Source organism: Empedobacter tilapiae (genome assembly GCF_004785645.1).
Taxonomy (GTDB): Bacteria; Bacteroidota; Bacteroidia; order Flavobacteriales; family Weeksellaceae; genus Empedobacter; species Empedobacter tilapiae.
Genome location: NZ_SRPE01000014.1, coordinates 1 through 57,671 on the forward strand (window position 1 = coordinate 1; position 57,671 = coordinate 57,671).

Here is a 57,671-nt window from a genome sequence, read left to right on the forward strand (position 1 = left end):
TATAAACTAAAAAAGCGTCAATTGACGCTTTTTTAAATAAATATCTTTTTCCACTTAGCAACAGTATTTCTACTTAATTTAAAATGATTTGCTAATTGAGAATTATTTAGATTATGTTTTTTCTGATAATCTAATATTAATAAAATATCTTGTTTTGAATAAGATTTGAATTTTTGATTTACTTCAATATTTCTTTTGTGTTCATCTCCGAAAATCAATTTATTCAATTCTAAAATATCTAAAATATTTAAATCTTGCTTATTTAGAATTTCTTGACATTGTAATATTTTATCAGGATAAAGATCATTTATTATATCTGTATAAAGTGTTTTATAATTTATTTTGGTTTTCATTGGTTTGAGTTTAAAAAGCCACTAATCACTAAAAAATGATTAGCAGCTAATGGTTAATTAGAATAGGTTTATTAGTAATTAGTAGTAGTTTATTTTGTTGATTTTTTATACTTACTTATCCATTTATATAAAGTTGTCTTGGGAATATGGTAACGTTCAATTACTTCTGTAGTTTTCATTTCTCCCGTTTCTATTTTACTCAATATGTAATCGATTACTTCTTTGGTGTAAACATTTTTACGAAATCTGGGTAAAGACGATTTATTGTTATTTTCTTCATCTTCTGTATAAGTCTTTTTACTTATTGGTGCATATAAAATCAAGTGTTGCGAATAAAGTCGAAAGAAATCATATTCTAATAATTTACTCCATTTTAAAAGAATATCAGTGTCAAGATTATTTGAAGAAGTACATTTGTTTATAAACTCTTTATCATCAACTTTAAAAAATTTAATAATTCTCTCATTATCAATATTTTTCTCATCTAACATTGTCTTGATAAAACTTCCTATATGAATTTCTTTAAATTTTGACATAATATATTATTCAATAGTTAATTATTTTAATAATGGTACAAATAGATTATTACTATTCAATGAACTATATAAGAAAGGATTATAATATCCTCCCTCATATAAATTCAATTTGAAGAATATTGTTAATACCCCGACATCCTTTGAGCAGTAATATTAATTACTCTTGTATTATCTGCGTCAGAAGTCGTATTTTTATTATCAACGACTATGTAAATTATTACACGATACCAAATTCCATCAATAATAAAGTCTATTGTTTCTGTTTCTGCTGAATTATCACTTCCTGTTACAGAAGTACGTGGAGTTGAAGAAGTAATATCATTATATCCATAACCAAGGTACATTCCATTATCTGTTTCCATATAACCATTCGGCGCAAGTAATACATTTGATCTTCTAAAATTATCTACAGAAGATACAGCTGCATACGAAATCTTTATATTACTTGAATGGACATTATAAACTCTAGGGTTCCATGTAACTGCATTCGCCTGATTAGAGCTACTACTAAAATATGGATCAATTCGCACCTTACCTCCTAAAATAGGGGCATCAGACACCATACTACTCAAAAGACCAGTAGTTGATGCTAATACTTCATAATTAAAGAATTGATACTCTCCAGGTTGAAGTACTACTCCAGCACCTACTATAGCACTACAAGACTGTCCTCCAATATTAATTGAAAACTCCGTTGTACTAGGACTTGAAACTGTAGGTGTTCCTGTAATGGTATATACTAATTGTCCTGTTCCTACAGAAAAGTTTCCATCGTTTAGTGTTGCAGTAAGTCCATTAACAGGACCTATTGATTGAGCTGGATAAATCCCTCCATTTCCACCAGTATATGGAATAGTTAAAGCACCTTCATATGCTATCCCAGCTGTATAAGTAATTGGATTTAAAGATGCTCCTGTACAACTTAAGCTACCTAATGTACCTGGTATTAATAATTTACCATCTAAAGTTTTCCATTGTTTACCATCCCAAAATACGTATCCCTTGTATGTAAATGTTGAAACTTCACCTGTATTATAAACTAATAATCCTGTTGCAGGAGAGGGTATTGTAGATGAATCATTATAAGCAGAGAGTGCTACTCTTGGAGCTAAAAAACCTTTTTTACTACCATTGGCCAATTGATTTACATTAAGCTCTAAAATTGCAGAAGCATTAGGCTCTGTAGTACCAATTCCTACTGATCCATCAGCAAGTATTACAAAATCATCTTTTTGTTGATCAGCACTGGGTGTTCCAGTATTTGCATTATTTTTACCACCATCTACATTGAAAATTCCTTGTGGATTTTCGGTATTTATTCCTACTTGAGAAAAGAGAGTAACTGATGATAACAAACTCATCAAAATGACTAAATGTTTTTTCATAATTTTAAATTGTTTAGTGATTCCTTAATAAATAGTCCTAGTTAGACTATTAATAATCATATACAACTAAAGCTCAATTCTATATAATTATGAATTACATATATTTAATCATTTAATAAGTATTTATAAAACTTATTAAAAAATACAATCGCTTATAAAACATTACTTTTTCAATAATTTGCTTTTTTATAGAAAAATACTACCTTTGTATAAAAGTAGTCTAACTAGGACTACTTTTTTTATTAAATCTACCTCATTATTAATGCATTATATTAGATAAATTGCATTTACTTTTTTTACTATTTGATAATGAGTATCTAAAAAAACAACTTACATTCTATATTTTCAGAATGTATTATTTCGGTATTGTCTAATGTTTCTTTTGTTATTTTCGAAGCCTAAAACTGCATTCAAAAATATAGCTTTTGATGAAGCAGAGAAAAGAATTCTAGTGATTAAAAAAATTTTCCTCCAAATGGAATCAAAATTAGTCCGTTTAATCCTTCATAGTTTTTTAAGATTTATTTAATTTTGCTTTATTACTAATTAGTCTAAATAGTATTTACTCAATAGAGCACATGAAAAAAAATTATTATTCGTTGAAAACAGTAGGAAAAGCATTCTTACTTGTTCTAATGGTCAATCAAGTTGATGCAAAAGTTACCAATCTAAACGAAATATATTGGGAGAATACAATAAATTATGACCAAGAAGCTGGTGAAATTCATGGTAATGTAGTAACAGAGGATGGATCTCCTATTGCAGATGCCTATGTTTCGTTATCTAATGGAATGAAAACAAAAACCAACTCGGATGGAACTTTTATCTTCACAAATATTGAAAAAGGAATTTATCAAATAACGATCAATCATGTTAATTACAATGAAATAATTCAGGACGTAACAATCACTGATCAAACAAATGCAATATTATCAATTGTATTAAAAACAGATCATCAATTAAAAGAAGTCGTTGTAACTGCCAGTAGAATGCCCGAAAGTATTGATGAAGTTCCTTCTACATTAACATATATATCTGCTAAAGACATGCAGATACAATCTCAAATTAATGACAATTTACCAAATATTTTGATGCAAAAAGTTCCTAGCATTTCTCCTAGTGAAGAAAGTCAAAATAATTTTATTGGTAAAATTCGTGGTCGTAATTTTCTAGTGTTAATTGATGGTATTCCACAATCTACCCCTTTACGAAATGGAGGTCGAGATTTAAGATTAATAGATGCTTCTGCAATTGACCATATAGAAGTTATACAAGGTGCGTCTTCTATGTACGGAAATGGTGCTGCAGGTGGAATTGTAAATTACATTACAAAAAAAGCAAATAACAAGAAGAAAATTAATTCGTCAACTTATTTCAATAATACGTTAAGTTTGGTTAATCCTAAAGAAACTTTTGGATATAATATTTCACAAGTATTTTCAGGAAAATTAGATAAATTCACTTATTTACTTCAAGGTAAAATAGCGAATACAGGAGTGATTAGATCTGCTGATGGTGAAATAAATAGTCCATTTTATGGTATAGGAGAAACTAAAAGCTATAATGCCTTGCTTAAAATTGGATATCAGATAAATGACAATCACCATATCGAGTTAATGGGAAATTATTACCGCAGCATGCAAGATAGTAAGTATGAAGGAACAAAAGGTATTTTTGGAGAAAGTCCTTCGATAGCAGTTCCTACTGATAATCCTGCAAATGGAGGTACGCCTTATAGTAAAAATGTAAGCTTACGTTATGATGGTGAATTTGGAAAAACAAGTGCAAATGCAGTCCTTTATTATGAAGATATGAACTCCGTTTTCGAAACGTATAATCAAATTTATTCTGATCATAAAGGAGCTCGTTTAAACTTTACAACGCCTTTTGAATTAGGAAAAGCAGGTAAAGTAACTTTAATTTACGGGGTTGATTTTCTGAAAGATCATGCTGTACAATTAGGATTAGACAAAAGCCATGTTACCCCTGATATGGATTTAAACAGTTTTGCTTATTACATCCAATCAAAGTTTAACTTAGCTGAACACTGGATTGTAAAAGCTGGACTGCGCCATGAGTTTTTAGGATTTAAAGTTGGTGATTTAACTAAAGCAAATAAATTTACACCTGGTGATAAAAATAATTCAAATGCACTTGTTTTCAATATTGCAGCTAGATATAATAAACTTAGCTATTTACAACCTTTCGTTAGTTTTTCGCAAGGATATTCTATTGGTGATATCGGTTTAGTATTACGAAATAATGTTGCTTTAGATGCAATTGATCCTAAACCAGTTTCAGTTAATAATTACGAGGCCGGAATCAGTGGTAATTTCTGGAAATTAGACTATCAACTTACAGGATATTACAGCACCTCAGATCGTGGAACTACTTTTGCCGAAATTGGAGCTCCCGGTAATTATCAATTATCACAAGTTCCACAACGTATATACGGTTTAGAAGCGGTGGTTAATGTAAAACCTACAAAATGGTTGAAAGTTGGGGGAATAATGGGATATATGGATGGTCGTCAAGATTTAAAAAATAAAGGAGAATTTAAAGATAAATTAGATAATTCTATCCTTACTCCACTTAAGTTATCTTTCAACTTAGACACTAAAATTACAGACCAATGGAACGTATTTTTTCAGTTAACAAATTTATCAGGTCGTGATGTCTTTGATAAATCACAATATAACTATGGTAAATATCCTATTTCTGGTTATACAATATGTGATTTATATACAAGCTATAAGTTAAAGAATATAACATTTAACCTTTCTTTTAACAATTTATTCAATGCCGACTACTACCCTATTCATGCCGAAGTTAGAGGTGCTACTAATGACGGAAGATATTATATAAAAGGTAGTGGTACCACTGCTAGTCTTGGATTGAAACTCGATTTATAATCTTATGCAGTTTAAAAACCTCTGTTATTTAATAGAGGTTTTACTTCGTTGTTTGATATGAAAAAGATTTCTTGACATAAATCATCTCACAATAAATTACGGTTTCACGTAAAAGCAAGAAAACCGCTCTCAAAAAATCTAAATTTCAACTTTTATTGAAAAAAAGGTAAAAAACAAACGCCGTTTCAAATAAAAACCTATTTATTTTTCCTTCTCTTCACCCCTATTTTGTTCGACAATCCTTCGACTCTTGTTCGACCGTTGTTCGACAAAACACCCCTTTTTCCGAACCGTTGTCGAAGGACACTCGAAGGACACTCGAACAAACCTTATTTCTACTTTTCTCATTTCTTCTTCAACCCCTCATCAACAAAGGAAAGTTGTATTTTTTGTCTTTTTTCATCTCTCCTCCATACCAGACAAAAATGGACAATAGTGGACAAAAGCGGACTTTAATGGACAGCTTACAACACCAACCTAAAAACCAACGCTTTAAACCACTAACTTGCTGCTACATAACATAAAAATTTAAGAGTATGGCCGAAATTAAAAAAGGAATCCTTGGCGGATTTTCAGGAAAAGTAGGAACAGTGATTGGTGTCAACTGGCGTGGAAAGGATATTATCCGAAGTCTACCAAAAGCATCAAAAAAAGCCCCCACAGAGGAACAATTAATTCAACGGGTAAAGTTTAGGAAAACCATTGATTTTTTACAACCATTGCGTTCTATCCAAAACAGGTATTTTGGGAATAAAGCAGGTAAACAATCGCGTTTTAACAATGCAACGTCTTATACCCTAACCAATGCTGTAGAAATGGTACAAGATTTACCTGTTATTATCGTAGCACGTGTTCTCATTACCAAAGGCGAATTGTTAGACTTTCAGCTTCCAGAGCTTGACGCTACAACAGCTGGTACATTTAATCTTAGTTGGGAAGACAATTCAGGACAAGGGAATGCAAAAGAAACGGATCTTGTAAACGTGGTTTGCTATTGTGAGGAACTGAATAGTTTCTACATTTCCGAAGAAATTGCAACCCGTGATATGATTGTAGCAAGTATTAATTTACCTACACCCTATCAAAACAAGGAAATTGATGTGTGGATCTATCTCAACACAGAGAAAAGAACACAAGCTAGTACCAGTACTTATTTAGGGAAACACGAAGTGTTATAACAGATGTATGATTTCTCAATCAACAGTTTGTTTAGTCATTACCGAGAATAAGGTTTTAGAAATAGAATTTTATTCTCGGTAATTTTTTATTTGTTTTAACAAAATATAATATTATACTTTCCAATGGAACTCTCCAAAAAAACCAGCAGGACGACAAAATGAAGTTTAACTTTAACTGAAAAGCGTTTGTTAATTCTTAATGAGGTTTATAGCTAATATTGACTTTTAATTGTAAGAGCAATTGGAAAATGATGATCACTTTTAGGATAATTATCTAATGTTATTTGTTTACAATTATTTTTTGTTAGTATATGATCTAATTTATCACTGACTCCTTTATAAGAATTATCTAAAGGTATATCTCCAACTTCAAGATTTAAATCCCCTAAAAGAATTATATTTTGAGTACTAGGGTCAATACATCTTTTCCAAATATCTATTGTTTCTTTAGCATACTCTTTCCAAGCTTCAGAATGTAAAAGATAAAAGTTGTAATTTTTATTATCTTTTAAAACCTCTATTTGAATGGGACATCTTAGATAATTACTATTTAAGTGATATATAAATTTATCTTCAAGAAAAAAATTGAGATTAGTGATTTTACAACTATTTTTCTCATATATAACTAAATAATATCTATTCGAAGTACTAGCTCTTAGTGAGAACTTATTACTACACTCTGGAATTATTGAATATAAATATTGAGAATTTTCTAACACTTCTTTAACATCTTTCTCACAACCATTAAACTCTTGTAAAAAGATTAGATGTATATTTTTATTAAGTGCTATGTTAAAAATGTTTTTTAATCTTTGTTGGGATGATAAGCCATCTCTTTCTCCATAATAAATATTCCATGTTAAAACATCAATTGACGTCATGCTTAATTAAATTTAAATTTTCCTTACTCTATTCGCTTTTCAGATTCCGCGTTTTTATAATTAAGATTTTATATTGAAAATAACACGAGGTTGTTTGTATAAATAGTTATTGGCTGTAGTGACACTGTCTTCATTGGTTGATACAGAAATTATTTTGTCTTTATTACTTTTATAGTCCATACCAAAATGAGCATTTTCATTTTTTAGATACATTTCTATTTTAGAAAATGGCTTATCAGTAATGTATAAACGAAGCGTACTATTGATTGTGGTTACATAATGGAAATCATACGATTCATCAAGTTCTACAATCAAATGAGGCCAGTTTTTGATGGTTTGAGATTGAAGGAGAATACCATAGTAACTGTTGTTGGCATTAAAAATAAACCAAAACTCATTTTTTATTATATCTAAGGTTTGTAAAAGAATTTGAAGTTCATTTTTATCTGATTCAGAAACATCTGTTTGAATCGCTATTTCACATTTTTCCTTAATTTCAGCTAAAAGAGTAGCAGAATTATTTTCTGATTTATTATCAGATAAATTATCCATAAGGTTTTTTAAATCTTCTTTAATGGATGAATTATTATCTAAATTAAAATTTCCAAATTCCTTAATTCTTTCATTTCTTTTTTTATTTAGAACTAGCTTTTCAAAATCTAAAATACTTAAATTTGGTCCAGCACTAAAAATTCCAAATAAGAAAGCTAAAATCCAAGAATTATCAATTTTAAAATATTGTAGAGACTCTTCTTTATTGAAATCTGCATGAGGTAATAAATAGTTAATTGGAAAATTTCTGAATCGTATCAACTCTGTAATATAATCTAATACCAACTGTGACACTTCTGGAGCTTTTGAGATAAAACTAGGTAGATGGCTATCTTTATTTTGATCCAGTATTAAGTTATGTAATTCTAAATCATATTTCCATTTTTTTAACTCTTGAAGAACTTTATTATCATTCATTATTAGCAGACGTCCTAATTGCCAAGCTACCGAATATGTCATATCATACATTTTCGTATCTTCATTAAAGAGAATTAAATAATCTGCATGATCAGGAATCGAATCATATAGTTGATGTTCAAATGTTGAGTAATTTTTTTCTTGATATTCCTTCTGATAATTATCCCTCCTTTCTTTTAAATAATTTAATATATCAAACGACGAGTTCCATTTTGTAAATGGTCCTTGATACCATGATACTATTTTACCACCAGCTTTAAGTTGGTGCTCTAACGGGACTTTTGCAGCTTCCAACAACCTAGAAATAGGGTCTTTATCAATTTTTAAATCACTCGCATTTTCTTTTAAAGCAGGTGATTTAATAAACGTTTTAAATGAATCTAAATTTAGTTCATGTAAATATCCTTTTAGATTTTTACCATTATATTCTAAATATTCGATTATAAAGTTATTATCTACTTGTTCTTTTTCTAGTTGTTCAAATTCTTTTATTGCATTTTTATTAGACCACTTTTCCCATCGTAGTTTTCTATCCTTTAGATATTGTTCATTTTTTTCTATTAATTCTTTGAGTTCTGAATTCGCAAAAGATTTAATTTTATCTAAAATATCTATATTGGAATCTTTTAGATAACTTTTAAAAGAGTCAAACTTAGGGTGATTTCTTAATTTAGTAGAGTCAATTTGGTACAACTCAGAAGCAATACTTTCAAAAGACCATTCACTTAAAATAACACAAGTGTTTGAAATTTGATTTAAGTATTGAATCATTTCATATTTTCCTGAATTTTCATTAGCATAATAACATATAAATGCTCTATATTTTGTATTCGGTTCAACAATTCTATTAGAGATAAGAATGGAAGTTTCTGTAGGTAGATTTAAGTCTTGAAGCTCTGTATGTTTTTGTACACGAACATGTGCCAGGTTCCCTATCAAATTAATAGGTGGATAAACTCCTTCTATTGGTTCTGAACGAGATAAGATTTTTAATAGCTTAGGTTCTGTAGGAATTTCTAACGATCCTACTAAACTATTTGTATTAAATTCTTTGATAATGAATTCGCCTTCATTTATTTCGTCTTCTTTTAACAAGACTAAAAAGAGATAAGGTAATCTCTTACCAGAGCTTCTTACTTCGTATTCCCAAGGAAGTGTACTTCTCCTAAACTGAATATGTGGAAAGGTACCTGCAAAATTCCCTTTATGTTCTTGAGGAGGATATACCGTTAAAATTTCATCCTGAGGAATAATATGATTGTAACCTTCAACGTGAAAGACAATATCCTTTTTACCCGTAGTACAAATATTATTTTCAAGTTGTACATTGATATTATATTGACCAGAAGCAATTGTTGGAATATTTGAAGGAGCAATTCCAATTGATTTTTTTTCCATGTTATATTACTACTTTATATGTACCAAAAAATGATTCTTTGTATTTATAAGCATTAATATCATTTTCTAAGTCCGTTAAATCGATATCATCTTCATTTAATATTCCAAAACCAATCATCGTACTATTATCTAATTTTTCTTTTCTATTTATAAAATTTATTTCGAGATTTTTATTATCTAAATGAATCTCTTTTTCCAAGGAGTCATATAAAGAGACTTCTACTTCTTTTATCTGTGAAATAACTTTTGAAAATTCCAGTTTTACCCCATTACAAACATTTTTTAATAAATTATCATTTGAAAGTGCCTCAGTTTCTGAAATGCTATTTTTTGTATTCCATATTGATTTAGGTACTGATCTATAAATTGGAGATAATACAAAAGATTTAAAATCTTTAGTTGCACCTTGAACTTCAAGTTTAAGTTTATTTGTAAGTTTATCCGATTCTGTAAATACTGGATATATAGGACTTGGTGTATTTAGTCGCTCTATATTTAATTGTGTATCATAAATATCAGTTATTTGAATATAAGTTTTTGGAATCTCAGTTATTGGAATCTCAGAATATACCTCTAGAGCAAATGTTTTTGGATTCACGACAATACATTCAGAACCATCAACTTTCTTTATTTTTTTAATTATACCAGAGGTGATATTATAAGAAATTATATTTTTTATTTCTGGTAGATATGCTGAAATGAAATCAGATTGTGTAAGCGTTTTATTAATTGATGTATTGTGATTACCAAATTTAACTTCCAATTGATATCCTACTACTTTGAATACGGCTACTCCTTTAAAGTCTGGACCACAAATAAATAATTTTGCAGCTAAACTGAAAGAGCTATTAATGTTAAATAACCAAACATCTATTACAACTTTCGCATATATTTGCACGGAAACTTCTGCTTCGTAAAAAAATGGATTCCAATGAATTATAAAATCTACTTTTAATAAAATTCCAATTTCAGCATAAACTACCCCAGCGTTTAACTTAACTCTTAATCCTCCCTCAATACCAGCCATTATACAGCTAGGAGTCAAAGCAAAATAAGCTTTTCCATACAATTGTACAGGTCCCATGTTAAAGTCAAAACCTAATCTCGAAATATTATTTGGATAATGAGATGGAACGTTGAATTTAGGATGATATCCACCTATAGAAAAAACAAAATCACCTGAATTACTTCCCTTTAGCCATATTCCTAAAGCAAAACCACCTGTTAATTTTAGCTGTGGCAATAAAATATAAGTATTATCTGTAAGTTGTCCTTGTGCTAAAAATATCCCTTCATCCAAATCTGCACGCATTGAAAATGCAAATTCGAAATTATACACTCCTGGCATTTTCATTGTAGAAAGCCCTAAAAGATTAAATGATGTTTTATTTCCAAATGCAATTGCAACGATTCCTGTAGTATAAATCATTTTATAAGAATCGAACTTGATACCAGCAACAATTACATAAGTATCTTCACAAGCAGGCAAATAACGATTTAAATCGGAAAATATCTTTTGAATACTATCTCCTTGTTTTAAACCTCCTTGATGAACCAATTTAACAAGTGGAAAATTTGGTACTTCGCTTATATTTGGCATTAAAAAATTTCTGTTCATACCAAATCCTAAAGCAAATCCATGAATATAGAATGCAGGATCTACAGGTATAGGAATACCAAGATAACCAAATGCAAATAATGAAGAATAAGTAGGGGTTTTAATGTAAGAGCCTATGGCTATAAGCTCAATCTTACCCATTCTGAAAGTTAATAAACCATTGTATTCTTCTTTATTATCTTTTATTTCTCTCAAAAATGCACCAGAAATCCCTAAAGTAGGTGTATCATAAACAATTGCCATTCCTTTTAAAGAAAATTCTATCTCATTCCATAGTTTTTCTAAAGAAAAGTTTTGGAAGACCTTGAATGGCACCTTTATAGCTAAACCAACCAGTTGTAAGCCAAATGTACCAATATTAAAATCTGCAGAAATAGCAATTTGTATAGCATCATTATTAACAATAGAAGGAACAATCTCGTTAATTTTAACTAAAGGCTGTTTTTCTACTGATGAAGGAGACGAAACTTTATTAGATTTTGGATTACTTTTAATATCATTTTTTATTGGTAAAGAAGGAATATTTATTCCACCTACATTAAAACCTGGATAAGTAATTTTATTCTCATCATTTCCTGTTTTAAAAACAAGACCTGCGCTAAATGAATTTCCTAAATTTACTTGTTCATCATTAATCCAAATATTTTTGTTTACAAATTGCTTTTTAGTATAATCAATTAATATGTTTTTGTTGTCATCTGATTGCTCAGATTTAGAAACATAAACCAGTTCTACATTACTAATAGCGTAGTCTTTCAGGTATTCTCCAACTAAAGGAAGCTCTTTAAGACTAATTTCTTCTGCAATACCAACAGAAAATAATTTTATTTCTTTAGAAATTACACCTTGAATTTTAAATTTTTCATATTGAGCTGCAATTTGAAATGCAGTTATACTCTCTTTTTTATCTGATAATTTATATACACCAAAATTTAATTTTTCTGGTATAAAAGGAGTAATAACCTTTTGTATTTCTCCTTCTTCTGCTAAGATTTCTTTTATATTTTCCTTAGCATTAGGTAGCTCACCTACAAGAGACATTGTGGAAAATTCTTCTTGATTAATGAGACTCCCTCTAACTGTAAGGTCTACTTCTTTTACAGTTACATCTAGCGCTATTTGAACATTGGTTTTGGACATAGGAGAACTATAAAATCTTAATTATTTAACTTTCATGATGTAAGCTAATTGAATATGTTTTGGTACTATACTAAATGGTTTGGATATCATATTAGAAGAATTTCCATTTTCCGAACTTCCTGACGTTGTTAATCTTGATTTAAAATCATAATTATGATTATAATAGTATGGATAATTAGTACCAAAACCTCCAGAAGCTGCACCTTTTTGCGTAGGTATCACCCACGATTCATAATATCTATGATTATGATCAGGTAAATTTTCAACTTTAAGGGTAACTAGATCATCTCCACCCCAATCACGATTCTTGACAATAGAATGGGCTCCTCTGACAAACTTATCTTTTAAATCTGGCATCCAGTCATTTAGAAATTTATTGAAGTGACCATCGCACAAAGCCCAGCCATCAGGAATTCTATCACCATAAAATGCCACAATAGTACCAATAGGAACCGAAACTATTTCAGATTGAATAGATACAATATTATCATTTTTGTCTTTATAAGATTGACTGATACATAATTTGTTTTTGATTTCAGTATTATCTTTAGAAATTATAATTAATTCTGTAGAATCTTTTACTACTTTTAATTCCGTACTTAAGAGTTCTATTTGTTGTTTTAATTTTAAGAATTCGGATGTTATTTTATCTATTGTAGCATCTTTTGATTTTAATGTATCGAAATTGGCATTATTTGTTGTTAGTTTGTCAATATTAGCATCTTTTGACATTAGATTATCGATATGAGCATGTAATTTTTCCTCCATTTCTCTTAAAATTTTAATTTGAATAATATACTCTTCCTGTTTTAATAAAGAATTTAACTTTCCCATTTCTGTATCCTGGAATATTTCTGTATTCTAAATAAAAAGGATAAGAGCCAGAAGGGTTATTAATACCAGTATTATTTACTTTGATGTTGGATAATCTTATACTGATATTTTTTGCGGAAAAATTCTCATCAGAATAATATCTATAAATAATACTATTTAACAATAAATTAGTGATATCACCAAATAGTTGCTTTTCTTTAGATTCTACAACTAACTCGTCTTTAATCTTTCTATACTTTTCTATATATAGATTATTATTTAAGCTATTAGCTACTTCTTTTATGCAATTTGTTAATTTAATAAAATTTTTCTCGTCTGCGATATCCTTAATAAGATGGTCTATTTTTTTTGAATAAAACGAATTTTGTTTTACTTCATTTAGTTTTATAGAAATATTTTCCCAATTGTTTAAATTTAAGATCTCTTTAAAAATATATTTATTAAGACAGGATTCAAGGTTATTTCCAACTGCAATTTCTTCATTAAAAATTCCTTTATAAAAAGCTTTATTCAGTTTTTCGCTATCGTAATTAATTTCTACGCTGTCTAAGTCCGTAAAATCGTTGGCTAACTTCAACCTATTAAATACCTGACAATTAAATTTTGATCTTTCATATTTAGACAAACCCAGCAGTACATTTTCTGAAGTAATTTGCACCTCTGTAGTACTTAAAGAATCTTTTTTTAGAATATCATTTATGTAAGGAGAAGATAGTGAAAATTTACTTTTAGAATTCAATTCAACAGGTATCTCCAAAACATTGATAATATTGATATTTATTAACTGCGATGTATTATCATCTCCATTGTACAAAGTATCATTTCCAAAAACAAAAACGTCAAACGGACAAATATTTTTTCCTCTATTATCAATTACATCGAAGGTTTTGTCTATTATAAGTGGATTGTTTTTTGTAAAGTTTTCTTCAAAATTATCATCATCTTTAACCAAGGTTAAATTGTAAATTTCTAATTGAAATAAAACACGTTCTAATTCAAGCAAATTAAGAATTTCTATGTTATTAAAGATAGCAGAAAGTTTATTCTCATTTATATTAGGATCAATTGTAAAACTTATTTCATCATTATTTTCATTTGAATCATCATTTTCATTTAGATCATTTGATGTATTTTTTAAAAAACCTTTTTTTACTCTAAGTATACCTCTGATTTTATTTCTATTTTCATCGTCTTTAATTTGAAAATCACCTAGATTAAATTCAAATTTTATGGGTACAACTTCATTTTGTAGTATTAAGCTATTTGAATCATCATCATTGAAGAGATTAAAATCTACATTTTCTAGCATTGTACTTTTAGATAACAATACGAGATGAGTTTCTATTAACGAATTAATTGTAGAAATAACTTCATCTTGCGCTACATTTTCAAAAATAGAAAGATCAGCTATTTTAACACTTTGCTCATTTTTGTTAGCACCAAATAACAGACTAAAAATCTTTGTGTTTATTTTAGTACTTATGATAGGTTCTTTTGATATTAGCTGCTTTTCATCCGTTATATATAAATCGACAATTTGGTCTTTTTTTAAATGAAGGGTGCAGTTGTACCAAGTGTTTTTTCTAACCCCCGATTCTTTTGTATTTCCTCTTTTTTGTTCTATAAAAACCAATGAATAACTACCATTATCTTTCTTAATCTTTAAAGCATCATTTTCTTTCTGAGATTCTTGATCCGTTTTTTTTTCCAGTTCTTGATCTGCTACTTTATTAGGAATTAATTCTAAAAAATTAGCAGAATCACTATTTTCAAATCTTATAAAAAAATTAAACAAAACATCTCCATTTTCAATAACACTATTAAAAACATCATTAAAACCAATTGTAATTTCTGCCTCTTTTTTTAATTCGATATATGATCCTTTATATTCATCAAAACTTGAGTCTAATTCTCCTATAGCTTTTATATCGACTGTAGTATATCTTGTTTTAATTAAATGTTGTTCTTTTTTACTAGAATTATCTTTATCACTCTCATTGTTTTCATCAGAGGTAACAATTCCATTTTTAATGACATTATCTAAAGGAAAATAATATTTTAATTTTGCCATTGCTTATATTTTTGTGGATTTAATAGCTAACCAACCTTCTTTTAAAACCATTCTAGAGTTAGACGGTCTGTTAACATTAAATGGAGGAATAGACATTACGTTATTTTTAAATAATTCATATATTTCTAACTCCCTTTCATCTTTGTTTTCTTTATTGAATAATTCCATCCATTTTTCTTCGTTTATATAGAAGATATTGTCTTCTTTGTTTTGATTTTCATCGTAAATCAAAAACTCGTTCTCATCAAAAAACTTTTTATACCTATTAAATTGTCCTTGTTTCAATTCAATAGCTAAGTCTTGCGTTATCCGATTCTTTTTTAGTTCAGTTTTTATAGAATTATTTTCTAAAGATGGATTTTCGTCTTTTTTTGTTTTGTGTAGCTCGATCCAAGACCATCTGTAACGAGAATCTTTAGATAAAGACATTTCTAATGATTCTTTTTTTGTTAAAATTGGAGCTGTTAGCATAGTTAGTTCTATTTTTTTTAATGCGTTTTTAATCTGGTCAAAAGGAATTTTGGTACTAGAAACAGGTAGAAAACCAGTTTTTACATTTAAACTTCCTTTAGGATGCATTAAAACATATCTTTTACAAGAATTTCTGTTTTCATTTAATCTTAAATAGTTTTTTTTATCATTCTTTTTAGAATTAATACCTGTATAAATTCCTTTTAAAAGAGAGCCATCCATTTCAAAATAAATTTCACTTTCTAAGTTTGGCATTTTAGCCTCATTAGTGAATTCAATTTCTTTATAATATGAATCTAGATCACCATGCCAATAACCTAATACTCCATCATTATACTGATTTACATCTCCTATAGACATCGGCATTTTAACACGATCATATTGTCTCTGATTATCATAAGTATTGATACTAATTTTTTCATCAAAATTTAAATCGTACAAAGCTTCACCCTTTGTATATAAATTTATATTAACTAATGTAATAGCAATTGGAATGGTTGAAATAGTTTCTAAAAGAGATGGATTACTATTATCTTCAGGAAAACAATTAGCCATGGCATCCTGAGTATTCTTGATAAAAGCAGACATAAATTTAGTTTTTCTCTCTCCTTTTTTGCATTTAATTTTTATCCAATCGACAATCCTAGTTAAATGTATATTCTCAATAATCTCTTTATAATTTTCACCACTTTTTGCAATAGTAATTTCAAAAGGGGATGATTCCCAGTTACCACTATCATCAAGTGATCCTAAATGTTTACCATTTGTATCGAAAAACTCTAGTTTTTGAGTTAAATAAAAAGGTATAATCCAACCTATTACTGGCGAAGAATGTTGGTTTGTACTTGTTACATCAAAATCTATATCAACCGAAGCAGGCTGTAGATATCTTGGTGGAAGCTCAATCCACTGCGGTTTATTGTTTATCTTTTGATTTTGTGTTGTAAGTGTTTTTGTTGGTTGTATAATTATATTTCTTCCAAAGGAATCAACTATTCGTAAACTATTTAATCTAAATGCACCATTTCGAAAAGGGTTAAAAACAGAGTATTTATTTGGTGTTAATAAATTTAAATTTTTCTTATTTGAAGTAAGTAAATCAGTAATTTCTTTAGCCAGATTTTGATGATCAGAAAAACCATTAGGAATTAATGGTAATACAGTTAACGCATTGCTTCTTTGTAATAATTGATTGTTAAAATCAGATAGTGTCAATTCTAAAACATCTGTTTTATTTAAATTATCTATAGCGTTATTAATAACACCAACAATATTCTTATTTACTTTATTTTCAATTTTTTCACTATTTTCTTTTAAAGTATCTAATAGATGTTTTTTTACTGTATTCCCTACAAATGCATTACCATAATAGGTGTTAGAATTGGGCATGAAAGCAATATTACCTACATCATTATTTTTAATAATATCTGCATTAAGTTCATCTAGACCATAAGTGTTAGAAATAAAATCCTCATTAAAAATACCCGAGTTATTTATATAGTGCCCTTCTTTATTAGGTAAAAAACTAGCTTCCCATTCTACTTTGTAAGTAGTCCATTCATCAACTTTAATATTTTTTTGAAATAAAGGTTGATTTAATATGTCATTATTTGTAAACTCATCCCAAATATTATCAAATTTTACATTGATAATATTATCTTTTCCATTCTGATTTTCTTCATTTTTATATTTATCTGAATACAAATTGAATATCGAATTTTCTTTTGAATTTTCTGTAGAAATAATTACACTTGGGGGCAATGATTCGTAGTAATCTGTTTTACTAATCTGAGAAAGATTAAGCTCTGAATCTATTTTTTTATTATATAATTCTTTTATTTTTAATATAATTTCACTTTTCCCTTCTTCAGTTACACCTTTTTTACTAATTTTTAAAATTGCATTAACGAACTGAAAAGTTAAATATTTTTGATAGTAACCTTTCAATTTATTTTCGAATTCCTCTTTCGAAGTTTCTAGTTTACTTTCAAAAGTTCCAACTCTAGCTTTTAATTTTTTAATTTGAGAAATTAAAAGTTTAAGATCGCTTTTAATCTTATTTATGTTTTTGTTTTTATTTACAAATAAAGCATTTAAATAGGTAGACCAATGAATATACAAACTTTCGAGTTCAGTATTCAATCTAAAACACTCAAGCTCATATTCATTTAATTGTCTATTTAAAAAATACAAATTTTCAGTGAGTTTATATTTTGAGTCTTTTTGTGTTAATTCATTAAAATTTGTTTTAATTTGAGATGAAATTTTCTCTATAATTTTTTCATTTACTGAAATTTCACTGTCAAATATCAATGTATTTAATATTCTAATAATTTCATCTGAATTGCTTTCTGTTATATTACTTTCATCTATTGTTTCATTTAAATTGTATGAAAAATTGGATACATCAATATCATACTCAACTACTTCATTATCAATATCATCACCATCACTAGCTACATTTATGTTATTCTTAGTTATATTGATAATATACTGTGTAGTCCCAGAAATTTTATTGAATTGTTTTTCGTGTCTTTTTATTCTTAATCGTGAAAGCCAATCTAACTTTAAGTCATTTAACTCGTCAAAATTTAATATAGATTCTATTTGCTCTTCTATCTTAATTTTATCTGTATCATTATTTTTATCCGTTAGTAATGCAACAAGCGTTTCCTGTAAAGAATTCGCAATAGAAACATCAAAATTTATTAATTTAGATTTTCCCGTAGATTCTTCTAGCTTAAATCGACCTGCGACAATAAATTCTTCTTTTTTATCGACCCAACCAATAATAGAATAAACATCATTCTCATTTCCATCGGGATCATGAAAACCAAAAATAGAACGACAGTTAGGGTAATGCACATCAAAAGACATAGAACCCCAGCCTAAGGCTGTGAGACTCTTTAAATAATTAGTATGTTTTGGTCTTGTGTTCCATTCATCAAGGCTATATCTTCTTCCAACATAATGAAAATTAAAATCTTTTCCTTCCTCACCTTCTACATACGTACAAGTATTATATTTAAATAATTTTTCGTCATATACATTCCATATATAATCACTTTCTATAACATATTCTTTACCTGTACGTTCATTTTTAACATACCAACGATTAGGCGCAAGCGGAAGATTACCTTGCTCATCGAACTTTTTAAAATGAGCAGGTAATACAAAGTGTAAATGAACTCCCTTCTCCAGATAAATAGCATTATCATAAGAAAAAGGCCTAGGTATAATAGAATTTGTCTCTAAAGGTGTATTGGGATTTTCAAATACACCTTTTTCTTCATTCATCCAAGGTATATTTTCAAAACGAATATCTTGGCCGATAACTTGTTCTGGAGATTCTAAGTATAGCGCATTAATATGGAGAGGAAGTAATTTCATCTTAATCAATAACCTTTACAGTCGTTTCTAGTTGTTTAAAAATTTCTTCTGTTGAACCTAATTTCATCATTCTTTTAACAATAGTACGTTCAGTATTCCAAACAGAAAAACTAACAGCATTAATAGAAAACATTCCAGCTAAATCTGAGAAGAAATCCTTACTATCTATACTTATAGATAAAGCATATTCCCATTCAGCTTTTTTATCTGTTGCTTTTAGGTCACTTCCATCCTCTTTACACTCAACCTCATTGTTATCAACTACTTTATAATATGCTTTTTTGTATAAAAAGACAGTATCTAAATAGAATTTTATTTTATTGATATCAAAAGGTGAATCTTTTTTATTATTTTCCTTCAAATTACCCTCTATCAACTTTTCAGTTTCCTTTTCATCTTTTCCAAATACTTTTTTAAAAGCATCTTTAATTTCTCCAATTGTAAATGATTCATTTGCTTCTACTGAAGTAGGTGTTAAAAGATATTCTTTTACAATAACTTTTTCTTTCTTTTCATTTTTTACAACTACTGCTAAATCTCTTTTTAAAAAAATAAGAGATACCCCTAATTGAAATTCCATAATTAAAATTTTATTTTATCCTACTCATCTGGCTTTTCGGAATACGCCCCGTTTAAATGGTTTCTGGACTCCATTTCTATCTTAATAAGTAAGATTTAATTCCTAACTGATAAAGGGTTTGATTTTAAAGACAATTATCCATTTAATTTATCTGGACCAGTACACGCAAACTTATGCGGACCAATTATATACTTAACCCTAAGTACTGTATCGGCATTAGTATTATTTGTCCCTTTCGAATTGTAAATTAATTCTTCACCTTCCTTAACTTCATGATGTCTATACCACTCCTTTGTACAAACTACCCAACATTTCTCATCTAGAACTACTTCACGTTCAATTGATGTAACTGCTGCTTCATCTTTTCTATCATTAGTCATAATTGTTCCCATTTTTTTTAATATTTATCTTTCCCTACTCTTATGGCTTTTCGGAATACGCCCCGTTTGTAATGGTTTCTGATCTCCATTTTATTTAAACAATTTTTGAAATATGAAAAAAGGAATAAGATTAGTATTGTAAATATTTTTGATTTACCCATTTATCGTCCAATCCTATTTTTATCCAATTTTCTTTCTTTTCATATTCAAAAACTTCATCTCCTTTTTTCAAAACACCTATCAATTTATATTCTGATGAAGCTCCTATTCGTACATTAAGGGAAGGAGCTCCTACTATTGCTCTTTTTACCTTATTGGTATATTTTGAAGAAATCCAACACTCTTTATCTTGAGATATTTTATACCAATTATCTTTTGTATCAACTATTCTAATGATTGCGCCATAATAAACTGCAGCTACATCTTTACTTATATTATAGTTAACATTTGGTCCAGTTCTTACATTTAGAGATTGAGTATTAATCATTGCGTAATCACAATTTGTAGGTAAAACAGGATTATAATTATGTGTTTCTAATTCTTTTATAACTAGTGGTAAAAAACTATTTTTAAAGTTTACTACTTTATTACCTCCAAAAAAATTAGTTCCTGGGCAAGTCTTATTACAACCATTACCATCATTACGAGTTCCATTATCTAGTCGAAACCAATGATGATATACAATTGATTTATCAGAAGGTTGAAGCCCAAACTTTTTACACAAAATTGCTGTTACTGAAATAATTGTATTAGCTTGTTGTGCTGTCATCACATCTGCTCCTATATCAAAATTTCCTACATTTTCTATACATATCGCGTGTGCATTTTGAAAGCTAATACATGCAGGGGATTTTTCAAAAGATCGTCCTGTTACTATACTGCCATCAGGAAAAACACTAATATGCTGGCCGATATCTGCCCATCCATTTTGTTGTACATGGCATTCTTTCATGGCCTTTTGTCTTTCAAAATGATTACTTCCATCAAAATGTTTATAATTTGGTATGTAGGTGTGATGTTGTTGTATTTGACATATGGTTCTTGAAATTCGTATCGTTTTGATCCAATTTCTAAACTCTTCTACTGTCATTTTATAAAAGCCATATTTGTTTTCCATAATTGTTTGTTTTTTGTTATGCTATCGATACCAATAAAACAAACTTACTTTAACTAAATACACTAAAACAGCGTAAAAACACTGGAAAATAAAAATTAGGTAGATTTACCTATTCTAGGTTTTAATCAAGAATTAATACATCTTTTGAAAAAAAAATCACCTATTAAGAAATCCTAATAGGTGAATGATAAATGTTATATTGTATAAATTAAATTATAAAAATATCTTGAGGATTTAGTATCTTCTTCTGAATAGCATACAAAACTAAACCTGCAATATTTTTTGTTCCAGTTTTTAGAAAAAGATTATTTTTATGACCTTCTACTGTTCGAGTCGAAATAAATAGTAGTTCACCTATTTCTTTAGCTGTATTTTGCATTGCAATAAGTTTTAATATCTCTATTTCTCGTTCTGTAATGCCCTCTGATAAAAATTGAGCAGCCGAATTAGATAACGGTATCTGATCTCTAAGCACCTCAATCTGTGTCGGTAACAAATAAAATCCATGTTTATTCACTTCATTTATTACATCTATTAACTTAGAGAGAGAAATACCTTTTGGTAAAAATGCTGCTACACCATGCTTTATCATAAAGCTTAAAAAACTATCTTGATAATGTGATGAAATTATAATGACAGATAATTCTGGATAATTATGTTTTATAAATTGAGTTAGTTCTACACCATTCATTTCTTTCATCTTAAGGTCGATTAACAAAATATGTGGCAATTCCTCTGCTTGTTTTAAAAAATCGATTGCTTCCTGTCCAGATGTTTTAGAAAAAAGCATGTCACAATTTTGTTGTTCTTGTAAAAACTTTGTCATCAAATCTACAATTAAATAATCATCATCTACAATTCCTATTTTTATTTTCATTATGATATAACAATTAATGTTCGAAATCCATTTAGTGAGGGATAAAATTTTACTTTACCTTTTAACTGTGCAACTCTATCTTTTATACTATCTAAACCTAGTCCTGTATATTTTGGTGTTTGCAAAACACATCCATTATCTGAATATAATAAAATTACACAATTCGTTACTTTTATTGTAATATTTATTTTGCTAGCATTAGCGTGTTTACGTGTATTTGTAATAAGTTCTTGTAAAATTCTTACCAGATGTAATTTCTGTTCCTCCGACCATTTGATATCACGTCGTATATCAGTATAATAATTTATTTCGTAACCTGTTTTATAAAGAGAAATACATTGTTGTATCAAGTCATTTAAAGATGATTCTTTTAGTAGAGGAGGATATAAATTATGAGATAACCTTCTCGAATCTTCAATACATTCTCCCAAGATATCATCTATTTTTTCTATCGGTATCTGCATTTGTAAGCCATACCGAATAGCTGTCATTTTACCAATAATTGCATCATGAAGATCATTCGCAAATCGTTTACGTTCTTCTTCTAAACTTTGCAGAGTTGCTTCTTTTAGCTGTAAAGTATACTCGTGAGACATTTTTTGTTGATTCAATTTATTCTTGTATCGCTGACGAATATTCATATTAAAAACATAAATTAAACAAATAATAATCCCACTAACAAATAGTAATACAATTACTATCCAAAAAATGATTGTTTCTTGATTTTTCCATAACGCCAAAGATGAGTTAGCAAATAAAAATAAAAAAATACAAGAAGAAAAAGGTTGAATAACCATAGCAATAAACTTATACTTAATGGAACATTAACAATAAAATTAATTGGCAAATAAAAAATAAAATTTAATGAAAAATATAAAAGAATGATAGCATTTAATTTTAGGATTTGTTTCTCTACAAAATTATCTTTTAGCATATAAAAATAAAAAACAATACTACTTACAACTATATAAATAGAACTAAGACATCGTGTATATGTCTGAAAATGTAAAACTGTTTCTATTTTAATATTAACGATATCTAAAACAATATAAATAAATAGTAAAATAGCAGGAATCAAACCTAAAATCTTTAATTTAGGTAACAGTGTTAGATAATAAAATAGGTAAAATAAAATCAATTCAACTAGTGCAAAAAGAGCTATAAAGTTTAAGTTTTCTTGAAAACGATAAGACCAATATCTGCTACTTAGATCAAAGAATAAAGAGAGTAAAAGATAAGTATAAATTATTTTTTGGTAAGATTCTTTTATATTTCGAAAAATATAAATTGCCGTGCAGCCTATAAAAAGAATAAAGGGAACTATCCATGTTCCCAAATCTAATATTTCTGTCAACATTTTTTTCTTAGTTATGTTCTAAAAGAAATAAAGTTTTTGTTGTTGGCGGGAATGGAGGTACTAATCGTATTGTATCATAGCTAATTTCTGCTTCTTGCATACGATCTTTTTCTATATTTTTAATAATTAAATCAAGTCTATAATCTTTTTCTTTTGCTGTTCTTGCTTTTTTTATTGCAAAGTATGCTCTATGACTAGTTGTCAATAAGTCTTCTGTAGGTATTTTAAAACAACGAACTAAGTTATCATCTCCTGATACTTGTTCTTTTAAATAAGAATATGGATCTTTTTTCCATCTACTAATTCTCTTTTTAACACGCTTATCATCAATAACTTCTTTTATCATCCCTTTTTTAGTATCTTTTTTAGTATATTTTATAAGATTAGCTATTGAAATATGGTTCGAAATATCAGATTTTTTTTCCTTACAATCATGGAAATCAGAAATTATAAAAATTTGAATATCTTTAAAATCTTCAGAAATTCCTATATAAGCATGTAAATATTCTGAATCACTTCCTAAACTAGGATTACTTTCAAATTCAAAATATTCATAATCCTTCAATATTTTTGTTAATCCTTCTACCCTATTTTCTTTTAGATACATTGACCAATTTTTAATATAGCCTTTAATTTCATCAAGTTTCATTTTTCTCGTTTTTAGTTTATAGTGTAATAATATTCAATATTAAACTTTTTTTTTGACATTTTAAAATATAGAAAAACTAAGAGAATAATTAAAACTCTAAATTCAATTTCGAAAAGCTTTTTAAAGTTTTTATTTTTAACCACATATGTTTATTGATTTCTTTTTTAGCTCGTTTCAATGGATTGAAGCTCGTTTGCAAATTGTATGTCGACTTTAAAACTCTTATTTACAGTAATCTCGACTTGTCAGCAATGACGGTTTTAAAATTCGTTATTATAAGTGAATTTGAATATTGAAAAAGAATTAAAAAAACGGCATTAAAACTCACACGTTAAGAAAATGGTTGAATAAAACGTAAAAAAGGTTTTAGCCCGTAGGGTTTTTAAAATCTTTAGTGGAATGAGAACATTTTTAGTAGAGAGGTTTACAGCCAAGAGTTTTTTGATTACTTTTTTGCTCATAAAAAAGTGACATTAAAGAAAAGGAATACATATACCCTTCTGGAAACCTTGATGAAAAAACATTTGAAATTAAAAGGAGAAGCTCTAGTGGAGCTTAGGTACATACGTTCATTTTTACTCATGAGTTATTATTGTTTTCAAATGAATTCATATTCCCTTCGGGGAAGTCTTGACACAAAAACATTTGAGATTAAGAGGAGAAGCTCCAGTGGAGCTTAGGTACATTTTTAAACTTTTACCTTAATGCAAAGTCTGTGCTAACAGAGTATGTGATTACAAAACATCAAGTCTGTGCCTACAAGTCGGTCAATAACGACTACTCGCTAAATGCTTTAAATCATTCACATATAAAATGTGAACAGTAAATCATTTTTAACGCTCACTACGTCGAATTGACACTCGACTCTTCAGCAATGACGATCTATAAATTTGTTGTTAAAAGCAAACTTGAATTAGAAAAATGATTATAAAAATATCATATAACTTGAAGTTGAGTATTAAATTTTATTTATTAAATCAAATTCAAGGGCAAAACGTAACAATTCAGCAAAGGATTTTGCATCTAATTTTCGGATGATATTTTTTCTGTGCGTAGCTACTGTTTGTTTTGAAATAAATAGTTCATCAGCAATTTCTATAGAAGATTTACCTACACTTAATAATGCTAAAACTTCCTTTTCGCGTTTGGTTAAAGAACAGTAAATTGTTGAATTATTATTGGGCGATAATACATTATAATAAGAAGGTTCACTATCTAATCCTATAAACGAAAGTCCTAGAGGTTTATGATCAGTTTTTAAAAGTGAAATATCAGTATGGACACCTAAAACTCTTATCACACCACCATTATCAGAACTTTGTATAGTAGAAACTTGTTGTAAAATCCATTTGTAACAATTGTTAGCACAACGTATTCGGTAATCATAATGAACTTTATAGTTCAGGATTTTATTTGGAGGAAGTTGAGTAAAGAAATCAGTTACTTTCTGTTCATATTGTACAAATCGATCTTGATCTTCAGGATGAATATTATGGATAACTAAATCTGGTGAGAAATCATCAGGTTTATATCCTATAACATTAATGATCTCAGGACTTACGAATTCCATTTTAGCTTCAAGAACATTAAAAATATAGTAATAATAGCTTCCAGGATGGAATCTGTCAAACAGTTTTTTATAAATCTCTAATTCAAAATTAGGAGAAATCTTTGTTTTGTAATCTTTAGAAATCTCTCTCCACGTTTTTTTTACTTCATCAAACTTAAGTAGTGTCATATTTAGAGGTTTAGTGTGTTTACATTAATATCTAAAAAATCAATCCGTAATCAAATCAAATGCTAGGGCAAATCGCAACAATTCGGCAAAGGATTTTACATCTAATTTTCGGATGATGTTTTTTCGGTGGGTTGCAACGGTTTCTTTTGAAATAAAGAGCTGATCTGCAATTTCCATCGATGATTTTCCAATGCTTAGCAAAGTTAGAATTTCTTTTTCGCGTTTGGTAAGTAAAGCGAATTTCTTATAATTATTTCTAATATATTCATTTTCATCTAACACTCGTTTTACTTTCTCCATCAATGCTCCTACACCATCAATCGGTGTCGAAAGCATAATCAATCGTTGTTGATCTGCATCATTCTTTTCTAATAATTTACAAACGGTGTAAAACCATCTGTGTTTATCGGCTTTATAAACTTTTACACGCTGAAAAAAATTGAGTTGCGTAGCATGATCTCCTTCATTACAATAACGGATAACTTTCGGGTAAATATCTTCTAAATCTTCTTGTACAAAAAATTGTTCGTAATAATATGCTTGTAGAGCATTTAGCTCTTCCAATTCTACACCCAAATTGTTACAGCCCCAGTTGTTCATGTAAATAATTTGTTGCGGTATACCATCGCTTAACTCATGAACCATTATGGAAGCAGGAATAACTTCTGAAATATCGGCTACATCAAAAGAATCCTTTGAGAGATTTCGTTCTATCTGAAAAAGTTTCTGTTCTATGTCTTCATATTCTTTCATATTACAAGCATTTTAAATAAAAGAAGCTGAAATTTTATGATTTTTAGAATGAATTGTATCAAATATACTTAATTTTTTGTTAAAAATACCCTCTAGTGGGTATTGTTTCATGTGATTCCCACAAATAACTTTGATTGATCAATGATAATCTATAAAAGCATGAATACTATTACTAAAACAATAGCAGGCATTTTCGGGATGATTTGTTTGCTTATCGCAGTAGATGCAAGGGCACAATCGCAGTGGTCAAATCCAGCGACAGTTGGTTCTCGTTCAGAAGTAGTTCTTTTATACAGTTACCAATGGGTAACTGCCGGAAAAGGACATCAGGATTTAAAAATTGTTTGTAAGAATATAACAACAGACAAAATAAAATTCAAGATTAATTATGAAGTTCATTTTCATAGCGGAGATGTAGAACGTGTAGCTTCGGAGAATACGATTGAATTAAAACCAGGTGAAGTTTATGACCCAAAATCTGTTGCAGATTGGGGAGGTGTTTATATGCGTTATTTTCTTACACCAACAGGAGGAAAATATGGCGCAAAAGAAAAGTGGTTTCAGTTTGGAAAAGACAGTTATGGGACACCTTTATATACTGCTATACATAGCGTAATGAATATGAAAATTACAGATTTTGAAAATCTTAGTCTGAAAGAACGGGAAGAAAAAGAAAAATTAGATAAACAGAAGAAAGAAGCCGAAGAGAAAAAGAAAAAAGAGGAGGAAGAAAAGAAACGTAAAGAAGCCGAAACTAAAAATCAGCAAACAACGTCTAAAAAAGAGACATCTAATAATGATACGTCTAATGAAACAACATCAAACAACAAAACTACCGATGATTTTTGGGGAGAGGGATCTTCTTCTAAAAAGTCAACAACCTCAAACAATAACAACAAAGACTTGTATCCGAAAGACGAAAATTTTGTTGCCGATTCTAAATTTAAAGATAAGTTGAGTGGCGTTAAAGAAGGAGAATATTTTACTGATGGTGCTGGTGGTTATTATAAAAAAGAATTAGGTGGCGCGCGTAAAGTAGATAAAATGGTTTATGAACGCGAAGCAGCGAATAAGATTTACGAAAAAATGGAACGCCAAGAAGCAGAACGCCAACAACGCGATGCCGAATTTAAACAAAACTGGGATAATATGAGTACCAGCTTTTATGCGATGTCGGTAGCTAAAGAGGGTATGCGAGATGCTAAAGATTTGGGCAGTGGTTATTCGAGTATTGAAGAACTCAATGCCGCTTTTAATCAAAAAATGCGTCAAGTATCGGCAATGGGTAGTCAAATGCAAGCATCTACTAACCAAGCTGTACAAGCTTATTCAAATGTAATAAGTACAGGTTCCAGTGGCTATGATTACTCAGGATATACCAATGCTATAGGAACTATTGCTTCTGCTATTTCGGCAAATAAAGCAGAAAATGAGGCAAGAGAAGAACTGAAAAGACAACGCGCAGAAGAAGAAGCACGAATAAAAAAAGTACAATTAGACGCTTTAATCGCTATCCGTACGGAGATTGGTAAAGTCTATACCGAAGGCGGAATGCCGTTAAGTGCACACAAAATAACCGCTCCCGTGTTGTATGTATTTGCCTATAACAGCAACAAAGCCGATTGGGATAAAAACCAAAGCGTACCGATGAGCATCAGCAACATAATTCCTGTTTATCGTTACAGCGACGGTACTTATCCTTATACATCCAATGTAAAGCGAACCTTTGAAAACGCCGGTATCAGCAGTCCGGTTTTAATGGGGTATTTCACCAATAAAAGTGAAGCCGAAAATTACCGCAGTTCCCTGTTAGAGGTTGCACCTAATGCCAAGTTTGCTGTAAAAGAAGTGGAAGTAAAAGAACAAAAGCCAAATACAACAACCAATACTTCGGAAACTGATTTTTGGGGAACAAAAACCGAAACTAAAAAGCAAGACAATACCCAAAACACCGAAACCGACTTTTGGGGTACATCAACAAAAGATAAAAAAGCAGAGCCTAAAAAGGAAACAAAAAAAGAAGTTGACTTTTGGAGTAAGTAAGGTCTCATGCCGAATGTCATCCTAAGCTTGTCGAAGGATCTCTTGAGATCCCTCCACTTCAACATCTGTCATTCCGAGGCACTCGAGGCATCTCATGTTATAAACAATAGAGATGTTTCGACTCCACTGTCGTTTCGCTCAACATGACAAAGCGGCTGTCTTTCCGACCTAAGTGTAACGAAGTGGAGGAATCTCAAAAAAGAAAAGATTTCTCGACAAGCTCGAAATGACAAAAAATAACAAAGCGCATGTCATTCCGATGAACGAAGCATAGCGGAGTGACAGAGGAATCTCAAAAAAGAAAAGATTTCTCGACAAGCTCGAAATGACAAAAAATAACAAAGCGCGTGTCATTCCGATGAACGAAGCATAGCGGAGTGACAGAGGAATCTCATAAAAAAGCAAAGAATATGTACAAAACAACAGGCACGCATAATTATTACGTATACATCTTAACCAATAAAGTAAAAACTGTATTGTACATCGGTGTGACGAATGATTTAAAAGAACGTTTGTATTGGCATCAAAATCCCGAAGCCAATTCAAAGGCTTTTACTGCAAAATACAACTGTTTTTACTTAATCTATTATGAACATTTTCAGGAGATTGAACAAGCTATTAACAGAGAAAAACAATTAAAAAAATGGAGAAGAGAGAAAAAAGAAAAATTGATTGAATCATTTAATCCGGAATGGATTTTTTTGAATGATGAAATATAGAGATGTTTCGACTTCCACTTCGACAAGCTCAGTGTTCGCTCAACATGACAAAGCGCCTGTCATTCCGAATGAAGCGAAGCGGAATTGAGGAATCTCACGCTATAAATGCAGAAATGTTTCGACTCCGTTGCACTTCGCTCAACATGACAAAGCGCCTGTCATTCCGAATGAAGCGAAGCGGAATTGAGGAATCTCACGCTATAAATGCAGAAATGTTTCGACTCCGTTGCACTTCGCTCAACATGACAAAGCGCCTGTCTTTCCGAATGCAGCGAAGCGGAATTGAGGAATCTCAAAACAATAGAGATTTCTCGACAAGCTCGAAATGACAAAAAACAAAATAATAAACAAATAAACAATAATAAATCATGAAACAGTTTTTACAAATTTTAATCTTTTTGTGTGTAGCAACAGTTGCCAACGCACAAAGCAGTTTAGAAGCAAAAATGGCATATCAAATGGCTGAGGAAAAGTTTGATGCCAAACAATACACCGAAGCGTTGGATTATTTGGAAAAAGCCGAAACCGCTTTGGGTAGCACCAACCCGCCGATGCTGTTTTTGAAGGTCATGATAACCAACCAAATTGTTACCGTCAAAGAAAGCACAGACAATTACCGAAAGTTAGAAAAAGCCATTGCCGATTTCGACAAGCACAAAGACAAAAATGCACTTGGCGAAGACAAACAAATGGACGTTTACCGTATAAAAATGGATTTGGATAAACGGAAAAATGCTTACGAAAAAGAAGCAAACCGCACAGCAGATTTAAAAAAGCAATATAATGAAATGGTTTATCGTTTGGCTGCTGAATTTCCAAAAACAGAGGTAACGGTACGTAATTTAATAGAAAGTGTACCTTCAACGTGGGCAAGACCTAAATGGGGAAGTGGATGGGATACTAGAATTAAAGATAGGGATTATGAAAGATTTGTAAAATGGGGTAAAGTAAGTCTTACAACTAGTTACGAGGACACGCAAGGGAAGCTTTGTCTTGAAGAAATTAAAACACATAATCCTGGCGAAGACCGTATAAAAGGTTATGAAGTGAGAAAAAAAATAAAATATTATGATAAACCTAAAAATAATATCTCGAGAGATTTAACCATTGACGAAATCTGCGAAGTATTAAAAATAACACCACAACAATGGAGTGATTTTACATCGGGAATAAAACCTTTGATTACAAAAGATACTGATCCATACGGATATTGGGTTACTCTTACGTTATCTGAAAAAGATCCTGATGGAAAGTATAAATATTTTCAAATGTATATTTATGAAAAAACATGGGGTTATTCATATGAAGAAATGCGAATTGATATTTTCGAGAATACACTTTAAACAATAAATAATTAACACATAAAAATTATAGATCATGAGAACAATACTATTAGCACTTTTCGCCTTGATGATTTCGGGCGGGGTGTGTGGGCAGGGTAATGAAAAAGTTGAGGAGGAAATAAAAATGGTTGATTCAATAAGTAAAAAAAGTATAAATGAAGAAAAACCACTAACAAAAACAGATTTAGAAGCAATAATAAAAAAAGCACTGAAAGAGCAAGAAGATGACAGAGTTTCTTTAGGAGAAATAAGACTAAAAGAAAAGGTTACCATATACTTGCCTGTCCCAAATGAAAAACGATTCAAAATAAGTGACTCTATTGTAGATAATAATATTGCAATTGATAGTGTAAAAATTGATTTGCAGGAAGGAATGTTAGAATATATAAAAGTGTATTTAGCAAATGGTACAATATATTCTAATAAAAAAGCACCTATTGCTATTATTTATACCGATAACAGAGGTTATGATAAATTATATGATAATGAAGAACAATCTTATATTCTATTTCGTGATGTACTAACAGTAGATACAAAAAAACGTTTTGGTTTTTTACCAAACAATGACACATTTTCTTTAACAAATATTAAAGATAAAGGTTATAATGTGAAAAATTTAAAAAAGTCTGGAAGCATTAACTCTTTGGTAAATTTTACAACTTATACGGATTTATTAGGATTAATGGGCGATCAACCTAATTCATTGGTTAATTTTGAAGCAAATGCGAAGTTTTACCTTAACAGGCATAATTGGACAAATAGGTTTATTTATTTTTTACCTTATGTTCAACCAAGTTTACATTACAATAAAGTAGATAGTAAGTTTGATACGGTTATGGTAGATTTACGAAAAGTAAACCCAACCGAAATTTACAGACGATATAATTATTCTGTAGGAATTGACCTTACTCTCGCAAGGTGGGATTTTAGACCATCTAATTCCTTAGAATTAAAAGCTGGTTATCAGTATTCGTCCAGCAAAATATTTGCTAATGACACATTAATAAACAAAGCTTTAAGCGAAATTAGGGCTGTTAACCATATCAAATATTGGGAATTAGCTTTACATTCCAAATTAGTTGAAAATTTTGGAATAGAATTAAGTTCAAAATATATCTGGCAAACCTTAAATAAGTCAGAGTTTTATAATAAATCAGATAATTCTATGTTAGCTTTCAAAGGAGGTATTTATTATTATCCGCCGAAAGGAAATGGGAGTGATAAAATTTTTGTCCGTTTTACCAATTACCTTGTTTTTAATAAACGAGAATTAGATTTCTCTCAAATACAAGTTGGTTTTTCAAAAGCCTTAAATTTTAAAAATAACAACAATTAAACAACAACAATCATGAAAAAACTATACACATTTTTAATTTTAATCTTTGCTTTTACGTTTGCCCAAGCGCAAAACGATATAAAAGCCCGCATAGAGTTTGAAGAAGCAGAAAAAGCTTTTACAGAAGAAAACTACGAAACAGCTCTAAAACACCTGAACCAAACCGAAAAAGAATTAGGTAGATGGACACCTAATGTATCCTATCTTAAAATAGAAAGTTTGTATTCCCTTACCGATATGGGAAATTTTGAAGACCCTAATATGCAGCCACTTTACGAAGAAGTTACTAAATATATGGCGTACCTCAACAAACTAAAAAGCGACGATGTACCCATGGAAAAATACAAAGTGGTGTACGGTATCGAAAAAACCTTGAAAGTACTAAAAATAGACGAACCACAAAGTCCTGAGTTTTTAAAAGCGAAAAAAGAACACGATGCTAAAAACTATGATGCAGCCATTCCGTTATACGAAAAGTTAGCTAAACAAGGCAATAGCTGGGCAATGCGCAATTTGGGGTTAGTTTACGAAACAAAAAAAGACAACGAAAAAGCCAAAGAGTGGTATCAAAAAGCAGCTCAGATGGGACATCCGCGTGGCTTTTATTTCTTGGGTTGGTATGCCGATAAAGATGGCAATACAACAAAAGCATTGGAATATTACCAACAGGCAGTCGATTTGGGAGATGTGGCTGGCTTATTAGGAATTGGTGACTTATATAAACAAGGCAAAAGTGTTACCAAAGATTACAAAAAAGCGGAAGAGTATTATAAAAAAGCAGCTGTAAAAGACAGGTCAGAGGCAATGTATAAAATAGGTACTTTATACCACAACGGCGGAAATGGAATTGCTCAAAATCATAAAACCGCAATGGAATGGTATCTAAAAGCGGCGGAAAAGAAAAATACAAATGCTATGGGCGAAATAGGTTGGATATACCAACATGGACAAGGAGATTATGCTAAAGATTACAAAAAAGCAGCAGAATGGTATCAGAAAAGAATTGATTACGGAGATAACTATGGCTTTTTAAACTTAGGAGATTTATACAGTTTGTCTGATAACAGCCAATCACAAAAAGAATTAGAGAGCTATGAAAAAGCTGCCGAAGCAGGATACCTTAAAGGAATGTTAGAAACCGCCAATCTATACTTTTCGGGCAAAGGCGGTATCACAAAAGATTACGCCAAAGCGGCAAAATATTACGAAGAATATTACAACGATAAAAAGGAAAACGAAAGCTATATTAATAATCTTATCGAAATCTATAACCGTGGTGGCAACGGCATAGAAAAAGACAAAGAGAAAGCTAAATATTGGAAAGAAATTAGGAGAAAATAATAACCATTAATAGATTTAATTTCGGCTGTTTAATATTAAACAGATCTTATTGAAAAGTATTAATCAATGTCTAATTCTTTCTACATGAAAACCAATCCTTATCAATTAAAAAATATCGATTTTGTTGATTCAATTGCTGTAGTATGTCCGCGTTGTAGTAAAAAAGCAGTGGTTTCGGGCGGGCAACCTGTTTCTAATACGGTTGGTTTTGAAGAGGCAATACAATTTACGTGCACGTATTGTGTTTATGTATTAAAGTACGCCAATACACCCAAATTCCCTGTTTTTACGAATAGTAAAGGAGTTACAAAATATGCTCGAATCTTGTTTTTTGATTCGCAAACCGATCCGTATTTTAATTTTCCGTTGTGGTACATTATAGAAACTCCTTGGGGAATTATCTGGGCATATAATCTAATGCATTTAGAAGTTATTGAAAATTATATTGGTAGTAAAGACCGAAATAGAAACGGAATTCCCATACAAAACGACAGTATTGCTTCGCGTTTGCCACAATGGGCTAAAAGTGCTAAGAACAGAGAAACTTTGTTAAAGTTGATTAAAGCAAAAAAATGACACTCGACTCTTCAGCAAATGACGGTCTATTAATTCGTTGTTAAAAAATGAATTTGAATATTAAAAAAGAATTAAGAAAACGGCATTAAAACTCACACGTTAAGAAAATGGTTGAATGCAACGTTAAAAAGATTTTAGCCCGTAGGGTTTTTAAAATCTTTAGTGAAATGAGAACATTTTTAGTCGAGAGGTTTACAGCCAAGTCTTTTTTCGTTAGTTTTTTTGACTAAAAAAGTGACAAAAGATTATTCTCGTTTTTCAAAACTATATTTCATTCATTTTTACCTTGACACAAAAACATTTGAGATAAAGAGGAGAAGCTCTAGTGGAGCTTAGGTAAAATTGTTACAAATTAATTAATAATTATATGTTCATTTTTTCCTTGATGAAAAAACGAACCAAAAAGGTCAAGACTGCGATTTTCGACGTTCAATCTTCATTTTACTCACTAAAAATATTAAATGACTCGCTATCGCTCACTAATCTTTTTAACGCTCGTTTCAATGGATTGAATCTCGTCTGCAAATCGTATGTCGGCTTTAAAATTCTTATTTACAGTAATCTCCACTCTTCAGCAATGACGGTTTTAATTAGTTGTTAAAAGTGAATTTGAATATTGAAAAAGAATTAAGAAAACGGCATTAAAACTCACACGTTAAGAAAATGATTGAATGCAACGTAAAAAAGGTTTTAGCCCGTAGGGTTTTTAAAATCTTTAGTGAAATGAGAACATTTTTAGTCGAGAGTTTTACAGCCTTGACTTTTTGGTTACTTTTTAGTCAAGTAAAAAGTGACATTAAAAAAAAGAAATTCGAATAATTAAAACAGAAAATCAATAAAAAAAGTGACACTCCCTCCCTATCCCTACTTCCCCTTATGATTTGTTTTATTTAATTAAAATATGTATCTTACTGAAATTAAGTAAATTAAAGCGTATGCAAAACACTTACTTTTTTACACAAAAAGAGAAGGATAGCAACGAGTTAAAACTTCTTTTAGTAGAGTTAATTACGAATATACAACCCACGGACAAAGATCACGGATTCTACGACAGTGCAGATGTAAAAAGGCTGCTTAACGTTAGTGACAAAACGTTGTATCGCATGAGGAGAAACAAGACGATTCCTTGTTTTAAGCTCGGTAAAAAGTACTTTTACCCAAAACATTTCTTTAACAAAAAAGCTCTTGGATAAGAGCTTTTTTTTGGTATAAAATTATATTTATTAGGTTACATTACTTTCCATACTTGCAATCATACTTTTTATTATTTCAGTGTTAGGATATTCTACTTGTTTCATAGCTTTATGTTTAAAAATATCTAGAATTTTTTTATTTAATTCGTCAACAAATTTATCATCATAATAAGGTGGGTAATTGCTTTTTCCTGTAGTTATACTAATTCTTCTTTTGTCAAATTCAGTCGAATATTCCACTTGAGGTGACAATAATTCAAATAATCTTTTGTCATTGGTTATAAATATAGAGTTAACATCTTCATCAATAATTTCTGACAATTGTTTTGAATTCCTACTCAATCTTGCATGTAACAGATCCCAAGAACTTCCCCATAAAGCTTTTAAAGTTTTTTCTTTACTTGAATTTTCTTTAATCATTGTATTGAAACTATTATTTCCACCAAAAATTTGAAAGGCTAATTGATATTCTAAACCTAAAATTAGTCCAATTTTATTGTTCATCCAATCTACAAATTCAATAATATTTTCCTTTGCCTTATGTTTACTCAAATCTTTACTAGCTATTTCTCTAATTTTTAATAATGCACTGTAATGAATCAATATTTGTTCAACAAATACAGATGCATCATTATTCAAATTTGGCTTTTTACTTGAAAAAAAATTAGATGAAAAATCAAAATTATTTGTTTTAAGTCTTTCTAAAGGAATCTGAAAAGCAAACATTAGTTTATTACTTATGTCAAAAAATTTTTCTGTATTTAATTTATATGTTGCTTTATCTAATGATAATTCTAAAAGGGCAAATATTTCAAAAGGAGGCATTGATTTTTTTTGTGAATATTTTATTAATTCAAATACCTTTCTTTTAGAATCTTTATTAATATTTTTTTTATTAACTATATTCACTATGTCTAAACAAACTGAGCTGTCTAGCACAAGAAGGGTTTTCTTTTCTAAATTTGGATTTGATTTATAAAAACCTTTTAAAGCTCCAAATTTAGTTAAATAGTGATATTCAATTTTTGTATTCAATTTAATAAAATTTATGTTAACATTCAACTTGATTTATGAAGTAAGTAATATTTATATCACCAGACATCCAAAAAACATCTCATAATAAATTACAATTTCACATAAAAGATACAAACTTCATTTAAAACAACTAAACTTGTATTCTATTATCTTATTTTGAAATTGTACAATTCTTATCGATCATAGTAATAATCTATACTTTATTTTCGTCCTTTAACATCTTCCACATTAACCCTGCAGTTTCAGCTTGATTTTTACCCCATGCAATTAAATTATTATAATACCCTTCTTTTGTTTTACTAAAAGCAATCATCCTATCATTACATCTACATATAGCCATAAACGGATTTTCTAAAATATCAGTTCTTTGAAAGGTAACTGAAGCATAATCATAAGAACCTTTTTCTAAGTCTCCTAATTGATCATATCCATCATAACTAGCTATAAAAGTATGTTTGTCAACTTTTATATCTTGCGGAATAAATTCAGCCAACTCTTCATATGTAAATGCAGAACAAAGAAAATTAGTTTCTGTATCATATTTTTTTAATATTATTTTGTCATTTACATTATAATATGCAAAAATACTTTCCTGCGACATACCGTTTTCCTTTAAGATCTTAGAAGTCTCATAGGAAATTACAATTTTGTTCAAGCAATCTGAATGATTAAAAACTTCATGGACAGATGTTTTGTTAATATTAAATACTAATTGACCATTCTGATGCCCAAGCTCTCTTATTGAACCAAATAAGGGCTGTTGTTTTGAAATACTTCCAACACCTTTGGTTACAGCAACAGCAAGTTCTCCTACAGAAAAAGTTCTTTCAGAATTTTTATTAAGATATTCTGTTAATATGATAGAAAAAGGGCTACCTTCACCTATACTGCCATCTGAAACTTTCTCATTTCTTCCTGAGCTTATAATCCATCTTGAATTTAAACTATTAAGTTTTTGATAATGATCATATATCGATCTACTTTGATTAAAAAAACTACCTGAAAAGCAAGAATCGATAATTAATAACAAATGTTTAACATCTATTCCACTTAATATATCAATGATTGTAGAATTTGGCACAAAGTCACTAATTGATTTATCAGCATCAAAAGGCACCCAATAACCTCTATTAGTCAGAGGATTTAATTCCCCATGTCCTGCAAAATAAATAATCAAGCTATCCTCTTTAGTTATCAAATAAGAGATTCTATTTAGATCGTCTATTATATTCTTTCTTGTAGCTTTTTCATTAAATAAAGGTTCTAAAATTAAATCAAAAGAATATTTATTATTAAGTATTTTAATAAGTTTTGATGCATCAAGGACGGCATTGTTTAAAGGTAAAATTTTACCATTTGAATATTTGTCAATTGCAATTACAAATAAATAGTTTTTTCCCATAGTTTAATATTACAATAATCTAAAAAATAACTCTTTATTATTTAACAAGAGACTTAAAACAATTGAAAATCTTATCATTTAAAATAGTATTTACGATTAAATAACATTATCAACTGATATTTTTCTGTATTTTATTGAATTTCCTATTCTTTGTAAGTCCTAAAACTTCATTATATTCTCTTTCCTTTGTTATAGGATTATGTTTTCCTTTAAGAATTTGATAAAAAGACTGTTCAACATCGCTAGTATCATTTTTTCTAGTAAGACTTAAGTCAAATAAATTACAAATAGCTTTTGCTGATTTAGAAATATCTCCCCATTGTAATTCATCAATCCAATTATTTTTTCGCAATTCTACAAATAATTCACACAAGTCTTTTTGACTTCCTTTCCAAACAAATTTTGTTGGAATTTTCATAAATTCTTCCTTAAACTCTATGAAAGAAGGATTTAGCATTTCAAGTCTCAACTTAATAAATCTAATGTAGATTCTTAAAATATTATCACTGATACTCTTATTTAATACAATGCCATGAAATATTTGAATTTGCTTATTTTCTGAATTTAAGATTTCTTGATATTTTTTTAGATGAATAAGTAGTATTCTTTCTTCATCTTCTATACCAAATAGTCTATTTGTTTCAACAGTAGATTTTAAAACATCATTATATTGATAAACTAATTTTGAAACTTTGTCATTAATTGCATAATAAATAGTTTCAGAAAATATGTCAGTATCCATTAGATTCATTATTGTTTTTTCTATCCCTTTTTCAACTAACGTAGGATGGTTTATTTTCCAATCGTTAACAAGTAAATCATAATATTCTCTATATATACTAAGAGTATTAGTAGAATTTAATGAATAAATTGGAAAACTAAAATTTTGGTATTTATTCATCCATTCTAAATCTGCACTCCTTATTACTGAATTTCTTTTAAATAATTGAATTTGATTTTTTTTCTCACAATTATTTAATTCTTCTTCTATGAGTTCTAATAAGTCATTTGCAAAATCAATTTCTATAATCATATCTTATTTTTTTTTAAAGATCTTAAATTTGATTTTAGCTTACAATTACAATTAACTTACGAAAGTATCATATTATCAGCTAATGAGATATTTATCAACTCCTTTAATAAATTACATATCAATTCATTACTTAATAAAACTTTCACAAAAAACTTCTTGTTAGTAGCATTATGGTTCTATTATTTCGTGCAATTTTAGAATTTTATATAATTTAGTTTCAGAGTTCACTTCAACAATTTCTACATCTACTATGAAAATCATTTTTAATGGATTATCATCACAGTTTAACATTTCTTGTTTTTCTGATTCATTTTCCCAAATAAGATTCAAACTATTCTCATTTAATTCTTTAATTACACCCCTGTTTCCTTTTTTAGAATCTAAATCACGCTTAATTTGATCTAAATAAAGTGCCTGATTTGTTTTAATAGATTTATCTTTTTGTGTTAACTCCTTTTTTTCTGATCTAATTCTATCTCTAATTATCCTCGATTCATTTTCATTTACAGATAATGGATTTAGAATAACTCTATTGTTTTTACCTTTTACTTTAATAATAATATTGTTATTATTGTGCGTACCTGGTTCAATTATTTTTTGAAAATTTGATAAATCTTTTATATCTAAATCTTTAAAATCATCAGTTTTTTTTCCAGTCAAGAGAAAGTCATAACCTGATTTGATAAACTTTCCAAATTCAACAACTGTATTAACATCTCCTAGAAAAGGAAGAATCATTGCAGAACATTCAACTAATGTAGTTACAATACTTCCTTTTTTTATTTCTTGTACAAATAATTCAGCTTCTGGTCTTTCAGAACCATACTTATCAATTAAAAACTTTTCATATCCATTTGAAATTGCATTAAGTGAATTTGTAAACTCAGTTACTGAGATTGGTTTGTCATAATCAATAGTATATTCAAACTGAAATTCATTAATAATAGGCTTCATTTATTTAATAGTATGGTTTTGAGCAAAATTGCAATTAAAATAATTTTTTAAGAATAGTAAACATATTACCATTTCGTAAAAACATCTATATTTTATATAATAATTCCAAAGATGCAAGATTTACTTCAAAATAAATTACGGTTTCACGTAAATAGAATATCCTCGTTAAAAAAATAAACGAGGATATTCTATTGTTTTGAAGTAATATAAAAACTTTATTACCACAAATATATTTTATTCAGTATCATTTTTTTTTACTTCTTCCTCAATCTTTTTAATTTTATTTTCAACAAGTTCATTTGTGATTGGAATACCACAATTACTTCTTTGTAGATTTGAAATACAGTGATTACTTTGATTCTTTAATCTTAAATTTTTAGGTAAAGAATCTAACCTTTGTTCCTTTAATTTCCAATCTATTTTTTCTAATTTCATATAGATAATACGATTGATAATATAGTCTAAATCATCAGAATATCTATAAATGTCTGTATAAATAAAAGCAGATATCCAACCATCATGTCTGTTTTTTATTTTTGTAAGAAACTCTATAAGATTTAAGTCAACTTTCCCTTTTAATAATTCCCATAGCTTCTCCTTAAACTTTTCAAAGTTTTCTAGGGATGGATATAATTGCTTTCCATTAAAAGTTACTGATAAGAAAGTTAAAGTCTCTTTATCTATATCAGTAATTTTAGTTTTACTGTCGTTCCCTAATGGATGAATTTCTAATTTTAACTCTTTAAGATATTTAAGAGACTTTTGATATGCATTTTCACATTCTTTTTTTGTTTTGGCTAGAATTACAAAGTCGTCAGCATAACGTACCAAACATAGATTATCTTCAATCAGTTTTTGATCAAATTCAGATAAATAAATATTTGATAACAAAGGAGAAAGAGCATTACCTTGAGGAATTCCTTTATCTACATTTTCAAAATACTTAATTTTATCGGCATCGAAATCTCCTAAATTTCCAACTTTCTGACTTAATGCATCTAAAATTAAATGGTTAATTGAGGTATCAGGTAAATTAGGAAATATTTGATTTGATAATAAATCTGATTTATCAACTGTTCCAAAGAAATTAATTAAATCTGCTTCTAAAACAAATTTATTATCATTATTATAATGATCTTGAATTTTTAATAATGCATCTTTAACTCCAATACTTTTTTGATAAGCAAAACTGTAACCTTTACTTTTTGATAATGTTTCAGCGAAAATCTCATCAAGTTGAATTGCTATTGCTTTAATTACAACCCTATCACATATTTCTGGAATTTGTAGCGGTCTAAATGTATTTTTGCCTTTTTTAGCAATTAATACACCTCTTGTCGGATGAAATTTATACTTTCCTAATTTAAGATTTTCAGATATAATTGAAATTTTATCGTCAAGATTTTTTTCAAAAGCTTCTATTGTTTCTCCTGATAGACCATGTGAATCTTTGTTAAATTTATCAAGCTTTCTCCAAGCTTCTTTAAGAATATCTTTTTCAGATATAATTTGTAAAAGTGTTTGTGTTTTATTTCTCATATTTCTTGTAGTGCAAAGACCCTTAGAATGACATATTGTCAGTACGATAAACTTTACATAATAGAGACAGAAGCCTTAATTGAAATAGTCACGGCAAGAACCATCAAGGTTCGAACTAAGACTTTGCTAAGGCGTTCTTCGGCAATCCTTACTTTCGATTGAATTATCAATCTTATGTCAAGCGCACACTTAAGAGAAAACTTAAGCTTTAATCGGTGCGCATAATGATTTGCGTTATAGGTTGTCACTGCGCACTCGCTCTTTTGGGCTTTGGTTGTTCTATCCATACTACTCAAATTTACGGTTTTTTGTTTTCTGTGCAAGTTTTTTAAAACTTTCGCATTTTTTAACATTTCGGCGCTAGATTGGCTCTCATCTCTACTAAATAAATAGCTTTCTACCATCGTTTCATTGGGTTTGTGTTTATCATACACAACGGTATCAAACGAGATTGAGACAGAAGCCTTAATTGAAATAGTCACGGCAAGAACCATCAAGGTTCGAACTAAGACTTTGCTAAGGCGTTCTTCGGCAATCCTTACTTTCGATTGAATTATCAATCTTAAGTAAATGAACTTCTATTATTCTAAATATGTCAATTGTTATACCAATATTGAATTTATGACAGAATTGCATATTATAATTTAAAAATTGGTGTCAGTAACCTAAACTTAGCTAGACAAAAAGTATAATTCAACTTATTATATTCTAGTTTTCCCTTGTTAAAATAGAGTGTAATTACCAATGACCACTAACATTATTTTACACGAAATTAAATATAGTTTTTTCTCGTGATAAAAACCTCACTTAAAAACAATTATCGAGATTCTATAGTTTATTTTTTTTTCGAAATATCGAGTAGAGCAACAGCTAACGATGTTATAGAATTTTTTCTATTGATTGAAATAACATTAGAGGAAGGTATTTTGTTTTACGGATTTGCATTTATTTTTACTTTCTTTTGAAATAGTTTTTCAGAAACTCAAAAAGCAAAAAAATATTTTTGCCGAAGTTTGGTTACTTAAGTTACTTTAATAATTGAAATGTTATATTTGCAACAACCTAATATAATAAAAAGTATTATGAATAATAGAAACGCTACTGCTAGTTGGAGTGGTTATTCTCATCAAGGTCAAGTGGGTTTACTCGTTGCACTCCGTAAGCTCCAAGAACCTAATATTGATTTATCAAATTATTTTGTAGAATTTGAAAATACGGAGGATGTTGCAATTTATGAGTTAACACAAGTTGGTGAAAAAAACTTTCTTTCAGTGCATCAAGTAAAAGCTTATTATTCAGATGGTAATCGTCAAAATAATTATATTGATGTATTTAGGGGGAAATCTATTTATGAAACAGATGCTGAAGGGAAATATGTAAAAGATGCTAATAAGAAAAAAATTCCCACTGGTAATTATGAGTCAGGGCAATGGTGTTCAAATGATAATTATTTACACACTGTTGTTGAAGTTGTAGATTGGGATAATAATATTGCTAAAACAACAGACACTATACCAATTTATATAAAGAGATATCCATATTCAACTACTCAATTTCACTGTGATACGACAGAAGTTGAAGATTTTATTTTATTAGAACTTAATAAAATATTTCCCGCAAATCCAAGTCAAGCTGAATTGGCGTACAAAAAATTAAGTTTTGAATTAGATAATCGAATTAGAAATGAACATAAAAAGGTTTCAAAAGCTCTATTTGATATTAAATTTTCATTACAAGAAATAGCTGATATTATAAATGATCAATCACTTTTTAAAAGACAAGGTATATACGAATGCCGTAAAATATTTTATGAAACTTTTATAGAAGTCATTACTGAGGATAGCATATCAGATGAAAAACGTGATTTTTTAGAAAATGGAGTTGTTAAAGAGATTAATGATTTAGATGACGATAATTTCAAGAGATTCTTGCAATATCTAAATATATGTGAACCAATAAAAGATTTAGATAAATCACAAATACTTGCTAATAAAGATGGTTTAGACCAAGTATTTTTTCACTTATTAATTGAAGTATTGGAATTAGAACCTTTACAAGAACAAAATTTAATTAAATATAGAAAAGACAATCTCAATTCTGATTTTGTTATTACATCCATAATTAAAGAACCAAAAAGAACTACTACTGTAGTTAAAAATATCATTGAAAATCTAGAATCAATGAGTTTATTATGGGAAAATCACCAATTGATTAACAAAGAAATTAATGCAGATTTTGCGCCAAATATTCCTTCTTTCCGAGACAATTTTGAAGAAACCGAAGAATCAAAGAAAGATCGTGATCGATTTATGTATTACTCAAATACAAAATTAATTTCTAGAGAAAACGCAATTCAACTACTAAATGATACAAACAATAATTAATAAAATTTTCGAAGAATCAAATTTTGAGGAGAAGGAAGGTTATTATTCAAAAGACAATAATCAATTCTATTTAACTTTAAAACTAAAGGAAACAGAATTTCAAACGATCGAAAATAAAAATTCAATTGAGGTAATTCCTTCCTATAAAGAATTACTAGATTTTTTTAATGAACTAGTTCAATCAGGCACTAGTACTTCAATTGAAAAAAACACTTCTCTCTTAATATTTGTAGAATGTGAAAATATCAAAGCATTGGAGGTGTACAAACAACAGATATTACTACTTGAAGAAGATCAGTATTTCTTCAAAAAATACGTAATTCTATATACGGAAAATGGTATTAGCGGTATCAATACAGATACTATTTTATCTGATTTAAAGGCGAAGTTAAGCGACAAAGATAATTTTGACAATTATTACACAAATGGATTTAGTACGGAGCTAGAAGAATATTTATTTATACTGCAACTTTATATAAAAATACCTTTTATAACACTACCTAGTTTTGATAACCAATTCAAAACGTTGGAAACTAAAATAACAGAAGATTTAGGAGATAATTATATAATAAAAGAAACAGTCATTGAAAAGTTTGATGAAATAATGGCTATTGATTTTTTTGTACCAGGAGAGAACGTTGATCAAAACATTGAAACCATTTTAAATTCATTATCAAATGATTAAGATTGATAAAATTTACATAGAAAATTTTAAAGGAATTAAGGACAAGGTAATTTTTGATTTTAAAAACACTGATCATAATATCAATGTCCTTTCAGGTCCTAATGGTTTCGGTAAAACAACAATATTCGAGGTCATTGAAATTTGCCTTACAAGTAATTTTAATAGAATTGAGCAATTTGAAAATGTTCAACAACATAGATCGAATAGAAAGAAACCTTTTTTTCAAAACACTGATAATAAGGATGTAGTAATAAAATTATGCTTGTATAATACGGAAACAAAAGAGTATAGTGTTATTATAAAATACTATGACGATGTTAACTCTCCTAAAAAGAAAAATAAAGGAAAGAATTTTATTCCAGTAGATTCAAAAAATATTTTTTCAACTTATTATAGTACTAATATTGATGATTTTGAAAATAACGATTTTTCACATTTAGTTCCAGTTGAGCAAGAATATATCAATCAATTAATTTATGGAGTAGGTACTGAAATAGATCTGTCATCGGTGTATTATCTATTCAATTACATTCAACAAGAAGATAATATTTACTTTTTAAGACAAAAGGAGGAAGATAAGGGACAATCATTATCTTTCTTATTTAATATTAGTAAGGAAGAAGAGGAAAAAAATAAGATAACAAAAGTTGAGAATCAATTATCCACTCAAAAAAGAAGCTTAAATCAAGAAATTGAGTTAATAGAATCTTCTTTATCAGATAATGAATATCTAGTTTATGAACGTTTATTCGACCAAAAAGATTATGATTTTGACAAAGAAGTTGTTTTCGATGAAGATTCCATTGAAGAAGCTAAAATAAAATACGGAAGCTTTATTGATATTTTAAATAACTTAATTAATCTGAAGCAAAATTTTTCAGTTGATGAATATGACAAATCAATAAAGTATAAATTTATAAATGAAAGAATATTAGGGCATAATAATTTATTAAATGCTTTCCTTTTTAAAAATGTATATACTCCAGATTTAAATACAAAATTAACTACACATAATTCTGAAATAAACTATGCTAATAGATATTTGAATCTTAAACCAAATGAACTAATTGATAAAGTATATTTTGACTTATTTATTAATGATGAAGTAAAGTACGAGGAGTATAAGGTGCTTGAACAAGCTATAATCAAGTTAAATGAAGATTTAGGAACGATTGGTAAATTATTAGCTGATTTTAATGCAGAACGTGATTTATTAAATGAACATTATAATAATGTAATTGAAAGCGATCATATTTCAAATACAAATTGTCCTCTTTGTAATTCAAGATTTACATCGTATGAAGAGCTCCAAATAGCAATTACAGCCAAAACTGATTTAATTAAAGAGTTTGATAAATCTAGATTAGAGGATAAAGCTAAACTCGAAGAGGAATTAAAAAAATACCACGAATCAATAAAAGAGAAGGTTCGATTATTCCTAAAAGACAATTTTAAATATGATGAATCGATTTTAGGAATTCTTAGAGAACAGGAATCATATTTAACGAATATAGAAACTTATGTAATGAAAATTGAAGGTCTGAATACTGAATCTTTTAATGATTTGTTATTTAAAGAAGTACCGCATTTGTTTGAAGAATTAGAACCTAAAAGAGAAGCTCTTAAAAAGTATATAACAGAAAATATTTTAGAACTTTTTAAATTCCAAGAAGAGCTAATTACTGATAAGATTTTATATACTGAATATTTTAACTATAAAGAAAAATTTGAAAATACTTCAATAGAACAATTTGAAAGTAAAAAAGCATACATTAAAAACGAATTGAATAAAGTTTCAAGTGTAAGACTTAACTTTTTAAAAAATAGATTTTCAGCAGTTGAGATATTACTGTCAAAAATAGAACCAGTTAAGACTTCATTAAGCGATATTATTAAGGAGCATAAAAGGGAAATGATTGAAAAAATTAAAATTCCGTTTTATGTGTATTCAGGTAAAATTCTACAAAGTTATCAGCAAGGATTAGGTATTTTTATTGATATCAATACTACTGGATTATCTAATTTTGTAACATTTAAAACTGGGAATAGTTCTGACCACGATATTGTTTATCATTTAAGTTCTGGTCAAATGGCTGTTGTTTCATTAGCGTTTTGCTTATCATTGAATAAGGTATACAATACGAATCAACACTTTAAATTTTTATCGATTGATGACCCTGTTCAAACTATGGATGACTTAAATGTTCACACTTTTATCGAATTAGTTAGAAATGAATTTCAAGACTATCAAATGATAATGTCAACACACGATGATTTCACATCAAGATATATGAAGTATAAATTTGATAAGTTTAATTTAAAAACTCAGATATTAAATGTGCAAGATATAGTTATAGAGTCATAATCAAATAAAAAGAGAACCATAATGGTTCTCTTTTCTATTCTTTATCTTTAAAATTTTCCACCTGATCCATTACCTGGTCAAATACTTCTTCATTGTACTGTGGAGGACAACCATCTTTAACTAAACAGAAAAATATTTTTTGATTCAAATCCGCTCTAACATTTGAGTTATTAAACCAATCTATAAAAGAAGATAGAATATTATTTTCGTTAAATTCAAATCCACGGTGGATTACTTCCTGTAATTGCTTTATACTCTTCCAAAGCAACTTCTTTATGTTCCAAAATAACAGCAGCTAAAATAGAATTAGGATAGTGAGGTTTCACAATTTCAATAGCCTTGCTTTTAATTATATTTATATTGTAATCTCCCATACCTGTAATGGTAACTAATTCTTGTTCAACCCCATTAATAATTACATTTACAGTATCAATATAGTAATTTTTCATAATATTTATTTATAAGGTATATTTTGTAAAGTCAAATATATAAAAAATACTATACGTATTATTGTGTAAATAAACAAAGGGTTCTATATAGAACCCTTTGTTTATATTAATCTGATGTGTTTATATATAATAAAAAACTCAGGTGAACTTTTAACCTAAAAACCAACACCTGAGTAATAAATGAACGTCATGCCTATGACTTAAATTCATTTCAAATTTAGTATTTTCATCTTAAACTAAACATTTTTAATTACTTAATGTCTTATATTTTTTTTAAACTAAAAATCAAGATTATTCTCTTTAATATATTTCTTAACATCTATTGATAAATTAAAAATATTTAATTGATCCTGATTTAGAGCATTAGCTAATATAATTAGTGAATCTAGAGTTGGATTAGCACTTCCATTTTCAATAGATAATAATGTATTTTTAGAGAGCCCTTTAGTTTTATCAGCTAATTCTTGTTGTGATATACTTCTATCATTATAATCTGAACTTTTTATATTCTTTCTCAAAGAGGTTAAATAATTACCTAATTTCTCTTTTTCTGTCATTTTATTCTTAGTTAAAAATAAAATTGTAACTATTTGAATAAAATAATGGTACAATATATTGTACTATTCAATTTTAATTTGTACTTTTGAATGTATAAAATTAATACAGAGATTTTTATTAAAATAAATATATAAGCTTAGTCTTATTTTTTCCTGAATAGAAAACTGCCAATTTTCAAAAGGAACGGGAAAATAAGTATCTTTGCTCACGTCTTAGGGCGTGGGCTTACTTTTTCGTTCCTGGTATGGCAGTACCTCTATTCGGATTTGTAAGTTCCATGCCTTTTTGTTTTTTGGGTATTTCTACCATTACAATCGCATTGAACTTCATACAATAAATATACTTGATTTTATTCCTCTACAAATCAAGTGAAATACACTCTCTATAAATATGTGTTTCTTAAAATAGAAATACACAGATGGTTATTCGATTCTCGTGGAATTGAAAAGTGATAGAAATATATTTTGGAATATCATATTGGATGGGATTCTGAAACGAGTTCAGAAAGACAGAAAAGAAAAGACATATAACATAAACAAATACTCACACAGTTATCCCCCGAAGACACCCTAAGAAGAAAGTAAATGATCTTCATAAAGTGATTAGTGTTAATTTTTAGTTTTCATTTATTAATGTAATTTTTAAAACTGTTGGAGGGGGATATTTTTAGCAGGAATATAGGATAAAAGTGGACGAACGCGCGCGCGAAAATGTAGAAAGTAAAATCTACAGATTGGATTTGAGACATGAGAATTGAGATTTTAGAGCTGTTAAAAGTGACAACGAATTTGAACTTAGAAAAAAGGATCATAAAAATGTCATATGATTTGGAGGCGAGTGTCAAAAAGTTGAGAGGCATGGTTAAAATGTTTTACTGTTTGCGCAGCAAATGATTTAAAACATTGAATGGCTGAAACTTATTTTGACCGTCGAAAATCAAAGACAAGAGTTTTTTGATTACTTTTTTGCTCTCAAAAAAGTGATAGAAAGTATTTTACATTCATTTTTTCCTTGATGAAAAAACATTTGAAATTAAAAGGAGAAGCTCCAGTGGAGCTTAGGTATAGTGCTTACAAGTCGGTCAATAACGGCTACTCGCTAAATGCTTTGAATCATTCGCATGTAAAATGCGAACAGTAAATCATTTTTAACGCTCTTTACGCCGAATTGACGCTCGACTTTTCAGCAAGGACGGTTTTGGAATTCGTTGTTAAATAGTGAATTTGAATATTAAAAAAAGAGTTAAAAATCCGACGATTTAGAATCGAAATGCAATTCAATTCTAAATTATTGGAATAAAAAAAGTTGGAGTGTTTGAGTGGAGCGAGTTGCCAACTTTATGGAAATAATTTATTTAGTTGAATCATTGAGAGACTACTGTCGGCATCTTTTTTTGTTTCGTTTTTTGGATGAGCAAAAAATGAAAAAGAAGAGATTCTTCGACAGGCTCAGAATGACAAAGTCCGTTTTTAAAAAGTGGATTTGAGTATTGAAAAAAGGATGAAAAACCGGCATTAAAACTCTCACGTTAAGAAAATATTTGAATGTAACGTTAAAAAGGTTTTAGCCCGTAGGGTTTTTAAAATCTTTAGTGGAATGAGAACATTTTTAGTAGAGAGGTTTACAGCCAAGCGTTTTTTGTTTCGTTTTTTGCGCTCAAAAAATGAAAAAGAAGAGATTCTTCGACAGGCTCAGAATGACAAAATTCATTGTTAAATAGTGAATTTGAATATTAAAAAAAGAATGATAAAGAAAAGACATTTCGATACTATTTTCTTTTTCTATGAAACGAAAATCACTCAATGTGACAGTAAGTAAGAAAAATACGTAAAACGTTAAGCGTAGAACGTAAAACATAACAAAAAACCCCTTTCCCAAAAACAAAGTTGGCGCGATGTACTGGAAAAGGAGTGGCTTTTAAAACTAATGTTGAATTTTAAAAAACTTATGTAAAATTATGAAAATATTTTACTTTAAACTCAATAGACATACAATAAGTGTGCTATTGGGATTGGTTTGTGCTACACCCCTATTCGCACAAACAGGAAAAACCGTGACTGGAACGGTGAAAGATCATAACCATTTGCTCTCTGGTGTGGTGGTAACAGAAGAAGGTACACAGAATAGTGTGCAAACTGATGCGAATGGATACTATTCGTTGACCTTACAGCATGATGATGCTAAACTAATTTTCGAGCAATTGGACTTCCCTATTCGAGAAGAAGAGGTATTGAATAGAAGTGTGATAAATGTAAGTTTCACAAAAGAAGATCACAGGATTCAGCTAAAAGATGTGGTGATAAATGCAGGGTACTATGCTGTAAAAGATAAAGAACGTACGGGGTCTATAGCACGTGTAACGGCTAAGGAAATAGAGAATCAGCCCGTAGATAATTTTTTAGCAACGCTACAAGGGCGGATGGCAGGAGTAGAAATAACTCAAGAAAGTGGTGGTTCTGGAGGCGGATTTCAGATAAAAATACGAGGACAGAACAGTTTAAGACCCGATGCCAATCAACCTTTATTCATTATAGATGGCATCCCCTACTCTTCGGATCCTATTGGAGGCACATCTACCTCTGGAAACAGACCTTCTTTTACAAGTCCGTTATCTACGATTAATCCTGCTGATATAGAAAGTATAGAAGTACTGAAAGATGCTGATGCTACTGCTATATATGGTTCGCGTGGAGCAAATGGTGTGGTACTCGTTACTACCAAACAGGGGAAAATAGGTGCTACACAGGTAAGTATTCGGACATCGATGGGGTTAGGAAAAATTACACGCCCATTGAAATTGATGAATACCAAACAATATCTTGATATGCGTAGACAGGCTTATGCCTATGATGGTATTTCTACTTATCCTACAAATGCTTATGATATAAACGGGACATGGGATATAAACCGATCTACCGATTGGCAAAAAGAATTAATTGGAGGTACAGCAGAATATAACACGATACAAACTTCTATAAGTGGTGGTAACACCGCTTTTAATTATACCGTGAATGGTACACATCACGAAGAAACTACTGTTTATCCAGGATCATTTAAATATTTGAAAAATGCTGTTCATTTGGTTTTAAACTACAAGGATAAAAAGTTTAATCTCTTATTTACGGGTAATTATAGCAATCAAAATAACAATCAACCTTCTACTGATTTAACAACCGTTGCAAGAGAATTAGCACCCAATGCACCTGCTTTATATGATGAAAATGGACAATTGAATTGGGCAAATAATACATGGACCAATCCATTTGCAAGTTTAGAGTCTAAATTTCTATCAAAAATAGATAATCTAACGGCCAATATGATGTTGAGTTATACTATTTTACCTGAATTAACTTTTAAAACCAATTTAGGCTTTACCCAATTGCATAGCCGCGAGTTGAGAACTTTTCCGTCGACTATGTATAATCCTTCTTCTGGGCAAGGTAGTGAATCATCAAGTGTAGAATCTAATCAAACTAATCGTTCTTCATGGATTATAGAACCTCAACTAAGTTGGGATAAGAAATGGAATCAACATCGTTTTTCTTTTCTTATAGGTGCAACTTTTCAGGATCAAACCACTGATAGGCTGTATTTAACTGCCGCTGATTTCCCTTCCAATGAAATGTTATTGTCTTTGTCTACTGCTGCTTTACAATTAATAGGCTTAGATGAAAAAACAAATTACCGTTATCAAGCTTTTTATGGGCGATTGAATTACATCTTACAAGATAAATATATACTTAACGTAACAGCTAGACGAGATGGCTCGAGTCGTTTTAGTCCTCAGAATAGATATTCTAATTTTGGTGCAATTGGTGCGGCTTGGCTATTCACAAAAGAGGATTTTATAAAAAACAATAGATGGTTGAGTTTTGGAAAATTGCGTGGTAGCTATGGAATTACAGGAAGTGATAATATTGGAGATTATCAATATTTAGATAATTATCAAACAACATCCAATCCATATAATGGGACAGTTGGATTAAGTCCTATTCGTTTGTATAATCCCAATTATCATTGGGAAACGAATCGTAAATTAGAAGTTGCGCTAGAATTAGGTTTTCTACATGATCATCTTAATTTTTCTATGGCTTATTATCAAAACAGATCAGGAAATCAATTGGTCGGTATTGCTCTACCTACTACAACTGGTTTTTCTTCTTTTTCTGGAAATTTACCTGCAACAGTAGAAAATAAAGGATGGGAATTTACACTAGGTTCCAAAAATATAACGACTAATAATTGGAAGTGGACAACAGAGGTTAATTTATCTTTTAATCGGAACAAATTACTTTCATATCCAGACCTTGAAAGCTCTGCTTACGCCAATACTTATGTTATCGGTCGATCTATTAACAGCATCAAACTTTATCAATACACAGGTATAAATCCTACAAATAACCAATATGAATTCTATGATTATGATGGAGATGGTAAAATAACTTCTCTGAAAGATCGAATTATACTCACTGATCTTAATCCTTCTTATTATGGTGGTGTCGCCAATCAGATTCGGTACAAACAGTTGAGTTTCGATGTATTATTTCAGTTCGTAAAACAAGAACGACAATTGTATTTGCCAACAGCCATAGCTGGTACAATGACCAATCAGTTAGTAGACTATGGTATACCTATGCAACCATATAGTACTAAAAATTCGCAAATAGCAGCTAATTATAATTTAATGCGAAGTAGTACGCTTTCTATTGTGGATGCTTCTTACATACGATTGAAAAACATTTCGATTACCTATGATATCCCTTTAAAAGATCATTTCTTGAAACCTCAAATCTTTCTACAAGGACAAAATCTATTTACTATAACGCCTTATAAAGGTGGTGATCCCGAATTTAAGTACAACCGATTTCTCCCTCCTCTTCGTACCATAGTAATGGGAATGAAATTAAACTTTTAGTCTGATAAGAATAATAAAATTTAGCACAATGAAAAATATATATACGTTAAGTTTAACTGTCGTTATAAGCGTCTTATTCTTTAGATGCAATGACTTTTTGGATGTTGATGTTCCTACTTCTCAATACAATAGTGAGTTGGTTTTTGCTGATAAAAAGACAACAAATGCTGCGCTTATTAACCTATATGCAGATATGAGAGAAAAAGGTTTTGTAAGTGGACAAATGAGTGCTTTTCCTGTTTCTATTGGTCTATATACCGATGAATTGGATTCGTATCAAATCAATCAAGTAGAATCTCAAAATTTATATAATAATACATTACAGGCAAATAGCGCTACGGTCTTACAATATTGGTCGCAAACCTATTATCAGATCTATATGGCAAATGCTATTATAGAAGGTTGCCAAAATAGTAAAGGCTTATCTACACCAGATAAAAATGGTTTTATAGGTGAAGCACTTTTTGTGAGAGCATTGCTCCATTTTTATTTAGTGAATACCTATGGCGATATTCCTTATATAAAAACAACGAATTATGAGTTGAACAAAAGTGTTTTTCGTTTAGAGAAAGCAAAAGTGTATGAACAAATTACACAAGATTTAGAAGTAGCTATACCGCTATTATCCTCACAAATAACACTACAACGTAATCGTCCTAATCAAGTAACTGCACAAGCTTTACTAGCACGTGTAGAATTGTATAAAGGAAATTGGTTAAATGCTGAAAAATGGGCTTCAACAGTAATCAATACTCCTTCTATAGAATGGCAACAAGATGTTAATCAAGAGTTTTTGAAAGAGAATAAATCGATTATTTGGCAAATATCTCCTAAGCAAGCTGGTAACTATGCGTATGAAGGTGGTACGTACTATGTCGCAACTGGTCCTCCTACTTCTATTGCTTTAACTGAAGTAAATACGCAGTTTGAACCAAATGATCTTCGTCAAAAAAACTGGGTAAGAGAAGTTACAAACGGTACAAGTACTTGGAAACATGCTTATAAATACAAACAAAGAACAAACTCTTCTTCAACAACAGAAAACTCGGTTGTTTTTCGATTAGCAGAACAATTTTTAATTCGAGCTGAGGCACGTCTAAAACAACAAAATAAAGTAGGTGCCTTACAAGATCTAAACAAAATTAGATCAAGAGCTGGTTTACCTGCTTATATCGCATTGACTGATGAGGAATTTATAGAATCTATTTTACTAGAAAGACAGCATGAGTTCTTCTGTGAATTTGGGCATCGTTTTTTTGATTTAAAACGATTGAATCTAATCGATCAAGTACTAACTCCAACAAAATCAAATTGGAAAAGCTATTGCCAACAATGGCCAATTCCTGAACAAGAAATATTAAAGAATTCGAATTTAACACAAAACACTGGATACTAATGAAAACAACTATATTGAAGCATCTTATTGTATTGATACACCTCTTGTTTTTATTTAACATGAAGCCTGTATTTGCACAGCTTACTCACCGAACAGTAAAAGAATCTGAATACGATAAATGGGGAAAAGTCATTGGTTCGCAAATTTCTGAAAAAGGGAATTGGTCTACTATTAGTATGTCTTACGCAACTACAGATTCTGTATTTTTGATTAACAACTTGACGAAACAACAAATAAGTATTTCCGGAATAAGAGAAGGTGCTTTTATGAAAGAAAATTCTTTTCTATGGTTAAAAAATAACAATCTTTCTATACTTAATTTGAAAACGCTAGAAAATATTGAGATTCCTGATGTAAAAAAATATGTTGTTTCAATGGACAAGAATATTCTTATTTCCATAGAAAAACACAACAATACACAACGAATTGTTTTGCGAGATATAAAAGGTAATAGCATAAAAACCATTGAAAATACGCGTAATTATAGTTTTGATAATGAAACAAATCGAATGGTATATGAAAAAATAGTTGATACTAGTGTCTTTTTAGAATACATAGATCTTTCTCGCCCTTTATCATCGAATGCGGTAGTACATAAAGAAGCTGGTTCTTACATTAATTTTAAATGGAACGACAATGGTGTCGTTATATTATCGCAAAACGAAAACGCCTTGTCTAGCATTTGTTATTTTGATCTAAAAAGTAAAAACTTAGACTGTATGAATACTGATTTGATAGAAGACGAAATCGATCAAACAACAAATACATTGTATCTTTCTGATAATGCTGAATTCATTTATTTCAACGCCAAAAAGAAGTTGGTAAACAGAACAACAAATGATTCCGTAGAAATATGGTATGGTTCGGATCAGCTGATCTATCCAATTAGAAAAATGAGAGATGAACGAGGTTATACCCCTTATACTTGGGTTTGGAATAGAGTAGAAAATACTGTAAAACAGATTACAGACGATGAATTACCTAATATACATTATTTATCGAATAGTAATAAGCTCTTATTATACAACCCATATCAAAACACAACAGATAATAAATTGATAAACGATTATGATGTTTATTTCTATGATTCGAAAACAGCTGTTAAGAAAAGAATTATTCAAGAATTTGATCCAAATACTCATTTATTCGGAAATGTAGGACAAACAGATGATTTTGTTTACTACTATGACAATAATTGGTGGTGGTATAATACAAAACTTGAAACAGCTACAAATCTGACTTCTTCCATACATGCCGAATGGGATAACAAATTACTAGATGAAGGTTATCAACAAATTGCATGGGGAATTGCAGGAATCTCAAATGATAAACAATACCTCTATCTATATGACACCTATGATATATGGAAAATAAATGTAAAAACATTAGCTTCTACTAAGTTGACAAAAGGTAGAGAATCGCAGCAAGTTTTTCGTTTTGAGTTATTGACGAAATCAAAAAACACGTCGGATATCCGTCTTATTGACGAAACTAAGAACAACAGATTGGTTATAAACGATCTAAATACAAGAATTAAATCTTATGCCATATTAAAGCCTAATCATACAATTGATTTACTATTGACAAGTAATGATTTTTTATATACAAGGTTGCAACAAGCCAAGTTAACAACAGATTTTATTTACTTAAAAGAAGCCTATAATTTACCACCAGAATTGTGGTATAAAAAAGATATTAAAAGTGAACCAATACAATTATTCGCAACGAATAAACAACATTATCTTTATGATTGGGGAACATCCGAATTATTGCATTACACAACTGTAGATGGAAAAAAACTAAAAGCTGCTATATTTTATCCACCGAATTACAAGAAAGGAAATGTATATCCTGCTATAGTTCGTGTCTACGAAAATTTGTCACAAACAGTAAAAGAATACCACAATCCATCGATGTATAACAACATAGGATTTAACGTATCAAATCTTACGCAACAAGGTTATATTGTTGTACTTCCTGATATGGTATATGATAAAGGTTTTACTGGTGCATCTGCTACAAATTCAGTTGTAGGAGTTCTGAACAAACTAATTGATGGAGGTGTAACTGAAAAAGGAAAAATAGGATTGATTGGACAGTCATTTGGAGGATATGAAACCAATTTTATACTTACACAAACCGATTTATTTAGTGCTGCTGTTACAGGAGCAAGTTTATTTGACTTGGTAAAAGACTATTTTTGGAATGAACCTTACGAAAAAACAGAAAGCTGGCGCTATGAAAATTTTCAATTTAGAATAAAAAAGCCTTTTTTTGAAGCGCCCGAACTTTATATAAAAAATTCTCCTTTGTATCATGCAAGTAGAATCACAACACCAATATTGAGTTGGACAGGTAAAAATGATACTACTGTACCTCCAGAACAAACTCTGACAATTTATACCGCTTTGAGAAAACTCAAAAAAAAGATTGTTATGTTACGCTATCCTGAAGCAAGACATTTTGTTACAAGTAAAGAAGATCAAACAGATTTGACAAGGAGAATAGAACAATGGTTTGCTTTTTATTTGAAAAACGAACCAAAAAGTAGTTGGATTAAATAACCAACAAATAAGAAGAGGTTCCTTTCGGAACCTCTATTTTTAATTAATTGGTTTATATAATTCTAAAATACACTGACCAACACCATTTTTTTGCCAAACTTGCTGTGGAGTTGCTTCTTCTGTCATACAAAGTTGATCTGTAGATACAGGTGTACAATCAACTTTAATTTCTTCACAATCTGTAGACGAACTATGTCGAATAAATCCATCGATTAAAGCAGCATCTTTGATAGATTCGTTGCTTTTTGTTTGCTGTGTAGCAAACGCTCCTATTCCAGCCAATAAAAATGCTGCAATAGGCAATACTGTTTGAAGTTTTAAATTTTTCATTTTTTGTAATTATTTTGGTTTTAACCTACTATATTATACAGGTGTTCGGTTATCCTCCTGCTATCGGCCGATAGTTTATTGTATGATTTTCGTATTAAGCGTATATACAACCAGTTGATTCTTTATAATTGCATATAAGTTGTTATTGTTAATAATAAATTCATTTGTTTTTTGACGATTAACATCATAGAGATAAAAACTACCTTTATACAATTGTTTTTGATAATCATATATATCTACTGCTGAAGCTTGTTTCCATACTTGATTATCTTCAAATTGTCCTTTTTTAGTAGAATTTATATACAATAGTCCATTATCTACTGCTGCTAAGCGGTTTACTACACTATTGGGATTTAATAATTTTTGCTGATTTTGCTGATTCGTTATAACTTTAAGTGGTGCTAAACGGGTGGTGTCTATTGTATGAGATCTAGTGATTACATCTAAATTTTTATTCGCAACTGTATAATTGTTTCGATAATAGTATACATATAGAAATTTATTTTGTTGTAAATCAAACAACGGAATACCATCTGTATCAAAAATCCCTTGTGTTGCTTCCCCTAATATTGATGTAGTGGTAAATTGTTGAACAGAAGGTGCTAAATTATATCGTGCTAGTATATTTTGCTTTGTTTTAAAATCTTGCTTACGGACAAATAACTCGTCTGTTGAACTTATAACAGCTTTCGAAAAATAAAGGGTTGGATCTGTTGATAATACTTTAGCTTCCCATGTTTTGATATCCCCTTTAAAGATTACAGGAACAGTTCCATCTACTAAAAAGAAATGTGGAGATGAAATAAATATTTTAACTGTACGAAAAGGAAAGTCGTCTTGATCGATTTTAATTATTAGCTCACGAGATTGATAATTATCTAAATCTATTTCCGTTACATAAAGAGGTGCAAATCGATTTCCTAA

At 29.4% G+C, this 57,671-nt stretch carries 44 protein-coding genes (1 of these 44 running past the window's edge); 15 read left to right on the plus strand and 29 right to left on the minus strand.

Annotated elements, in window-relative coordinates:
- Positions 1-32: 32 nt before the first annotated feature.
- The 3 genes from E4J94_RS15815 to E4J94_RS15825 all read right to left on the minus strand — a co-directional run bounded on the left by E4J94_RS15815 (position 33) and on the right by E4J94_RS15825 (position 2,274).
- Positions 33-353, minus strand: coding sequence for a helix-turn-helix domain-containing protein (locus E4J94_RS15815; RefSeq protein ID WP_135836757.1), 321 nt, complete (start codon positions 351-353; stop codon positions 33-35).
- Positions 354-442: 89 nt separating this feature from the next.
- A complete protein-coding gene (locus E4J94_RS15820) occupies positions 443-889 on the minus strand; it encodes a transposase (protein ID WP_135836758.1) in 447 nt (148 codons plus the stop codon).
- Positions 890-1,011: 122 nt separating this feature from the next.
- On the minus strand, positions 1,012-2,274 hold the full coding sequence (locus tag E4J94_RS15825; protein WP_135836759.1) for a hypothetical protein: 1,263 nt from the start codon (positions 2,272-2,274) through the stop codon (positions 1,012-1,014).
- 578 nt (positions 2,275-2,852) lie between these two features.
- Here E4J94_RS15825 and E4J94_RS15830 point away from each other — a divergent pair.
- Both E4J94_RS15830 and E4J94_RS15835 read left to right on the plus strand, forming a co-directional pair.
- A complete protein-coding gene (locus E4J94_RS15830; protein WP_135836760.1) occupies positions 2,853-5,186 on the plus strand; it encodes a TonB-dependent receptor in 2,334 nt (777 codons plus the stop codon).
- 536 nt (positions 5,187-5,722) lie between these two features.
- Positions 5,723-6,364, plus strand: a complete 642-nt coding sequence (locus tag E4J94_RS15835) for a DUF6266 family protein (protein ID WP_135836761.1) — start codon at positions 5,723-5,725, stop codon at positions 6,362-6,364.
- 212 nt (positions 6,365-6,576) lie between these two features.
- On the opposite strand, the gene E4J94_RS15840 is transcribed toward E4J94_RS15835, so the two are convergent.
- The 15 genes from E4J94_RS15840 to E4J94_RS17950 form a co-directional block, all read right to left on the minus strand.
- On the minus strand, positions 6,577-7,245 hold the full coding sequence (locus tag E4J94_RS15840) for an endonuclease/exonuclease/phosphatase family protein (RefSeq protein ID WP_135836762.1): 669 nt from the start codon (positions 7,243-7,245) through the stop codon (positions 6,577-6,579).
- 60 nt (positions 7,246-7,305) lie between these two features.
- Positions 7,306-9,612, minus strand: a complete 2,307-nt coding sequence (locus E4J94_RS15845; protein WP_135836763.1) for a hypothetical protein — start codon at positions 9,610-9,612, stop codon at positions 7,306-7,308.
- Between the two features lies 1 nt (position 9,613).
- Positions 9,614-12,370, minus strand: coding sequence for a DUF6603 domain-containing protein (locus E4J94_RS15850; protein ID WP_135836764.1), 2,757 nt, complete (start codon positions 12,368-12,370; stop codon positions 9,614-9,616).
- A gap of 21 nt (positions 12,371-12,391) precedes the next feature.
- Positions 12,392-13,204, minus strand: a complete 813-nt coding sequence (locus E4J94_RS15855; RefSeq protein ID WP_135836765.1) for a phage tail protein — start codon at positions 13,202-13,204, stop codon at positions 12,392-12,394.
- The gene (locus E4J94_RS15860; RefSeq protein WP_135836766.1) at positions 13,152-15,275 is read right to left on the minus strand and encodes a hypothetical protein; all 2,124 of its coding nucleotides are present in this window, start codon (positions 15,273-15,275) and stop codon (positions 13,152-13,154) included. Before E4J94_RS15860 ends, E4J94_RS15855 begins: the two co-directional genes overlap by 53 nt.
- A gap of 3 nt (positions 15,276-15,278) precedes the next feature.
- On the minus strand, positions 15,279-19,136 hold the full coding sequence (locus E4J94_RS15865) for a hypothetical protein (RefSeq protein ID WP_135836767.1): 3,858 nt from the start codon (positions 19,134-19,136) through the stop codon (positions 15,279-15,281).
- A gap of 1 nt (position 19,137) precedes the next feature.
- Entirely contained in the window at positions 19,138-19,716 is a 579-nt protein-coding gene (locus tag E4J94_RS15870) for a hypothetical protein (RefSeq protein ID WP_135836768.1), read from the minus strand.
- Between the two features lie 134 nt (positions 19,717-19,850).
- Positions 19,851-20,108: a hypothetical protein gene (locus E4J94_RS15875; protein WP_135836769.1), complete on the minus strand. Its 258-nt coding sequence runs from the start codon at positions 20,106-20,108 to the stop codon at positions 19,851-19,853.
- Positions 20,109-20,226: 118 nt separating this feature from the next.
- On the minus strand, positions 20,227-21,213 hold the full coding sequence (locus tag E4J94_RS15880) for an SH3 domain-containing protein (RefSeq protein ID WP_135836770.1): 987 nt from the start codon (positions 21,211-21,213) through the stop codon (positions 20,227-20,229).
- 208 nt (positions 21,214-21,421) lie between these two features.
- On the minus strand, positions 21,422-22,090 hold the full coding sequence (locus tag E4J94_RS15885; RefSeq protein WP_246034356.1) for a response regulator transcription factor: 669 nt from the start codon (positions 22,088-22,090) through the stop codon (positions 21,422-21,424).
- Complete coding sequence (locus E4J94_RS15890; RefSeq protein ID WP_135836772.1) at positions 22,090-22,686, minus strand: sensor histidine kinase; 597 nt, start codon at positions 22,684-22,686, stop codon at positions 22,090-22,092. The genes E4J94_RS15885 and E4J94_RS15890 overlap by 1 nt, the downstream gene beginning before the upstream one ends.
- 101 nt (positions 22,687-22,787) lie before the next feature.
- Positions 22,788-23,444, minus strand: a complete 657-nt coding sequence (locus tag E4J94_RS15895) for a hypothetical protein (protein WP_135836773.1) — start codon at positions 23,442-23,444, stop codon at positions 22,788-22,790.
- 10 nt (positions 23,445-23,454) lie between these two features.
- On the minus strand, positions 23,455-24,096 hold the full coding sequence (locus tag E4J94_RS15900) for a hypothetical protein (RefSeq protein WP_135836774.1): 642 nt from the start codon (positions 24,094-24,096) through the stop codon (positions 23,455-23,457).
- Positions 24,097-25,054: 958 nt separating this feature from the next.
- A complete protein-coding gene (locus tag E4J94_RS15905) occupies positions 25,055-25,834 on the minus strand; it encodes a LuxR C-terminal-related transcriptional regulator (protein WP_135836775.1) in 780 nt (259 codons plus the stop codon).
- A 39-nt stretch (positions 25,835-25,873) separates the two neighbouring features.
- A complete protein-coding gene (locus tag E4J94_RS17950) occupies positions 25,874-26,587 on the minus strand; it encodes a LuxR C-terminal-related transcriptional regulator (RefSeq protein WP_317129229.1) in 714 nt (237 codons plus the stop codon).
- Between the two features lie 159 nt (positions 26,588-26,746).
- Between E4J94_RS17950 and E4J94_RS15915 the strand changes: the two genes are divergently transcribed.
- From E4J94_RS15915 to E4J94_RS15945, 7 genes are all read left to right on the plus strand, one after another.
- Positions 26,747-28,630, plus strand: a complete 1,884-nt coding sequence (locus E4J94_RS15915; protein ID WP_135836776.1) for a hypothetical protein — start codon at positions 26,747-26,749, stop codon at positions 28,628-28,630.
- Positions 28,631-29,040: 410 nt separating this feature from the next.
- Positions 29,041-29,349, plus strand: coding sequence for a GIY-YIG nuclease family protein (locus E4J94_RS15920; protein WP_135836777.1), 309 nt, complete (start codon positions 29,041-29,043; stop codon positions 29,347-29,349).
- Positions 29,350-29,717: 368 nt separating this feature from the next.
- The gene (locus E4J94_RS15925) at positions 29,718-30,692 is read left to right on the plus strand and encodes a hypothetical protein (RefSeq protein ID WP_135836778.1); all 975 of its coding nucleotides are present in this window, start codon (positions 29,718-29,720) and stop codon (positions 30,690-30,692) included.
- Between the two features lie 34 nt (positions 30,693-30,726).
- The gene (locus E4J94_RS15930) at positions 30,727-32,028 is read left to right on the plus strand and encodes a hypothetical protein (protein ID WP_135836779.1); all 1,302 of its coding nucleotides are present in this window, start codon (positions 30,727-30,729) and stop codon (positions 32,026-32,028) included.
- A gap of 12 nt (positions 32,029-32,040) precedes the next feature.
- Positions 32,041-33,369: a tetratricopeptide repeat protein gene (locus tag E4J94_RS15935; RefSeq protein WP_135836780.1), complete on the plus strand. Its 1,329-nt coding sequence runs from the start codon at positions 32,041-32,043 to the stop codon at positions 33,367-33,369.
- A 66-nt stretch (positions 33,370-33,435) separates the two neighbouring features.
- Entirely contained in the window at positions 33,436-33,945 is a 510-nt protein-coding gene (locus E4J94_RS15940) for a hypothetical protein (RefSeq protein ID WP_135836781.1), read from the plus strand.
- Positions 33,946-34,880: 935 nt separating this feature from the next.
- A complete protein-coding gene (locus E4J94_RS15945; protein ID WP_135836782.1) occupies positions 34,881-35,138 on the plus strand; it encodes a helix-turn-helix domain-containing protein in 258 nt (85 codons plus the stop codon).
- A 30-nt stretch (positions 35,139-35,168) separates the two neighbouring features.
- On the opposite strand, the gene E4J94_RS15950 is transcribed toward E4J94_RS15945, so the two are convergent.
- The 6 genes from E4J94_RS15950 to E4J94_RS15975 all read right to left on the minus strand — a co-directional run bounded on the left by E4J94_RS15950 (position 35,169) and on the right by E4J94_RS15975 (position 41,661).
- Positions 35,169-36,173 (minus strand): hypothetical protein, encoded by a 1,005-nt coding sequence (locus E4J94_RS15950; RefSeq protein WP_135836783.1) that lies wholly within the window; start codon positions 36,171-36,173, stop codon positions 35,169-35,171.
- A gap of 193 nt (positions 36,174-36,366) precedes the next feature.
- Positions 36,367-37,575: a caspase family protein gene (locus E4J94_RS15955; RefSeq protein ID WP_135836784.1), complete on the minus strand. Its 1,209-nt coding sequence runs from the start codon at positions 37,573-37,575 to the stop codon at positions 36,367-36,369.
- Between the two features lie 109 nt (positions 37,576-37,684).
- Positions 37,685-38,608 carry a hypothetical protein gene (locus E4J94_RS15960; RefSeq protein ID WP_135836785.1) on the minus strand — a complete coding sequence of 308 codons (924 nt, stop codon included), beginning with the start codon at positions 38,606-38,608 and terminating at the stop codon, positions 37,685-37,687.
- A gap of 168 nt (positions 38,609-38,776) precedes the next feature.
- The gene (locus E4J94_RS15965) at positions 38,777-39,562 is read right to left on the minus strand and encodes a hypothetical protein (protein WP_135836786.1); all 786 of its coding nucleotides are present in this window, start codon (positions 39,560-39,562) and stop codon (positions 38,777-38,779) included.
- Between the two features lie 234 nt (positions 39,563-39,796).
- Positions 39,797-41,101 (minus strand): reverse transcriptase domain-containing protein, encoded by a 1,305-nt coding sequence (locus E4J94_RS15970; protein WP_135836787.1) that lies wholly within the window; start codon positions 41,099-41,101, stop codon positions 39,797-39,799.
- 53 nt (positions 41,102-41,154) lie between these two features.
- Complete coding sequence (locus E4J94_RS15975) at positions 41,155-41,661, minus strand: hypothetical protein (RefSeq protein WP_135836788.1); 507 nt, start codon at positions 41,659-41,661, stop codon at positions 41,155-41,157.
- A 522-nt stretch (positions 41,662-42,183) separates the two neighbouring features.
- On the opposite strand from E4J94_RS15975, the gene E4J94_RS15980 reads away from it, so the two are divergent.
- Genes E4J94_RS15980 through E4J94_RS15990 form a run of 3 tightly spaced genes read left to right on the plus strand, consistent with a single transcriptional unit; the run spans position 42,184 to position 46,535 of the window.
- Positions 42,184-43,485, plus strand: a complete 1,302-nt coding sequence (locus E4J94_RS15980; RefSeq protein ID WP_135836789.1) for an ABC-three component system protein — start codon at positions 42,184-42,186, stop codon at positions 43,483-43,485.
- Complete coding sequence (locus E4J94_RS15985) at positions 43,466-44,170, plus strand: ABC-three component system middle component 1 (protein WP_135836790.1); 705 nt, start codon at positions 43,466-43,468, stop codon at positions 44,168-44,170. Before E4J94_RS15980 ends, E4J94_RS15985 begins: the two co-directional genes overlap by 20 nt.
- A complete protein-coding gene (locus E4J94_RS15990; protein WP_135836791.1) occupies positions 44,163-46,535 on the plus strand; it encodes an AAA family ATPase in 2,373 nt (790 codons plus the stop codon). The genes E4J94_RS15985 and E4J94_RS15990 overlap by 8 nt, the downstream gene beginning before the upstream one ends.
- Positions 46,536-46,569: 34 nt before the next feature.
- Here the strand turns inward: E4J94_RS15990 and E4J94_RS17985 are convergent, their stop codons facing one another.
- From E4J94_RS17985 to E4J94_RS16005, 3 genes are all read right to left on the minus strand, one after another.
- Positions 46,570-46,803, minus strand: coding sequence for a type I restriction enzyme endonuclease domain-containing protein (locus E4J94_RS17985; RefSeq protein ID WP_394346084.1), 234 nt, complete (start codon positions 46,801-46,803; stop codon positions 46,570-46,572).
- Positions 46,751-46,984 carry a hypothetical protein gene (locus tag E4J94_RS16000; RefSeq protein WP_135836792.1) on the minus strand — a complete coding sequence of 78 codons (234 nt, stop codon included), beginning with the start codon at positions 46,982-46,984 and terminating at the stop codon, positions 46,751-46,753. The genes E4J94_RS17985 and E4J94_RS16000 overlap by 53 nt, the downstream gene beginning before the upstream one ends.
- 278 nt (positions 46,985-47,262) lie before the next feature.
- Positions 47,263-47,541, minus strand: coding sequence for a helix-turn-helix domain-containing protein (locus E4J94_RS16005; RefSeq protein WP_135836793.1), 279 nt, complete (start codon positions 47,539-47,541; stop codon positions 47,263-47,265).
- A gap of 1,958 nt (positions 47,542-49,499) precedes the next feature.
- Between E4J94_RS16005 and E4J94_RS16010 the strand changes: the two genes are divergently transcribed.
- Genes E4J94_RS16010 through E4J94_RS16020 form a run of 3 tightly spaced genes read left to right on the plus strand, consistent with a single transcriptional unit; the run spans position 49,500 to position 56,417 of the window.
- Positions 49,500-52,457, plus strand: coding sequence for a SusC/RagA family TonB-linked outer membrane protein (locus tag E4J94_RS16010; RefSeq protein WP_246034357.1), 2,958 nt, complete (start codon positions 49,500-49,502; stop codon positions 52,455-52,457).
- A 28-nt stretch (positions 52,458-52,485) separates the two neighbouring features.
- A complete protein-coding gene (locus E4J94_RS16015; protein ID WP_135836794.1) occupies positions 52,486-53,853 on the plus strand; it encodes a RagB/SusD family nutrient uptake outer membrane protein in 1,368 nt (455 codons plus the stop codon).
- A gap of 59 nt (positions 53,854-53,912) precedes the next feature.
- Positions 53,913-56,417, plus strand: a complete 2,505-nt coding sequence (locus E4J94_RS16020; protein ID WP_168801899.1) for an alpha/beta hydrolase family protein — start codon at positions 53,913-53,915, stop codon at positions 56,415-56,417.
- Positions 56,418-56,456: 39 nt separating this feature from the next.
- Here E4J94_RS16020 and E4J94_RS16025 read toward each other — a convergent pair whose 3' ends face one another.
- Positions 56,457-56,747, minus strand: a complete 291-nt coding sequence (locus E4J94_RS16025; RefSeq protein ID WP_135836796.1) for a DUF6520 family protein — start codon at positions 56,745-56,747, stop codon at positions 56,457-56,459.
- A gap of 75 nt (positions 56,748-56,822) precedes the next feature.
- Positions 56,823-57,671, minus strand: the 3' portion of a protein-coding gene (locus E4J94_RS16030) for a DoxX family protein (RefSeq protein WP_135836797.1). The gene runs 621 nt beyond the window's last position; only the last 849 of its 1,470 coding nucleotides appear in the window; its start codon lies beyond the right edge, outside the window; its stop codon occupies positions 56,823-56,825.

Bases quoted from the DNA above. Each gene is read 5' to 3' on its own strand.
- E4J94_RS16005 (WP_135836793.1), bottom strand. From the start codon at position 47,541: ATGACAGAAAAAGAGAAATTAGGTAATTATTTAACCTCTTTGAGAAAG.
- E4J94_RS15990 (WP_135836791.1), top strand. From the start codon at position 44,163: ATGATTAAGATTGATAAAATTTACATAGAAAATTTTAAAGGAATTAAG.
- E4J94_RS15940 (WP_135836781.1), top strand. From the start codon at position 33,436: ATGTCTAATTCTTTCTACATGAAAACCAATCCTTATCAATTAAAAAAT.
- E4J94_RS15875 (WP_135836769.1), bottom strand. From the start codon at position 20,108: ATGGGAACAATTATGACTAATGATAGAAAAGATGAAGCAGCAGTTACA.
- E4J94_RS15925 (WP_135836778.1), top strand. From the start codon at position 29,718: ATGAAACAGTTTTTACAAATTTTAATCTTTTTGTGTGTAGCAACAGTT.
- E4J94_RS15930 (WP_135836779.1), top strand. From the start codon at position 30,727: ATGAGAACAATACTATTAGCACTTTTCGCCTTGATGATTTCGGGCGGG.
- E4J94_RS15905 (WP_135836775.1), bottom strand. From the start codon at position 25,834: ATGACACTACTTAAGTTTGATGAAGTAAAAAAAACGTGGAGAGAGATT.
- E4J94_RS15955 (WP_135836784.1), bottom strand. From the start codon at position 37,575: ATGGGAAAAAACTATTTATTTGTAATTGCAATTGACAAATATTCAAAT.
- E4J94_RS15830 (WP_135836760.1), top strand. From the start codon at position 2,853: ATGAAAAAAAATTATTATTCGTTGAAAACAGTAGGAAAAGCATTCTTA.
- E4J94_RS15970 (WP_135836787.1), bottom strand. From the start codon at position 41,101: ATGAGAAATAAAACACAAACACTTTTACAAATTATATCTGAAAAAGAT.
- E4J94_RS15835 (WP_135836761.1), top strand. From the start codon at position 5,723: ATGGCCGAAATTAAAAAAGGAATCCTTGGCGGATTTTCAGGAAAAGTA.
- E4J94_RS15985 (WP_135836790.1), top strand. From the start codon at position 43,466: ATGATACAAACAATAATTAATAAAATTTTCGAAGAATCAAATTTTGAG.
- E4J94_RS15885 (WP_246034356.1), bottom strand. From the start codon at position 22,090: ATGAAAATAAAAATAGGAATTGTAGATGATGATTATTTAATTGTAGAT.
- E4J94_RS15880 (WP_135836770.1), bottom strand. From the start codon at position 21,213: ATGGAAAACAAATATGGCTTTTATAAAATGACAGTAGAAGAGTTTAGA.
- E4J94_RS15960 (WP_135836785.1), bottom strand. From the start codon at position 38,608: ATGATTATAGAAATTGATTTTGCAAATGACTTATTAGAACTCATAGAA.
- E4J94_RS15865 (WP_135836767.1), bottom strand. From the start codon at position 19,136: ATGAAATTACTTCCTCTCCATATTAATGCGCTATACTTAGAATCTCCA.
- E4J94_RS15845 (WP_135836763.1), bottom strand. From the start codon at position 9,612: ATGGAAAAAAAATCAATTGGAATTGCTCCTTCAAATATTCCAACAATT.
- E4J94_RS16015 (WP_135836794.1), top strand. From the start codon at position 52,486: ATGAAAAATATATATACGTTAAGTTTAACTGTCGTTATAAGCGTCTTA.
- E4J94_RS16000 (WP_135836792.1), bottom strand. From the start codon at position 46,984: ATGAAAAATTACTATATTGATACTGTAAATGTAATTATTAATGGGGTT.
- E4J94_RS15825 (WP_135836759.1), bottom strand. From the start codon at position 2,274: ATGAAAAAACATTTAGTCATTTTGATGAGTTTGTTATCATCAGTTACT.
- E4J94_RS15890 (WP_135836772.1), bottom strand. From the start codon at position 22,686: ATGTCTCACGAGTATACTTTACAGCTAAAAGAAGCAACTCTGCAAAGT.
- E4J94_RS15945 (WP_135836782.1), top strand. From the start codon at position 34,881: ATGCAAAACACTTACTTTTTTACACAAAAAGAGAAGGATAGCAACGAG.
- E4J94_RS15935 (WP_135836780.1), top strand. From the start codon at position 32,041: ATGAAAAAACTATACACATTTTTAATTTTAATCTTTGCTTTTACGTTT.
- E4J94_RS16020 (WP_168801899.1), top strand. From the start codon at position 53,913: ATGAAGCCTGTATTTGCACAGCTTACTCACCGAACAGTAAAAGAATCT.
- E4J94_RS15980 (WP_135836789.1), top strand. From the start codon at position 42,184: ATGAATAATAGAAACGCTACTGCTAGTTGGAGTGGTTATTCTCATCAA.
- E4J94_RS17950 (WP_317129229.1), bottom strand. From the start codon at position 26,587: ATGAAAGAATATGAAGACATAGAACAGAAACTTTTTCAGATAGAACGA.
- E4J94_RS16010 (WP_246034357.1), top strand. From the start codon at position 49,500: ATGAAAATATTTTACTTTAAACTCAATAGACATACAATAAGTGTGCTA.
- E4J94_RS15815 (WP_135836757.1), bottom strand. From the start codon at position 353: ATGAAAACCAAAATAAATTATAAAACACTTTATACAGATATAATAAAT.
- E4J94_RS15920 (WP_135836777.1), top strand. From the start codon at position 29,041: ATGTACAAAACAACAGGCACGCATAATTATTACGTATACATCTTAACC.
- E4J94_RS15850 (WP_135836764.1), bottom strand. From the start codon at position 12,370: ATGTCCAAAACCAATGTTCAAATAGCGCTAGATGTAACTGTAAAAGAA.
- E4J94_RS15900 (WP_135836774.1), bottom strand. From the start codon at position 24,096: ATGAAACTTGATGAAATTAAAGGCTATATTAAAAATTGGTCAATGTAT.
- E4J94_RS16025 (WP_135836796.1), bottom strand. From the start codon at position 56,747: ATGAAAAATTTAAAACTTCAAACAGTATTGCCTATTGCAGCATTTTTA.
- E4J94_RS15855 (WP_135836765.1), bottom strand. From the start codon at position 13,204: ATGGGAAAGTTAAATTCTTTATTAAAACAGGAAGAGTATATTATTCAA.
- E4J94_RS15820 (WP_135836758.1), bottom strand. From the start codon at position 889: ATGTCAAAATTTAAAGAAATTCATATAGGAAGTTTTATCAAGACAATG.
- E4J94_RS15840 (WP_135836762.1), bottom strand. From the start codon at position 7,245: ATGACGTCAATTGATGTTTTAACATGGAATATTTATTATGGAGAAAGA.
- E4J94_RS15870 (WP_135836768.1), bottom strand. From the start codon at position 19,716: ATGGAATTTCAATTAGGGGTATCTCTTATTTTTTTAAAAAGAGATTTA.
- E4J94_RS15915 (WP_135836776.1), top strand. From the start codon at position 26,747: ATGAATACTATTACTAAAACAATAGCAGGCATTTTCGGGATGATTTGT.
- E4J94_RS15965 (WP_135836786.1), bottom strand. From the start codon at position 39,562: ATGAAGCCTATTATTAATGAATTTCAGTTTGAATATACTATTGATTAT.
- E4J94_RS15860 (WP_135836766.1), bottom strand. From the start codon at position 15,275: ATGGCAAAATTAAAATATTATTTTCCTTTAGATAATGTCATTAAAAAT.